At 72.1% G+C, this 55645-nt stretch carries 49 protein-coding genes, 1 tRNA gene and 1 pseudogene (2 of these 51 running past the window's edge); 22 read left to right on the top strand and 29 right to left on the bottom strand.

The window, feature by feature from the left end:
- The 7 genes from WFI16_RS21825 to rpmG form a co-directional block, all read left to right on the top strand.
- Nucleotides 1-585 carry the 3' portion of a dihydroorotase gene (locus WFI16_RS21825; RefSeq protein WP_442970720.1) on the top strand. It extends 705 nt beyond the left edge of the window, so the window shows 585 of its 1290 coding nt (coding positions 706-1290); its start codon lies beyond the left edge, outside the window; the stop codon is at nt 583-585.
- Entirely contained in the window at nt 585-1169 is a 585-nt protein-coding gene (gene plsY / locus WFI16_RS21820; protein ID WP_419899963.1) for a glycerol-3-phosphate 1-O-acyltransferase PlsY, read from the top strand. The genes WFI16_RS21825 and plsY overlap by 1 nt, the downstream gene beginning before the upstream one ends.
- A 7-nt stretch (nt 1170-1176) precedes the next feature.
- The gene (dprA, locus tag WFI16_RS21815) at nt 1177-2286 is read left to right on the top strand and encodes a DNA-processing protein DprA (protein ID WP_419899962.1); all 1110 of its coding nucleotides are present in this window, start codon (nt 1177-1179) and stop codon (nt 2284-2286) included.
- Between the two features lie 81 nt (nt 2287-2367).
- Nucleotides 2368-5154: a type I DNA topoisomerase gene (gene topA, locus WFI16_RS21810; RefSeq protein ID WP_419899961.1), complete on the top strand. Its 2787-nt coding sequence runs from the start codon at nt 2368-2370 to the stop codon at nt 5152-5154.
- A complete protein-coding gene (rnr, locus tag WFI16_RS21805) occupies nt 5151-7412 on the top strand; it encodes a ribonuclease R (protein ID WP_419899960.1) in 2262 nt (753 codons plus the stop codon). Before topA ends, rnr begins: the two co-directional genes overlap by 4 nt.
- A 20-nt stretch (nt 7413-7432) precedes the next feature.
- A complete protein-coding gene (locus tag WFI16_RS21800) occupies nt 7433-9043 on the top strand; it encodes a S41 family peptidase (protein WP_419899959.1) in 1611 nt (536 codons plus the stop codon).
- 185 nt (nt 9044-9228) lie between these two features.
- On the top strand, nt 9229-9396 hold the full coding sequence (gene rpmG / locus WFI16_RS21795; protein ID WP_076955738.1) for a 50S ribosomal protein L33: 168 nt from the start codon (nt 9229-9231) through the stop codon (nt 9394-9396).
- Between the two features lie 153 nt (nt 9397-9549).
- On the opposite strand, the gene WFI16_RS21790 is transcribed toward rpmG, so the two are convergent.
- The 10 genes and pseudogenes from WFI16_RS21790 to rpmH form a co-directional block, all read right to left on the bottom strand.
- Nucleotides 9550-10932, bottom strand: a complete 1383-nt coding sequence (locus WFI16_RS21790) for a PleD family two-component system response regulator (protein WP_419899958.1) — start codon at nt 10930-10932, stop codon at nt 9550-9552.
- Nucleotides 10933-11162: 230 nt separating this feature from the next.
- Nucleotides 11163-11768, bottom strand: coding sequence for a hypothetical protein (locus tag WFI16_RS21785; protein WP_419899957.1), 606 nt, complete (start codon nt 11766-11768; stop codon nt 11163-11165).
- Between the two features lie 8 nt (nt 11769-11776).
- The gene (gene dapE / locus WFI16_RS21780) at nt 11777-12904 is read right to left on the bottom strand and encodes a succinyl-diaminopimelate desuccinylase (RefSeq protein ID WP_419899956.1); all 1128 of its coding nucleotides are present in this window, start codon (nt 12902-12904) and stop codon (nt 11777-11779) included.
- Between the two features lie 8 nt (nt 12905-12912).
- Nucleotides 12913-13734: a 2,3,4,5-tetrahydropyridine-2,6-dicarboxylate N-succinyltransferase gene (dapD, locus tag WFI16_RS21775; RefSeq protein ID WP_419900003.1), complete on the bottom strand. Its 822-nt coding sequence runs from the start codon at nt 13732-13734 to the stop codon at nt 12913-12915.
- 109 nt (nt 13735-13843) lie between these two features.
- A complete protein-coding gene (gene argB, locus WFI16_RS21770; protein ID WP_076955733.1) occupies nt 13844-14728 on the bottom strand; it encodes an acetylglutamate kinase in 885 nt (294 codons plus the stop codon).
- Between the two features lie 99 nt (nt 14729-14827).
- The gene (gene yihA / locus WFI16_RS21765; RefSeq protein ID WP_419899955.1) at nt 14828-15508 is read right to left on the bottom strand and encodes a ribosome biogenesis GTP-binding protein YihA/YsxC; all 681 of its coding nucleotides are present in this window, start codon (nt 15506-15508) and stop codon (nt 14828-14830) included.
- Nucleotides 15505-17277, bottom strand: a complete 1773-nt coding sequence (yidC, locus tag WFI16_RS21760; RefSeq protein ID WP_419899954.1) for a membrane protein insertase YidC — start codon at nt 17275-17277, stop codon at nt 15505-15507. The genes yihA and yidC overlap by 4 nt, the downstream gene beginning before the upstream one ends.
- A 112-nt stretch (nt 17278-17389) precedes the next feature.
- Nucleotides 17390-17638, bottom strand: a pseudogene (yidD, locus tag WFI16_RS21755) (membrane protein insertion efficiency factor YidD); the annotation flags it as partial.
- 10 nt (nt 17639-17648) lie between these two features.
- Nucleotides 17649-18065: a ribonuclease P protein component gene (gene rnpA / locus WFI16_RS21750; RefSeq protein WP_419899952.1), complete on the bottom strand. Its 417-nt coding sequence runs from the start codon at nt 18063-18065 to the stop codon at nt 17649-17651.
- A 37-nt stretch (nt 18066-18102) separates the two neighbouring features.
- Nucleotides 18103-18237, bottom strand: a complete 135-nt coding sequence (rpmH, locus tag WFI16_RS21745; protein ID WP_159348956.1) for a 50S ribosomal protein L34 — start codon at nt 18235-18237, stop codon at nt 18103-18105.
- 393 nt (nt 18238-18630) lie between these two features.
- Between rpmH and WFI16_RS21740 the strand changes: the two genes are divergently transcribed.
- From WFI16_RS21740 to WFI16_RS21725, 4 genes are all read left to right on the top strand, one after another.
- Nucleotides 18631-20076 (top strand): dihydrolipoyl dehydrogenase family protein, encoded by a 1446-nt coding sequence (locus tag WFI16_RS21740; RefSeq protein ID WP_419899951.1) that lies wholly within the window; start codon nt 18631-18633, stop codon nt 20074-20076.
- Nucleotides 20077-20105: 29 nt separating this feature from the next.
- Nucleotides 20106-20897: a 3-hydroxybutyrate dehydrogenase gene (locus tag WFI16_RS21735; protein ID WP_419899950.1), complete on the top strand. Its 792-nt coding sequence runs from the start codon at nt 20106-20108 to the stop codon at nt 20895-20897.
- Between the two features lie 118 nt (nt 20898-21015).
- Nucleotides 21016-21201, top strand: coding sequence for a hypothetical protein (locus tag WFI16_RS21730; RefSeq protein WP_419899949.1), 186 nt, complete (start codon nt 21016-21018; stop codon nt 21199-21201).
- Nucleotides 21198-21968, top strand: coding sequence for a methyltransferase domain-containing protein (locus tag WFI16_RS21725; protein ID WP_419899948.1), 771 nt, complete (start codon nt 21198-21200; stop codon nt 21966-21968). The genes WFI16_RS21730 and WFI16_RS21725 overlap by 4 nt, the downstream gene beginning before the upstream one ends.
- A gap of 48 nt (nt 21969-22016) precedes the next feature.
- Here WFI16_RS21725 and WFI16_RS21720 read toward each other — a convergent pair whose 3' ends face one another.
- The 3 genes from WFI16_RS21720 to WFI16_RS21710 are packed head-to-tail and all read right to left on the bottom strand — an operon-like array spanning nt 22017 to nt 24946.
- A complete protein-coding gene (locus WFI16_RS21720) occupies nt 22017-23234 on the bottom strand; it encodes a class I SAM-dependent rRNA methyltransferase (protein ID WP_419899947.1) in 1218 nt (405 codons plus the stop codon).
- 46 nt (nt 23235-23280) lie between these two features.
- Nucleotides 23281-24120, bottom strand: coding sequence for a DMT family transporter (locus WFI16_RS21715; protein WP_419900002.1), 840 nt, complete (start codon nt 24118-24120; stop codon nt 23281-23283).
- Between the two features lie 37 nt (nt 24121-24157).
- The gene (locus WFI16_RS21710) at nt 24158-24946 is read right to left on the bottom strand and encodes an aldolase (RefSeq protein ID WP_419899946.1); all 789 of its coding nucleotides are present in this window, start codon (nt 24944-24946) and stop codon (nt 24158-24160) included.
- 89 nt (nt 24947-25035) lie between these two features.
- Between WFI16_RS21710 and WFI16_RS21705 the strand changes: the two genes are divergently transcribed.
- Together WFI16_RS21705 and WFI16_RS21700 are read left to right on the top strand one after the other, a co-directional pair.
- The gene (locus WFI16_RS21705) at nt 25036-26280 is read left to right on the top strand and encodes a Zn-dependent hydrolase (RefSeq protein WP_419899945.1); all 1245 of its coding nucleotides are present in this window, start codon (nt 25036-25038) and stop codon (nt 26278-26280) included.
- Nucleotides 26281-26678: 398 nt separating this feature from the next.
- Nucleotides 26679-29120 carry a sensor domain-containing protein gene (locus tag WFI16_RS21700; protein ID WP_419899944.1) on the top strand — a complete coding sequence of 814 codons (2442 nt, stop codon included), beginning with the start codon at nt 26679-26681 and terminating at the stop codon, nt 29118-29120.
- 42 nt (nt 29121-29162) lie between these two features.
- On the opposite strand, the gene WFI16_RS21695 is transcribed toward WFI16_RS21700, so the two are convergent.
- The 4 genes from WFI16_RS21695 to radC form a co-directional block, all read right to left on the bottom strand.
- Nucleotides 29163-30161, bottom strand: coding sequence for an ATP-grasp domain-containing protein (locus tag WFI16_RS21695; protein ID WP_419899943.1), 999 nt, complete (start codon nt 30159-30161; stop codon nt 29163-29165).
- A gap of 107 nt (nt 30162-30268) precedes the next feature.
- Entirely contained in the window at nt 30269-31162 is an 894-nt protein-coding gene (locus tag WFI16_RS21690) for an alpha/beta hydrolase (RefSeq protein WP_419899942.1), read from the bottom strand.
- Nucleotides 31163-31272: 110 nt separating this feature from the next.
- The gene (locus WFI16_RS21685; protein ID WP_419899941.1) at nt 31273-32898 is read right to left on the bottom strand and encodes an ABC transporter substrate-binding protein; all 1626 of its coding nucleotides are present in this window, start codon (nt 32896-32898) and stop codon (nt 31273-31275) included.
- Between the two features lie 94 nt (nt 32899-32992).
- Nucleotides 32993-33757: a RadC family protein gene (gene radC / locus WFI16_RS21680; RefSeq protein WP_419899940.1), complete on the bottom strand. Its 765-nt coding sequence runs from the start codon at nt 33755-33757 to the stop codon at nt 32993-32995.
- 306 nt (nt 33758-34063) lie between these two features.
- Between radC and WFI16_RS21675 the strand changes: the two genes are divergently transcribed.
- Nucleotides 34064-34405 (top strand): DUF6525 family protein, encoded by a 342-nt coding sequence (locus WFI16_RS21675; protein WP_419899939.1) that lies wholly within the window; start codon nt 34064-34066, stop codon nt 34403-34405.
- 73 nt (nt 34406-34478) lie between these two features.
- Here the strand turns inward: WFI16_RS21675 and WFI16_RS21670 are convergent.
- The 8 genes from WFI16_RS21670 to WFI16_RS21635 all read right to left on the bottom strand — a co-directional run bounded on the left by WFI16_RS21670 (nt 34479) and on the right by WFI16_RS21635 (nt 41078).
- Nucleotides 34479-34555 (bottom strand) — tRNA-Met (locus WFI16_RS21670).
- A 39-nt stretch (nt 34556-34594) separates the two neighbouring features.
- Nucleotides 34595-35701 (bottom strand): tRNA 2-thiouridine(34) synthase MnmA, encoded by a 1107-nt coding sequence (mnmA, locus tag WFI16_RS21665; RefSeq protein WP_419899938.1) that lies wholly within the window; start codon nt 35699-35701, stop codon nt 34595-34597.
- The gene (locus WFI16_RS21660) at nt 35698-36387 is read right to left on the bottom strand and encodes a TenA family protein (protein WP_419899937.1); all 690 of its coding nucleotides are present in this window, start codon (nt 36385-36387) and stop codon (nt 35698-35700) included. The genes mnmA and WFI16_RS21660 overlap by 4 nt, the downstream gene beginning before the upstream one ends.
- A 13-nt stretch (nt 36388-36400) precedes the next feature.
- Nucleotides 36401-36727, bottom strand: coding sequence for a ferredoxin family 2Fe-2S iron-sulfur cluster binding protein (locus WFI16_RS21655; protein WP_419899936.1), 327 nt, complete (start codon nt 36725-36727; stop codon nt 36401-36403).
- A gap of 10 nt (nt 36728-36737) precedes the next feature.
- Nucleotides 36738-37925: a cysteine desulfurase family protein gene (locus WFI16_RS21650; RefSeq protein ID WP_419899935.1), complete on the bottom strand. Its 1188-nt coding sequence runs from the start codon at nt 37923-37925 to the stop codon at nt 36738-36740.
- A gap of 110 nt (nt 37926-38035) precedes the next feature.
- A complete protein-coding gene (locus WFI16_RS21645; protein WP_419899934.1) occupies nt 38036-39328 on the bottom strand; it encodes an ArgE/DapE family deacylase in 1293 nt (430 codons plus the stop codon).
- Between the two features lie 194 nt (nt 39329-39522).
- Nucleotides 39523-40608: a cysteine desulfurase family protein gene (locus WFI16_RS21640; protein WP_419899933.1), complete on the bottom strand. Its 1086-nt coding sequence runs from the start codon at nt 40606-40608 to the stop codon at nt 39523-39525.
- Nucleotides 40605-41078 (bottom strand): Rrf2 family transcriptional regulator, encoded by a 474-nt coding sequence (locus WFI16_RS21635; protein WP_442970719.1) that lies wholly within the window; start codon nt 41076-41078, stop codon nt 40605-40607. Before WFI16_RS21635 ends, WFI16_RS21640 begins: the two co-directional genes overlap by 4 nt.
- A gap of 439 nt (nt 41079-41517) precedes the next feature.
- On the opposite strand from WFI16_RS21635, the gene WFI16_RS21630 reads away from it, so the two are divergent.
- A complete protein-coding gene (locus tag WFI16_RS21630) occupies nt 41518-42186 on the top strand; it encodes an alpha/beta hydrolase (protein ID WP_419899931.1) in 669 nt (222 codons plus the stop codon).
- A gap of 94 nt (nt 42187-42280) precedes the next feature.
- On the opposite strand, the gene WFI16_RS21625 is transcribed toward WFI16_RS21630, so the two are convergent.
- On the bottom strand, nt 42281-43375 hold the full coding sequence (locus tag WFI16_RS21625) for an anhydro-N-acetylmuramic acid kinase (protein ID WP_419900001.1): 1095 nt from the start codon (nt 43373-43375) through the stop codon (nt 42281-42283).
- Between the two features lie 69 nt (nt 43376-43444).
- Here WFI16_RS21625 and tyrS point away from each other — a divergent pair, with 69 nt between their 5' ends.
- Both tyrS and WFI16_RS21615 read left to right on the top strand, forming a co-directional pair.
- On the top strand, nt 43445-44665 hold the full coding sequence (gene tyrS / locus WFI16_RS21620; protein WP_419899930.1) for a tyrosine--tRNA ligase: 1221 nt from the start codon (nt 43445-43447) through the stop codon (nt 44663-44665).
- Nucleotides 44665-45138, top strand: a complete 474-nt coding sequence (locus WFI16_RS21615) for a DUF3574 domain-containing protein (RefSeq protein WP_419899929.1) — start codon at nt 44665-44667, stop codon at nt 45136-45138. Before tyrS ends, WFI16_RS21615 begins: the two co-directional genes overlap by 1 nt.
- Before the next feature lie 16 nt (nt 45139-45154).
- On the opposite strand, the gene WFI16_RS21610 is transcribed toward WFI16_RS21615, so the two are convergent.
- Nucleotides 45155-48370: a YhdP family protein gene (locus WFI16_RS21610; protein WP_419899928.1), complete on the bottom strand. Its 3216-nt coding sequence runs from the start codon at nt 48368-48370 to the stop codon at nt 45155-45157.
- Between the two features lie 17 nt (nt 48371-48387).
- On the opposite strand from WFI16_RS21610, the gene WFI16_RS21605 reads away from it, so the two are divergent.
- Entirely contained in the window at nt 48388-51348 is a 2961-nt protein-coding gene (locus WFI16_RS21605; RefSeq protein ID WP_419899927.1) for a bifunctional [glutamine synthetase] adenylyltransferase/[glutamine synthetase]-adenylyl-L-tyrosine phosphorylase, read from the top strand.
- Nucleotides 51345-51812 carry a thioredoxin-dependent thiol peroxidase gene (gene bcp, locus WFI16_RS21600; protein ID WP_419899926.1) on the top strand — a complete coding sequence of 156 codons (468 nt, stop codon included), beginning with the start codon at nt 51345-51347 and terminating at the stop codon, nt 51810-51812. The genes WFI16_RS21605 and bcp overlap by 4 nt, the downstream gene beginning before the upstream one ends.
- A 19-nt stretch (nt 51813-51831) precedes the next feature.
- Here bcp and WFI16_RS21595 read toward each other — a convergent pair whose 3' ends face one another.
- Nucleotides 51832-52410 carry a YqaA family protein gene (locus WFI16_RS21595; RefSeq protein ID WP_419899925.1) on the bottom strand — a complete coding sequence of 193 codons (579 nt, stop codon included), beginning with the start codon at nt 52408-52410 and terminating at the stop codon, nt 51832-51834.
- 130 nt (nt 52411-52540) lie between these two features.
- On the opposite strand from WFI16_RS21595, the gene WFI16_RS21590 reads away from it, so the two are divergent.
- The 3 genes from WFI16_RS21590 (at nt 52541) to WFI16_RS21580 (ending at nt 55208) form a co-directional block, all read left to right on the top strand.
- Nucleotides 52541-53776, top strand: coding sequence for an MFS transporter (locus WFI16_RS21590; protein WP_419899924.1), 1236 nt, complete (start codon nt 52541-52543; stop codon nt 53774-53776).
- A 102-nt stretch (nt 53777-53878) separates the two neighbouring features.
- A complete protein-coding gene (locus WFI16_RS21585; RefSeq protein ID WP_419899923.1) occupies nt 53879-54214 on the top strand; it encodes an NIPSNAP family protein in 336 nt (111 codons plus the stop codon).
- Nucleotides 54215-54245: 31 nt separating this feature from the next.
- Nucleotides 54246-55208: a tripartite tricarboxylate transporter substrate binding protein gene (locus tag WFI16_RS21580; protein WP_419899922.1), complete on the top strand. Its 963-nt coding sequence runs from the start codon at nt 54246-54248 to the stop codon at nt 55206-55208.
- 52 nt (nt 55209-55260) lie between these two features.
- Here the strand turns inward: WFI16_RS21580 and WFI16_RS21575 are convergent, their stop codons facing one another.
- Nucleotides 55261-55645, bottom strand: the 3' portion of a protein-coding gene (locus tag WFI16_RS21575; RefSeq protein WP_419899921.1) for a GlcG/HbpS family heme-binding protein. The gene runs 80 nt beyond the window's last position; 385 of the gene's 465 nt are visible here — the last part of the coding sequence; its start codon lies beyond the right edge, outside the window; its stop codon occupies nt 55261-55263.

Genomic DNA, 55645 nt, shown 5'->3' with positions numbered 1-55645 from the left:
CACTTCGCCCATGTCTCGACGGCGGCGGCGCTGGCGCTGATCCGCGGCGCCAAGGCCGAGGGGCTGCAGGTCACCTGCGACACCGCGCCGCCCTATTTCGACCTGAACGAGACGGCGATCGGCGATTTCCGCACCTATGCCAAGCTCTCCCCGCCGCTGCGGCGGGAGGAGGACCGGCTGGCGGTGGTCGCGGCCCTGGCCGATGGCACCATCGACGCCATCGCCTCCGACCACCAGCCGGCCGATCCGGACGACAAGCGCCTGCCCTTCGCCCAGGCCTCGGCCGGCGGCACCGGGCTGGCGACGCTGCTGGGCATCACCCTCGCCCGCGTCCATGCCGGCGACCTGGCGCTGGGCGCCGCGCTGGCGCTGCTGACCAGCCGCCCGGCCGCCCTGCTGGGCATCGAGGCCGGCCGGCTGGAGCGTGGCGCGCCGGCCGACCTGGTGCTCTTCGACCTGGAGCGCGCCTGGAAGGTCGAGGCCGGCAAGCTGCCCGGCAAGGCGCAGAACTCGCCCTTCGACGGCCGCGCCCTGGAAGGCCGGGTGCTGGGCACCTGGAAGGCCGGCCGGCGGGTGTTCGGCTGATGCTGCTGCTGGCGGCGGCCGTCATCGGCTATCTCTCGGGCTCGGTGCCCTATGGGCTGCTGCTGACGCGCGCCGCCGGTCTCGGCGACATCCGCCAGATCGGCAGCGGCAATATCGGCGCGACCAACGTGCTGCGCACCGGCAACAAGAAGGTGGCGGCGGCGACGCTGCTGCTGGACGCGCTGAAGGGCGTGGTGCCGGTGCTGCTGCTCTCCGCGCTCTGGGGCCGCGAGGCCGGGCTGCTGGCCGGCCTGGCCGCGCTGATCGGCCATGTCTTCCCGGTCTGGCTCGGCTTCAAGGGCGGCAAGGGCGTCGCCACCGGCGCCGGCGTGCTGCTGGCCGCCGCCTGGTGGCTCGGCCTGGTCTGCGCGGTGATCTGGGTGGTCATGGCCAAGGTGACGCGGATCTCCTCGGCCTCGGCGCTGACCGCCTGCGCCGCGGCGCCGGTGATCGCGCTGCTCGCCGGCGACCGGCTGCTGGCCGGCTTCGCCCTGGTCCTGGCCGCGATCATCATCGCCCGCCACCACGAGAACATCCGCCGCCTGCTGGCCGGCACCGAGCCGCGGATCGGCCGCAAGACATGACGCGGGCATGACCCTGGCGGCGGAAGACAGCGCGCTGGCCCGGCTCAGGCTGGCCCGCACCGAGGGCATCGGCCCGCTGACCTTCCGCCGCCTGCTAACCCGCCATGGCAGCGCCGCCGCCGTGCTGGATGCCCTGCCCGGGGCCGGGCGTGGCCTGGTCTACCGCCCGCCCTCGCCCGCCCGGGTCCAGCGCGAGCTCGACGCCGTGGCCGGCATGGGCGGCCGCTTCATCTTCCTCGACGACCCCGACTACCCGCCGCTGCTGGCGCAGTTGGCCGACGCGCCGCCGGCACTGGCCGTGATCGGCGAGATCGGCCTGCTGCGGCAGCGCCAGGTGGCGCTGGTCGGCGCCCGCCATGCCTCGGCCCTCGGCCGCCGCTTCGCCAGCGAGCTGGCCGAGGAACTGGCGCGCGCCGGCATCGTCGTCACCTCCGGCCTGGCGCGCGGCATCGATGGCGCCGCGCATGTGGGGGCGCTGCGCGGCGGCAGGACCATCGCCGTCATCCCCGGCGGGCTGGATCGCGCCTATCCGCCGGAGCACGCGGAGCTGCAGGGGCTGATCGCCGAGCACGGCGCGGTGGTGGCCGAGGCACCGCTCGGCACCGCCCCGATCGCCCGCCATTTTCCGCGCCGCAACCGGATCATCGCCGGGCTGAGCCTCGGCGTGGTGGTGGTCGAGGCGGCGCTGAACTCCGGCACGCTGATGACCGCGCGGCTCGCCCTGGAGGCCGGGCGGGAGATCTTCGCCGTGCCGGGCAGCCCGCTGGACCCGCGCTCGGCAGGGGCTAACGATCTGCTGCGGCAGGGCGCCTGGCTGACCGAGCGGGCCGAGGATGTGCTCGCGAACCTGCCCGCCGGGCCGCGCGACGCACCGCTGCTCGCCCCCCGCCCGATGCCGAAAAACCTGCCCGACGCGCCGTCCCCGCCGCCCGGCACGGCCGGGCCGGCGGCGCAACTGCTTGATCTGATAGGCGCTTCGCCGGTTGTGGTTGACGAGTTGATGCGACGCTGCCACCTCTCTGCCGCTGCGGTGCAGGCCCTGCTGTTCGAACTCGAGCTGGAGGGACGGATCGAAGTCCTGCCGGGAAACCGGGTGGTCCGCAGCGGATTGCCGTAGAAGCACCGACTGAGCCGTTCAGCAGTTCCGCCCCAGGCAGTTCCGCCCCGGGGTGAGCAGAGAAAGCGCATCGCACCCGCCATGACCGACGTCGTCGTCGTCGAATCGCCGGCCAAGGCGAAGACCATCAACAAGTATCTCGGGCAGGATTTCACCGTGCTGGCCAGCTTCGGCCATGTGCGCGACCTGCCCGCCAAGGATGGCAGCGTCCGCCCGGACGAGGACTTCGCCATGGACTGGACGGCGGAGGATCGCGGCGAGAAGCAGGTCGCGGCCATCGCCAAGGCGGTCAAGGGCGCGCGCAACCTCTATCTGGCCACCGACCCGGATCGCGAGGGCGAGGCGATCTCCTGGCACGTGCAGGAGATGCTGCGGCAGAAGGGCGCGCTGAAGGGCGTCACCGTCCACCGGATCACCTTCAACGAGATCACCAAGCGCGCCATCCAGCATGCGGTGGCCCATCCGCGTGATCTCGACACGCCGCTGATCGACGCCTATCTGGCGCGCCGCGCGCTGGACTACCTGGTGGGCTTCACCCTCTCCCCCGTGCTGTGGCGCAAGCTGCCGGGCAGCCGCTCGGCCGGCCGCGTGCAGTCGGTGGCCCTGCGCCTGATCTGCGAGCGCGAGGCCGAGATCGAGGTGTTCCGGGCGCGCGAGTACTGGACGGTCGAGGGGCGCTTCCTGACCGCCGCCGGTGCCCCCTTCGCCGCCCGGCTGACCCATCTGGACGGCAAGCGGCTCGAGCAGTTCGACCTGAACGACGCGGCCAGCGCCAACCGCGCCAAGGCCGCCGTCGAGGCCGGCAGCTTCTCCATTGCCAGCGTCGAGAAGAAGCGCAGCCGCCGCAACCCGCCGCCGCCCTTCACCACCTCGACCCTGCAGCAGGAGGCCTCGCGCAAGCTGGGCTTCGGCGCGCAGCAGACGATGCGCCAGGCGCAGCAGCTGTATGAAGGCGTCGACATCCAGGGCGAGACCGTCGGCCTGATCACCTATATGCGGACCGACGGCGTGCAGATGGCGCGGGAGGCGATGTTCGCCATCCGCGACCACGTGAAGTCGGCCTTCGGCCCCGACTACGTGCCCGCCGCGCCGCGCGAATATTCCTCCAAGGCGAAGAATGCCCAGGAGGCGCATGAGGCGATCCGCCCGACCGACGTGACCCGCACGCCGGAGCAGGTCGCCCGCTTCCTCTCGCCCGAGCAGCGCCGGCTCTACGAGCTGGTCTGGAAGCGCGCGGTGGCAAGCCAGATGCAGTCGGCCGAGCTGGACCAGACCGCGGTCGAGCTGGTCGAGCCCTCGGGCCGGACCAAGCTGCGCGCCACCGGCAGCGTCATCGCCTTCGACGGCTTCCTGAAGCTGTATCGCGAGGATGTCGACGACGCCCCGGCCGGTGCCGCCGGCAGCGAGGACGAGGACAGCCGCACCCTGCCGCCGATGCGCGAGAAGGATCCGGCGAAGCTGACCGCGGCTCAGGCCGACCAGCACTTCACCCAGCCGCCGCCGCGCTATTCCGAGGCCAGCTTGGTGAAGAAGATGGAGGAGCTCGGCATCGGCCGCCCCTCCACCTACGCCTCGATCCTGCAGACCCTGCAGGACCGCGACTACGTCAAGATCGACAAGCGGCGCTTCGTGCCCGAGGACCGCGGCCGGCTGGTCACCGCCTTCCTGGTGAACTTCTTCGAGCGCTACGTGGACACCGGCTTCACCGCGACGCTGGAGGAGAAGCTCGACGAGATCTCCGACGGCCGGGCCGACTGGCGCGCCGTGATGCGCGACTTCTGGCAGGACTTCAACGCGGCGATCGTCGCCACCAAGGACCTGACCATCAGCGCCGTCATCGACGCGCTGGACGAGGAGCTGGGGCCGCACTTCTTCCCGCAGCCCGCCGATGGCGGCGATCCGCGCGCCTGCCCGGCCTGCGGCCAGGGCCGGCTCGGCCTGCGGCTCGGCCGCAACGGCGCCTTCATCGGCTGCTCGAACTATCCGGAATGCCGCCACACCCGGCCGCTCTCGGTGGCCGGCGCCGAGGCCGAGGGAGAGGCCGCGCTGAATGGCGGCATCAAGGAGCTGGGCACCGATCCGGTCAGCGGTGCCCAGGTGACGCTGCGCCGCGGCCCCTATGGCCTCTACGTCCAGCTCGGCGAGGGCAGCACCGACGCCAAGGGCAAGGCGGTGAAGCCGAAGCGCACCAGCCTGGCGCGCGGCATGGACCCGGATTCGATCGACCTGGAGCGCGGCCTGGCGTTGCTGTCCCTGCCCCGCATCATCGGCCTGCATCCCGAGACGGGCGAGGAGATCACCACCGCCATCGGCCGCTTCGGCCCCTATGTGAAGATGGGCAGCATCTTCAAGTCGATCGACAAGGATGACGACGTCCTCAGCATCGGCATCAACCGTGCGGTCACGCTGCTGGCCGATGCCAAGGCGAAGGTGCGCGGCCTCGGCCCGCATCCGAAGGATGGCGAGCCGGTCGAGGTGAAGCGCGGCCGCTTCGGCCCCTATGCCCAGCATGCCGGCATGGTGGCCAGCCTGCCGCGCGGCACGCAGATGGAGGACGTGACCCTCGAGCAGGCCGTCCTGCTGCTGGCCGAGAAGGGCAAGAAGCTGCCGCCGCTCGGCAAGAAGGGAGTTGCCGGCAAGACCGCCAGCAAGGCCAAGGGCAAGGCCAAGCCGGCCGCCGAGGCAACCGAGGAGGCAGCGCCGAAGCCGGCGCGCAAGGCGCCCGCCAAGGCGACGGCGGCCAAGGCCACCGCTGCCAAGACTGCGTCTGCCAAGGCGGGCACGGCCAAGGCGCCGGCCGCGCGGGCGAAGACGGCGGCCGCCAAGGCACCGGCCAAGGCCAAGAGCGCGGCGAAGGCCAAGGCTTGAGCAGGCCCGGGGAGACGCCCCCGGACGCGCCGGACGCCGCTCCCGGGACGGCGGCCCCGGCCCTGCCCTCGCGCGAGGCGCTGCGGCGCTATCTGCGCGAGGCCCAGGGCCGCCCGGGCAAGAGCGAGATCGCCCGGCATTTCGGCCTGACCAGCGAGCAGCGCCCGGCGCTGCGCGACCTGCTGAAGGTGCTGGAGCGCGAAGGCGCCCTGGTCCAGGCCGGCCGCAAGCCGCAGCCCGCCGGCCGCCTGCCCGAGATGGCGGCGGTCGAGGTCTTCGGCACCGACACGGAGGGCGAGCCCCTGGCCCGCCCGCTGGCCTGGGAAGGCAGTGGCCGCGCGCCGCTGGTCCATATGCGCCCCGAACGCCCCGGCCAGCCGGCGCTGGCCCCCGGCGAGCGGGTGGTGGCGCGGCTGAAGCCGATCGGCCCGGGCCGCTACGAGGGCCGCACCTTCAAGCGGCTGGGCATGGGCGCGCCGGCGCGCCTTCTCGGTGTCTATCGCGACGGCCGGCTGCAGCCCACCGATAAGCGTGCCCGCGCCGAATGGAGCGTGGCGCCGGAAGACGCGCTCGATGCCGTGGACGGCGAGCTGGTGCTGGCCGAGCCGCTGCCCGGCCGCCCCTTCGGCCTGAGCCCGGCCCGCGTCACCGAGCGGCTCGGCCCGATGGACGCGCCGCGCGCGGTGTCTCTGCTGTGCATCCACGCGCACCGGATCCCCGACAGCTTCGATCAGGCGGCGCTGGACGAGGCCGCCGCGGCGCAGCCGGTCGACCTCGCCGGCCGCACCGACCTGCGCGAGCTGCCGCTGGTGACCATCGACGGCGACGACGCGCGCGACTTCGACGATGCGGTCTGGGCCGAGCCCGAGGGCAGCGGCTGGAAGCTGGTCGTCGCCATCGCCGACGTTGCCCATTATGTCCGCCCGGGCAGCGCGCTCGACCGCGCCGCCTGGGGCCGCGGCAACAGCGTCTATTTCCCCGATCGCGTCGTGCCGATGCTGCCCGAGGCGCTGTCCAACGGCCTCTGCAGCCTGCGCCCGGGCGAGGAGCGCGGCTGCCTTTTCGTCGAGATGCGCTTTGACGCGCAGGGCCAGAAGATCGGGCATCGTTTCGGCCGCGGGCTGATGCGCTCGGCGGCGCGGCTGACCTATGAGGCGGTGCAGGCGACCCGCACCCCCGGCGCGCCACAACCCGCGGTCGCGGCGCAGATCGAGCATCTCTACGGCGCCTTCGCCGTGCTGCAGGCGGCGCGCGAGCGGCGCGGCACGCTCGATCTCGACCTGCCGGAACGCCGCGTGGTGATGGATGCCGAGGGCGAGGTGCGCGACGTGCTGCCGCGCGCCCGCCTCGACTCGCACCGGCTGATCGAGGAGTTCATGGTCGCCGCCAATGTCTGCGCGGCGGAGGAGCTGGAGCGGCTGCGCCAGCCCTGCCTCTACCGCGTGCATGACCGGCCCTCCGACGAGAAGCTGGAGGCGCTGCGGCAGTTCCTCGATTCGCTGGAGCTCGACCTGCCCGCCGCCGGCGAGCTGCGGCCGCGCCACTTCGCCGCCCTGCTCGACCGCATGCGCGAGCGGCCCGAGGCGCGGCTGCTGCACGAGACGGTGCTGCGCGCGCAGTCCCAGGCCGCCTACAGCCCCGACAACATTGGCCATTTCGGCCTGGCGCTGTCGCGCTACGCCCATTTCACCAGCCCGATCCGCCGCTATGCCGATCTGGTCGTGCACCGCGCCCTGGTGCGCGGGCTGCGGCTCGGCGAGGACGGGCTGCAGGAGGCCGAGATCGAGCGCCTGGCCGACACCGCCGAGCACATCACCCGCACCGAGCGGCGCGCTGCGGCGGCCGAGCGCGAGGCGCTGGAGCGCTATCTGACGCGCCACATGGCGTCCCGCGTCGGCAGCATATTCGCCGCGCGGATTTCAGGGGTGACACGCTTCGGTCTCTTCGTCACGGTTGAGGAGAATGGTGCGAGCGGACTCGTGCCATCGTCATCCCTGCCGGACGATCAATGGACTTACGAGGAAGCCGAGCACCGGCTTTCCGGCCGCTCTACGCGTCTTGCCTTCACCCTGGGGCAGGCCGTGGAGGTGCGCCTGGCCGAAGCCGTGCCGCTGACCGGCGGGCTGCGCTTCCAGTTGCTGGAGGGGATCGCGCCGGCACCGGGTGCGCGGCGCAGCCGGGTACGGCGGGCGCCGCCGAAGAACGGCCGGACCCAGGGCAAGCAGGGAGCCGCCGGGCGCGGCCCGGACCGGCGCTAGGCGCGGCCGCCCTCACCCCGGTGGGGTCTGCGCGCAGCCTGTCGTCACTGCTGCGCGGCATGGTCGCGCTGCTGCTGTTCCTGCTGCTCGCCAGCCTGCTGACGCCGGCCTCGGCACAGGGCGAATCGGCCTTCTCCCGTCCGCAGCTGCGCAGCGTGCTGCGCGAGGCCTTCACCGCCATCATCGACCGCCATCTCGAGGCCGCCGCGCCCGGCGACCTGGCGCTGTGGTCGCTGCGCGGCCTCGGCGCGCTTGACACCAGCCTGGTGGCAGAGGTGCAGGAGGGCATGCTGCGGCTGCGCCAGGGCCCTGCCCTGCTGCGCGAGGCGCCGCTGCCCGGCGGCCCGGCCGGCGCCCCCACCGAGGCCAGCCAGCGCGGCCGCCCGCCGGCCGCCGCCGTGGTGCTGCCGGCCACCGCGATGCCCGACCTCCTGGCCGACAGCCTGTCGCATTTCTATGCCGAGGCCTGGCAGGCCTCGCCGGTGCTGCGCCGCGCCGGCATGGAGGGCCTGCTGCAGGCCGGTTTCGACGAGGTCTTCAACCACCTCGATCCCTATAGCCGCTACATCACCGCGGAAGAGGCCTGGCAGGCGCGGCAGCGCCGGGTCGGCCAGTCCGGCCTCGGCCTGCGCGTCGCCGCCGGGCCGCGCGACACGCTGGTGATCGCGACGCTGGCGCCGGAGGGCGAGGCGGCGCGTGCGGGGCTTCGCGAAGGCGACGTGCTGCGCAGCATCGACGGCGTCGCCATCTCCGCTCGCCGCATCATCCTGGCGGCCGAGATGCTGGAGGGTCCGCCGGGCAGCGAGGTGGCGCTGGAGCTGCGCCGCGGCAGCCAGCGGCTGTCCGTGGTGCTCCGCCGCACCAGCCAGCTGCTGCAGCCGCTGCAGGCCGAGACGCAGGATGGCATCCTCTGGATGCGCATCGCCGCCTTCTCCGCCGCCACCACCGAGCAGGTCTCCAGCGCGCTGAACGCCGCCTTCGCGCAGGGCGCGCCGCCGCGCGGCATCGTGCTGGACCTGCGCGGCAACCGGGGCGGCATCCTGACCCAGGCCATGACCGTGGCGGACGCCTTCCTGGCGGAGGGTCCCGTGGCGCAGAGCCTGGGGCGGCATCCCGAGGCGCAGCGCATCTGGAATGCCGCCGGCGGCGACCTGGCCCAGGGCGCGCCGGTCGTGGTCATGGTCGATGGCCGCACCGCCTCGGCCGCCGAGATCGTCGCCGCGGCGCTCGGCGATCGCGGCCGCGCCGTGGTGGTCGGCAGCGCCACCCTGGGCAAGGGGCTGATCCAGATCGTCATCCCGCTCTCCAACGGGGCGGAGGTGCTGATCTCCTGGTCGCGCGTCCTGGCGCCGCGCGGCTGGCCGGTGCAGGGTCTCGGCGTGCTGCCGGCGGTCTGCACCAGCCTGGGCGCCGAGGCGCTGCGCAACGGGCTGCAGATGCTCGGCCAGGGGCAGCCGCCGATGGGCCCGGTGCTGGCCCGCGCCCGCCTCGCCCGCCCGCCGGTGCCGGCCAGCGAGGTCACCGCGCTCCGCGCCAGCTGCCCGCCGGCCGAGGGGCGCGACCTCGATGTGCAGGCGGCGCGCACCCTGCTGAACAGCCCCGCGACCTACCGCGCCGCGCTGCCCCGCTGAACGCCGTTTCACCGCCGATTCGCGGCGAAACAGCGGCCTAGCAGGGGTAAAAGCCCTCTCCGACGCAGCTTCCCCTTGACTGTCGGGCGCAGATGGCTAGGTTGCGCCAATTCGCGTCGCACCCGGGTGCGCGGCCTTGCGTCGCCCGGCTTGTGGTGCCCCAACGGCGCCCACGGAACAACGTCATGGCCAAGTCGAACACCATCCTGATCAAGCTCGTCAGCACCGCTGACACCGGCTACTTCTACGTGACCAAGAAGAACACCCGGAACACCACCGGGAAGATGGAAATGCGCAAGTACGATCCGGTCGCCCGGAAGCACGTCGCGTTCCGCGAGTCGAAGATCAAGTAATCCGGTTCCGCGGCTTCGCCGCGGCCTGGATCTCAGGATCCCGACACGACAAAGGCCGCATCACCCGATGCGGCCTTTTTCGTGTCCGGCCTGCGCCTGCCCCAAGCTGCGCGCGTGCCCCGAGCCGCGAGCGCTGCGACACGCCGGGCCACGTCACGCGACGTCGGCGTCCTTCTTCTTCCAGTCCTCCGGCCCCGCCAGCTCCACCCGGTTGCGGCCATTGGCCTTGGCCCGGTAGAGGGCCGAATCGGCCGCCGCCACCAGCGACGCCAGATTCTGCCCCTGCACGGTCAGGGCCACGCCGATGCTGGCGGTGATTGACAGCGCCTGCGCCGGGCCGATCGTCACGGGCTGCTCGGCCATCGCCTGCCGCAGACGGTTGGCGACCTGCAGCGCCTCCTCCTGCTGGGCCTCGGCCATGGCGACGATGAACTCCTCGCCGCCGAACCGCGCCACCACGTCAACGGCGCGCAGATGCTCCTTCATCCGCCCGGCGACCTCGCGCAGCACCTGGTCGCCCACCGCATGGCCATGGGTGTCGTTCACCGCCTTGAAGCGGTCGACATCCAGCAGCAGCACGGCGACGGCCCCGGCCCGAAGCAGGCCCTCCAGATGCCGGGTGACATAGCGGCGGTTGCGCAGCCCGGTCAGGCTGTCGGTCACCGCCAGCTCCAGCGAGCGGTCCAGATCGGCGCGCAGCCGCTCCTGGTAGCGCCGGCGCCGGATCTGGTTGCGGATGCGGGCGCGCAGCTCGTTCGGATCCACCGGGCGCAGCACATGGTCATTGGCCCCGAGGTCGAAGCCGCGCAGCACCTGGGCCCGCTGGTCGGCATCGGCGACCAGCAGCAGCGGCAGGTCGCGCGTCGAGGCCTGGGCGCGCAGGCGGGAGGCCAGGCGCAGCCCCTCGCCCCCCTCCAGCGACAGGCTGAGCATGGCCAGGTCGAAGCGGCCCTGGGACAGCGCCGTCCAGGCCTCGGCGAGGCTGCCGGCCAGCTGCAGGACGATGCCCTCGGCGGCCAGCACGCTGCCCAGCAGCTCGGCCTCGTTGACATCCTCGGTGGCCAGCAGCACGGCGGCGCCGGCGACGCTCTCGGAGGGCCGCTCCTGCGGCTCGAAGCCGAGATCGAGGGCGGTCTCGGTGCGCAGCCGGAAGGCATCCAGGACCTGCTTCATGCGCAGCAGGGCGCGCAGCCGGGCGAAGAGGGTGGGATGGTCCACCGGCTTCGACAGGAAGTCGTCGGCGCCGGCCTCGAGCCCGCGCACCCGCTCGGCCGGATCGACCAGCGCGGTGACCATGACCACCGGGATCTGCGCCGTGACCGGATTGGCCTTCAGCCGGCGGCAGACCTCATAGCCGTCCATGCCCGGCATCATGACGTCGAGCAGGATGACATCCGGCATCCATTCCTCGGCGCGCCGCAGCGCCTCGGGGCCGGAGGAGGCCAGGGTGACCTCGTAGTATTCGGCGTTCAGCCGCGCCTCGAGCAGGCGCAGATTGGCGGCGATGTCGTCGACGACCAGGATGCGGGCGGTCATGCCCGGCCTCCGCCATCGGCGGCTTCCCTCACCCGTCGCCGCGCCACGCCTGCATGCTTGCCAGCCATTCGTGTCGTTTCCCGCTGCTTGCCGGAGCTTGCCGACGGGATCTTCCCATCGAAGTCGGGGGAGGCTGGCTGAACCCTCGCGACCCTTCGACCATCGTAACCTTAGCAAGATCGCTTTGCGGGAGCGAGACTCCGCAATCGCGCCGGCGCTGTGCGGTCGGCTCAGCCGATCGACAGCTGCGCCACCAGCCCGGCGAGGAACAGGCTGAGCGCCAGGTCGAGCAGCACCAGCCCGATCGCCTGGAAGCCGGCGACGCCCAGCGCCAGCTGCGCCGCATACCATTGCAGCCACAGCGCATAGGCGATGCCGGCCAGGCTCGCCGCCGGCTGCAGCGCGTCGGGCAGCAGCCAGCGCGACAGCAGGGTGAAAACCAGCAGGATGGCGTATTGGAGAAGGTTGACCCAGTTCCAGGTCGCCACCAGCCGCGGCCAGAGCGCGCCACGCCCCATCCGCTCGGCCATCGGCAGGGCCGCAAGCGCGAAGGCGACCCAGCCGATCACATAGCCGATCAGCTGCGCCAGGACGGAGCGCGGCGTGGCCAGGCTGCCGCCGATCGCCGCCGCCTCCGCCGCGGCGTCCCCGGAGACGCCGTCGAGCAGCAGCCGCATGACCAGGAAGATCGGCAGGCAGAGGGCGGCCGCCCAGAAGGAACGCCCCGCCCCCCCGGCGTCGGAGGGCATCCAGGCCAGGCCCTCGGCACGGCCGCGGGCCAGCAGCAGCGCGCCGCGCAGCCCGGCATAGATCTCGCCGACGGGCAGAGGCGGCATGCCGCCGGTCAGCCGGCGGTCAGACGGCGGATGACGCCGGCATAGAGGCGGGACAAGGCGCGCAGCTCCTCCACCGGGGTCGATTCATCAGCCTTGTGCATGGTGGTCCCCACGGCGCCGAGCTCGGCCACCGGGCAATAGCGGGTGATGAAACGGGCATCCGAGGTGCCGCCGCCAGTGTCGAGCTTCGGCGTCACCCCCGTCTCGGCCTCGGTGGCCGCGACCAGCGCATCGACGAAGGGGCCGGGCGAGGTCAGGAAGCTCTCGCCCGAGCAGACGGTGTCGAGATCGTAGCGCGCCTCTTCCGCATCCAGCGCGGCGCGCAGCCGGGCGATCAGCGAGGCCGAGGAATGCAGGTCGTTGAAGCGGATGTTCAGCTTCGCCCGCGCCGTGCCCGGGATCACGTTGGTCGCCGGATTGCCGACATCGACGCTGGTCACCTGCAGGGTCGAGGGCTCGAACCATTCGCTGCCCGCGTCGAGCGGCTGCGCGGTCAGCCGGTGCAGCACGCGCACCAGCCGGTGCACCGGGTTGTCGGCGCGCTGCGGATAGGCGGCATGGCCCTGCACCCCGTGCAGGGTGATGGCGGCGTTCAGGCTGCCGCGGCGGCCGATCTTGATGGTGTCGCCGAGGACGGCCTTGCTGGTCGGCTCGCCGACCACGCAGACATCGGGGAGCTGGCCGTTCTCGGCCATCCAGCCCAGAACCTTCACCGTGCCATCGACCGAGGGGCCTTCCTCATCGCCAGTGATCAGCAGCGACAGGCTGCCCGGCAGGTCGCGTGGCAGGCTGGCGATGGCGGCGATCCAGGCGGCGATGCCGCCCTTCATGTCGGTGGCCCCGCGCCCGATCACCAGCCCGCCGCGGATCTCGGCGCCGAAGGGATCGGCGGTCCAGCCGGCCCGGTCGCCGGGCGGCACCACGTCGGTATGCCCGGCGAAGCAGAGATGCGGCGAGCCCGTGCCGCGGCGGGCGAAGAGGTTCTCCACCTCCTCCCCCTCCGGGCCGAAGCGCAGCCGGGTGCAGGCGAAGCCCAGCGGCCGCAGCGCCGCCTCCAGGACCGAGAGCGCCCCGGCATCGGCCGGGGTGACGCTCGGGCAGCGGATCAGCGCCTGCAGCAGCGGCACGGGGTCCATGGCGGCGCTCAGTCCCGCAGCAGCTCGTTGATCGAGGTCTTGCTGCGGGTCTGCGCGTCCACCCGCTTGACGATGACGGCGCAGTAGAGGCTGGGGCCCGGGGTACCGTCCGGCAGCTTCTTGCCCGGCAGGCTGCCCGGCACCACGACGGCATAGGGCGGCACCTGGCCGATGAAGACCTCGCCGGTCGCGCGGTCAATGATCTTGGTCGAGGCGCCGAGGAACACGCCCATGGCCAGCACCGCGCCATCGCCGACGATGACGCCTTCCGCCACTTCCGAGCGGGCACCGATGAAGCAGTTGTCGCCGATCACCACCGGATTGGCCTGCAGCGGCTCCAGCACGCCGCCGATGCCGGCGCCGCCGGAGATGTGGCAGTTCTTGCCGATCTGCGCGCAGGAGCCGACCGTCGCCCAGGTGTCGATCATGGTGTTGGCGTCGACGCGGGCGCCCAGATTGACAAAGGAGGGCATCAGCACCACGCCCGGCGCGATATAGGCCGAGCGGCGCACCACGGCGCCCGGAACGGCGCGGAAGCCGGCTTCCTTGAAGCGGTTCTCACCCCAGCCGGCGAACTTCAGCGGCACCTTGTCGTAATAGCCGCCTTCCATGACGGCGCTGTCCTCCAGGCGGAAGGACAGCAGCACCGCCTGCTTCAGCCACTGGTTGACCTTCCAGCCGCCCTGCCCGTCCGGCTCGGCGACGCGCGCCTGGCCCGAATCGAGCAGCTCGAGGGCGGTCTCCACCGCCTCGCGGTCGGCGCCCTTGGTGGCGGCGGAAAGCTCGGCGCGGCGCTCCCAGAGAGCCTCGATGGTGGCGGCAAGCGTCATGGCAGAAACCCCGATCAGCACGAAATCCGTCGCGCCGGTATCGGGGTCGCCCAGACTGCTGTCAACGCCGTGCGGCACGGACCGGGCGCCATGCCCCCGGTCCCGCCGGTCAGGGCCGGATCAGCGTGCCGGCGCCGCCATCGGTGAAGAGCTCGATCAGCACCGCATGGGGGACGCGGCCATCGACGATGACGGCGCCCTTCACCCCCTGCTCGATGGCATAGATGCAGGTCTCGATCTTCGGGATCATGCCGCCCGAGATCCAGCCGGCGGCGATGCCGGCGCGCGCCTCGGCCACCGTCATCTCCGGGATCAGCTTCTTCTCGGCATCCAGCACGCCGGGCACATCGGTCAGCATCAGCAGCCGCGAGGCGTTCAGCGCACCGGCGATGGCGCCGGCCGCGGTATCGGCATTGATGTTGTAGGTCTGCCCGTCGGCGCCGACGCCGACCGGCGCCACGACCGGGACGATATCGGCGGCGATCAGCAGTTCCAGCACCTGCGGGTCGACATGCTCGGGCTCGCCGACGAAGCCGAGGTCGAGCACCTTCTCGATGTTGCTGTCGGGGTCGCGATAGGTGCGGGTCAGCTTGCGGGCGCGGATCAGCCCGCCATCCTTGCCGGAGATGCCGACCGAGATGGCGCCGGCCCGGGTGATGCAGTCGGCGACCTGCTTGTTGACGGTGCCCGAGAGGACCATCTCGACCACGTCGACCACGGCGGCATCGGTGACGCGCAGCCCGTTGACGAAGGTCGACTGCACGTTCAGCCGCTTGAGCATCGCGTTGATCTGCGGCCCGCCGCCATGCACCACGACGGGATTGACGCCCATCTGCTCGAGCAGCGCCATGTCGCGGCCGAAGCGGGCGGCGGCGGCCTCCTCGCCCATGGCGTGGCCGCCATACTTCACGACGATGATCTGGTCATCATATCGCTTCAGGAAGGGCAGCGCGCCGGCGAGAATTTCCATCTGGTTACGCGCGTCGTCGGTCATGACCCTGGTTCTCGTCCGGTCCCGTGTGGCGCATCGCCTTACGGGAAGCCGGGCGAAAGGGTCAAGGGGCGGGCCGATGACGGCCCGCCGCCCGCCGGTTCACGCACCCGGCGGCGAGGCCGGCTCGGCCAGGGCCGCCAGCTCGGCGCGGAGCTCGGCCATGCCGTCGCCGCTGCGGCTGCTGGTGGTGATCAGCAGCGGGTGGGCAGCGGTGTTCTTGCGGATCAGCGCCTGCACCTCTTCCTGGCGGCGCGCCAGGGGACCGGGCTTCACGTCGTCCGCCTTGGTCAGCACGATCTGGAAGATCACCGCGGCGTCGCTCAGCAGCTTCATCGCGGCCAGGTCGCTGGCCTTGGTCTCGATCCGCGCATCCATCAGCAGGACGACGCGGCGCAGGTTCGGCCGGCCGCGCAGGAAGTCGAACATCAACCCCTGCCAGTCCTCCTTCACGCTCTTGGCGGCCTGGGCGTAGCCGTAGCCGGGCATGTCGACCAGCGCCAGGCGACCGCCCAGGTTGAAGAAGTTCAGCTGCTTGGTGCGGCCCGGCGTGCTGGAGACGCGCGCCAGGGCGGTCTGCCCGGTCAGTGCATTGACCAGCGACGACTTGCCGACGTTGGAGCGGCCGCAGAAGGCCACCTCCGGCAGTTCGGAAGGCGGCAGCTGCTCCAGCTTCTGGGCGGCGTAGTAGAAGTCGCAGGGGCGGCAGAACAGCAGCCGCCCCTCCTCGATCAGCGCCGCGCGCTCGCCCTCGTCGCGCGCGTCGAGCAGGCCCCCGCTCATCCCTTGGCCTTCGCCGGCAGCTTGCCGGCCGCCTTCTCGCGCTTCCGGGCCTCACGCTCGTGGCGCATGATATAGGCCTGCTGGCCGATCGAGAGCAGGTTGTTCCAGGACCAGTAGATCACCAGGCCGGCCGGGAAGCTGGCCAGCATGAAGGTGAAGATGATCGGCATGAAGGTGAACAGCTTGGCCTGGATCGGGTCGGCCGGCGCCGGGTTCAGCTTCTGCTGGAAGAACATGGTCAGGCCCATGATCAGCGCCCAGACCGGCATGTGCAGCATCGCCGGCGGCTCCCAGGGGATCAGGCCGAAGAGGTTGAACAGGTTGGTCGGGTCGGGCGCCGACAGGTCGCGGATCCAGCCGAAGAACGGCGCGTGCCGCATCTCGATGGTGACGAACAGCACCTTGTAGAGCGCGAAGAACACCGGGATCTGGATCAGCATGGGCAGACAGCCCGAGGCCGGGTTGACCTTCTCCGTCCGGTACAGCGCCATCATCTCCGCCTGCGCCTTGGACGGATCGTCCTTATAGCGCTCGCGGATCTCGGTCATCTTCGGCGTCAGGACCTTCATCCGCGCCATCGACTTGTAGGCCTTGTTCGCCAGCGGGAAGAAGGCGAGCTTCAGCGCCACCGTGAACAGCAGGATGGCGATGCCGAAATTGCCGAGCAGCTTGAACAGGAAGTCGAGCGCGTAGAAGAACGGCTTGGTCAGGAAGTAGAACCAGCCGAAGTCGATCGCCTTGTCGAAGTCGGTGATGCCGAGGTTGTCGCGGTAGGCATCAAGCAGATGCACTTCCTTGGCGCCGGCGAACAGCCGGGTGGCCATCACGCCATTGCCGCCGGCGCCGACCGACTGCGGGGCCGGCGTGGTGAAGTCGACCTGCCAGCGGTCCTGGCCGCCCTCGGCGACATGGCGCCAGGCGGTCTTCAGCGGCTGCGCCGCATCGACCGGGCTGATCGCCGTCAGCCAGTACTTGTCGGTGAAGCCGGCCCAGCCGCCGCCGGTCTCCTGGGTCAGCGCGACGCCGGCGGCCTTGGCGGCCTCATCCTTGGCATGGCTGTAGGTCTGCTCGTTCAGGCGGCCGTTCAGCACGCCGACGAAGCCCTCATGCAGGATGTAGAAGCCGGCCACATGCGGCGTGCGCTCGCGGCGGACGCGGGTCCAGGGCAGCACCTGCACCGCCTCGGCGCCGTTGTTCACCACCTTCTGCTCGACCTGGAACATGTAGTTGCGGTCGAGGCTGACGAGGATCTGGAAGACCTGGCCCTGGCCGTTGTCCCAGGACAGCGTCACCGGGCTGTCCGGACCCAGCGGCCCGCCACTGGCGGTCCAGTCGGTCTCGCTGTCGGGGACACGGGTGCGGCCATCGGCCGAGGACCAGCCCCACTGCGCGAAATAGGGCTGCAGCTCCTCGCGCGGCGCGAACATGCGCACCTGCGGCGAATCAGCGGCCACTGTCTCGCGGTAGTCCTTCAGCACCAGGTCATCCAGCCGGGCGCCGCGCAGCAGCAGGCTGCCGGACAGGCGCGGGCTGTCGATCTGCAGGCGCTGCGGCGCCGGGCGGTTGGCCTGGGCGGCCACCGCCGCGTCGGTGCTGCCCGGATTGGCGGGGGTCACCGCCGCATTCGGCGCCGCCGGCGCGGCGGGCGCCTGTTGGCTGACCGCGGCCGGCGCCGGGGCCGGCGGGGTGGTCTCCCGCTTCCAAAGGTCGAAAGCCAGCAGGATGCCGATCGAAATCGCAATCGCGGCGAGGAGTCGCTTCTGGTCCATCGGATCCGTGCCGTCAGGCCTTGGTGTGGGCCACCGCACGAGGCGGCGGGCAAGGGGAGGACGCCGCAGCGGGCGCCTCGGAGGAATCATGCGGCGCCACCACGCCAGGCGTCGCGGCGGGCACGGGATCGTAGCCGCCGGGATGCCAGGGATGGCAGCGGAGGAGGCGCCGCGCGGTCAGCCAGGAACCCCGGGCCGCGCCATGCTCGTCCAGCGCCTCGATCGCATAGGCGCTGCAATGCGGGTAGAAGCGGCAATGGCTGCCGATCACCCCGCGCAGGGTCAGCTGATAGCCGCGCACCGCGCCTTTCAGCAACCAGGCGCCCGGATCGGAGCGGAAACCGCGCCGCAGCCGGTTCATCGCCCGGCCTTCATGTCCCGCTCGGGCCGTCGGCCGCCGCCGGGACAGGCGCCTCGGCCTCGGCCGGCGCGTCGCGCCGCGGCTTGCCGCCGGGCAGCACGCCCGCCTGCCGCAAGGCGCCCCGCAGATCGGCCTGCAGCAGGTCGAAGGGCCGGCCGGCGGTGCCTTCGCGGCCGACCAGGACCAGGTCCCAGCCTTCCGGCGCGCCCTGGCCCAGCAACAGCCGGGCCGCCTCGCGCAGGCGCCGCTTGGTGCGGTTGCGCACCACGGCATTGCCCAGCTTCTTGGTCGCGGTGAAGCCAACGCGCAGCGGCCCCGCCGTTCCCGGCAGGGCCTGCAACACCAGGCTCGGCCTTGCGGCGCGGCTACCCTTGCCGGCGACGCGAAGGAATTCGCGCCGCCGCTTCAGGCGAGGCGGCGAGGCCATGCAGCACGCGGTGCCGGAGACCGGACCCGGCCGGAGCTCAGGCGGAGAGCTTCTTGCGGCCCTTGGAGCGACGGTTGGCGATGACATTGCGGCCACCGACCGTCTCCATGCGGGCGCGGAAACCATGCCGGCGCTTCCGGACGAGCTTGGACGGCTGATAAGTACGCTTCACGACGCGCTACTCCGTAAGATCGAGATCGGGACCGCGTCGCTCCCGAACCAGGAATCGCCACGGCACAGGCCGGACTGCCTGCAAGCAGGTCCGGCGAAGGTGGCGACGTATAGGGAGCCGCCTCCCCCCCCGTCAACCGCAGACGGCATGGCGGCGGCCCAGGCCGGCCTGCATCCGGCTTTTCTGCCGCAAAACCCGTGGCAGCCTGGCGTTTCGCCCTTCCGGCCGCGCTCATGTCGCCCCATTTGTGCCGCGCCAGGTCCCTGCCCCCTGTCTTCCACCTCGCCCGAGGGCCGAAGGCGCCTCGAATCGCAGGACCGGCGGGGCGGCGCGCTGGCGCGGGGCGCTGGCCCGGGCATCCTGCCCTCCCGCGCGGAAGAGGAATGCGATCCGATGCCTGACCACGACCTGGCGATCATCGGGGCCGGCGCGGCCGGCCTCTCGGTGGCAGCCCAGGCCGCCGCGCTCGGCCTCAAGGTGGCGCTGTTCGAGCGCAAGGCCCCGGCCGATTCCTCTCCGCAGGGCGGCGCCATCGCGGTCGCCGCCCTGCTCGCCGCCGCGCAGCGGGCCGCCGCCCTGCGCGAGGCGGGGCGCTTCGGCCTCTCGACCGGCCCGGTCTCGGTCGACTGGGCGGCGCTGCAGGCGCATCTCCGCCGCGCCGTGGCCGAGGCCGCGCCGCCGGCTTCCGCCGCCGCGCTGCAGCGGCAGGGTGTCACGCTGATCGAGGCCTCGGCGCATTTCACCGGCCCCGACAGGCTGGAGGCGGCCGGCCGCGTGCACAGCTTCCGCCGCGCCGTCATCGCCGCCGGCACCGCCCCCGTGCTGCCGGACCTGCCCGGCATGGTCGGCCTGCCCTGGCTGACCGAGGAATCCCTGCTCAGCCTCGAGGCGCCGCCGTCGCATCTGCTGGTGCTCGGCGGCACGGCGCGCGGCGTCGAGCTGGCGCAGGCCTTCGCCCGGCTCGGCTGCCGCGTCACCCTGATCGTGCCCAGCCCCAACCTGCTGGAGTCGGAGGAGCCCGAGCTGCGCCAGCCGCTGCGCGCGGCGCTGCGGGCCGATGGCGTCGAGATCCTGGAGAACAGCCCGGTCGTGGCGCTGGCGGCGGCCGAGACCGGCCTCGCCGCGGTGGTGCAGGGCGGCGCGCGCATCGCCGGCTCGCATTTGCTCTTCGCCCTCGGCCAGGCGCCGCGGCTGGCGCCGCTCGACCTCGCCGCCGCCGGCATCCGCGCCACGCCGCGCGGCATCGCCACCGGCGCCGATCTGCGCAGCACGAGCAACCGCCGCATCTGGGCCGCCGGCGACATCGCCGATCCCGACGGGGTGCGCCCCGGCCAGGCCAGCGCCGCCCATGCCGCGGTGATCGCCCGCAGCCTGCTGTTCCGCCTGCCGGCCCGGCTGGACGGCCGCGCCAGCCCGCGCCTCATCGGCACCACCCCGGCCCTGGCGCAGATCGGCCTGACCGAGGCCGAGGCGCGCGCCGCCGGCCATCAGCCCCGCATCCTGCGCCAGGCCTTCGCCGGCAACGACCAGGCCATCGCCGAGGGCGCCACCGATGGCCTGGTGCGGCTGGTGGTGGATGCGCGCGGCAGCCTGCTCGGCGCCGGCATCCTCGGCCAGGGCGCGGCGGAGCTCGCCCCGCTGCTCAGCCTGATGATCGGCCGTGATCTGCCGCTCGACGCGCTGGCCGGGCTCGCCCTGCCCGGGCCGTACCGCGCCGAGGCGGCGGTGCGCGCAGCCCAGTCCAGCGCCGGATCGAGCTATCCAGCCACGCCCTTCGGGGGGAAGCTGTCCGCCGCCTCGGCCAGGACGCTCGCCGGCTGGCTGCGCCACCTGCCCTGACCGACCACCCTCAGCGAGGAAGACTGCGCATGGAACAGAGTCTGAAGGGCCGCACCGCCCTGGTCACCGGCTCCACCAGCGGCATCGGGCTCGGCATCGCCCGGCTGCTGGCCGCCGCCGGCGCGAAGGTGATGCTGAACGGCTTCGGCTCGCCCGAGGAGATCGCCGCCGCCCGCCGGTCCGTCGCCGAGATGGGCGGCGCCGAGCCGCCGCATTCCGCCGCCGACCTCTCCGACCCGGCCCAGGTGCGCGCCATGGTCGCCGAGGCCGAGGCCGCGCTCGGCCAGGTCGACATCCTGGTGAACAATGCCGGCATCCAGTTCACCAGCCGGGTGGAGGATTTCCCCGACGCCAAGTGGGATGCCATCATCGCCATCAACCTCTCCTCCAACTTCCACGCCAGCAAGGCGGTGCTGCCGGGCATGCAGGCGCGCAACTGGGGCCGCATCATCAACATCGCCTCGGCGCATGGCCTGGTCGCCTCGCCGGAGAAGGTGGCCTATGTCGCCGCCAAGCATGGGGTGGTCGGCATGACCAAGGTGATCGCCCTCGAGATCGCGCAGACTGCTGTCACCTGCAACGCCATCTGCCCGGGCTTCGTCCGCACCCCGCTGGCCGAGAAGCAGGTCGCGGCGCTCGCCGAGAAGCATGGCGTCAGCGAGGAGGTGGCGCTGAAGGACTTCCTGCTGGCCAAGCAGCCGAGCAAGCGCTGGGTCGAGGTCGACGAGGTCGCGCAGATGGCACTCTATCTCTGCGGCCCCGGCAGCGGCGGCGTGAACGGCTCGGCGCTGTCGATCGACGGCGGCTGGGTCGCCGCCTGAGCGTGCCTTGATACCCGGGGCGCGGCGTCGCCCCTGCTCCACCGCCGCGGCCCTCCGCGGCGGCGCCATCCAGCCGGGCCGGCTGCCCCTGGCCCGGGCCGCAAGAGGGAGATGGATCATGCCTCTGCTCGACGTCCTGCGCCTGGTGGGCGCCGGCATCCTGGCCGTGATGGGCCTGCTGCTGGCGCGCGACGACATCACCCTGGTCACCACCCAGGAACTCGGCTTCGGCCTCTTCCTGGTCGGGGTCGGCTACGGGCTGCTGCTGGTGAAGCGGTATTTCGACCGGACCCTGCCGCGATGAGCGGCAATCCGAGCTGGAACCCCGAGCAGTATCTGCGCTTCGCCGATGAACGGCTGCGCCCGGCCATCGACCTGATCGCCCGCATCGAGCATCCGGGCCCCGCCCGCGTCGTCGATCTCGGCTGCGGCGCCGGCAATGCCCTGCCGCTGCTCGCCGCCCGCTTCCCCGGCGCCGAGATCCGCGGCGTCGACGGCTCGGCCGCCATGCTGGCCAAGGCCGCGGCCGGCGGCTTCCCGACCGAGCAGGCCGATATCGCCACCTGGTCCCCGGCCGCGCCGGTCGATGTCCTCTTCACCAATGCCGCGCTGCACTGGCTGCCCGACCATGCGGCGCTGTTCCCGCGGCTGCTCGACGCCGTGGCGCCCGGCGGCACGCTGGCGGTGCAGATGCCGGCGATGCATGCCGCGCCGCTGCGCGCCCTGCAGGACGCGCTCGCCGCCAGCACAGCCTGGGCGGACCGGCTGGGCGGCATCCGCTCGGCGCCGCCGATCCTGGAGATGGGCGGCTATTACGACCTGCTGCGGCCGCGCGTCAGCCGGCTGGAGCTCTGGTACACCGACTACGTCCACCAGCTGACCGGGCCGGACCCGGTCGTGCAATGGGCCATGGGCACCAGCCTGCGGCCCTATCTCGACGCGCTGCCGGCAGCGGCGCGGCCGGATTTCCTCCAGGACTATGCCGAGGCGCTGCGGCCGCATTACCCGGCGCAGGCGGATGGCACCGTGCTGCTGCCCTTCCGGCGGCTGTTCATCCTGGCCGCCAAGTAAGCAAGGTCGGGGGAAGGTATTCCCCCGAATCCCCCTTCTATTCCTGTCTTATTCAGGGAGGTGGAACAGCAGCCCCTTCAGATAGGCGCTCTCGGGCAGCAGCGGATGCACCGGATGGTCGGGGCCGGCGCCGGTCGTCGCCAGCAGGCGCGCGGGACGCCGCGTCCGGCTGATCCCATGCGCCACCGCATCGGTGAAATCGCCCGGCGAGACGTGATGCGAGCAGGAGGCGATGAACAGGATGCCGCCCGGCGCCACCAGCCCGGCCGCCATCCGCGCCAGCCGCGCATAGGCCTTCATCGCCACCGGCTGGTCCTTGCGCGCCTTGGCGAAGGCCGGCGGGTCGGCGACCACCACCTCGAAGCGCTGCCCCTCGCCCAGCATCCGCTCCAGCGTCTCCATCGCCTCGCCCTTCACCGCCGAGACCCGGTCGCCGAAGCCATGCCGCTGCGCCGTGTCCATGGCCAGGGCCAGGGCGTGCTCGCTGCGGTCCAGCAGCGTCACCTGGGCCGCGCCCGCCGCCGCCGCCAGCAGCCCGAAGCCGCCGGTGTGGCAGAAGGCGTCCAGCACCGTGGCGCCGCGGCTCAGCGCCGCCACCCGCAGCCGGTTGTCGCGCTGGTCGAAGAACCAGCCGGTCTTCTGGCCGGACAGCAGGTCGATGGAGAAGTCCAGCCCGCCTTCCTTCACCCGCGCCGTGGCGTCCTCGCCCAGCAGCAGGCGGCTTTCCGTGGCCAGGCCTTCCAGCTTGCGGGTGCCGGCATCGTTGCGGGCGACGATGGCGCGCGGTCCGATCAGGTCGCGCAGCGCCGCCACCAGCAGCGGCGTCGCCAGCTCCATCCCCGCGCTGTTCGCCTGCAGCGCCAGCACGTCGTCATAGCGGTCGATCACCAGCCCGGGCAGCCGGTCGGCCTCGGCATGCACCAGCCGGTAGTAGGGCGCGCCAACCAGCCGGTCGCGCAGCGCCAGGCAGTCGGCCAGGCGGCCGCGGAAGAAGCGCTTGTCCAGCACGACACCCGGATGCGGGGACAGGAAGCGTGCGGCGATCAGGCTGTGCGGGTTGAACAGCCAGGTGCCGTATTTGGCGCCGTCATCGCCCTCCAGCCGGATCGGCGTACCGGCCGGCAGGGCGCGCGCCGCCGGCGTCATGGCGATCTCGTTGGAATAGGCCCAGGGGTGTCCCCCCTTCACCCGGCGGTCCCGCCCGGACAGCAGGCGCAGCAGCGGGCGATCGGGAGCATGGTCCAGGGCGTCGGGGCTGTCGGTCATGCGGCGGGGCTTAGGCGCTTCCCGCGGCCATTGCCAGCGCCGCGCATCAGCCGCGCAGCGCCAGCACCACCCCGGCCAGGGTCAGCGCCAGCGCCAGCCCCTGCCGCCAGCCGAGCGGCTCGCCCAGCAGGCCGGCGCTGGCCAGCATGCCGACCATCGGGGTCAGCAGCGTGCCCATCGCCGCGGTGCCGGCCGGCAGCCGCCGCAGCGCCGCGAACCAGGTCAGGTAGCAGAGCGACAGCGGCACGGCCCCCATATAGACCACGCCGCTCCAGCTCAGCGCGCTGACCTGGCCCCAGTCGGGCCGCTCCAGCAGCGCGGCGCCGGCCAGGATCGGCAGGCTGCCGAGACCCACCTGCCAGACCACCGAGGTCAGCGGGTGCAGCACCAGCGGCCGCCGCTTGCTCAGCACCGCGCCCAGCGCGAAGCAGCACGCCGCCGCCAGCACCAGCAGCACGCCCGGCAGTTTCTCCAGTCCGGCCGAAAGCGACTGGCCGCTCATCAGTACCGCGACCCCGCCCATGCCCATGCCGAGCGCCGCCAGCCGGGCCAGCGTCGGCCGCTCCTCCAGCACCGGCCAGGCCAGCAGCGCCGCCCAGACCGGCATGGTATAGGCGACCAGCGCGCCCTCCCCGGCCGAGAGGATGCGCAGGCCGAGCGTCGAGAAGCCCATCCAGGCGGCATAGTTCAGCAGGGCGGCGACCAGCAGGCCCGGCCATTCGCTGCGCGGCACCGACAGCGGCCGGCGCAGCGCCACCACCACCAGCGCCAGGCCCAGCGTCGCGATCACCCCGCCCAGGCCGCGCGCGGTCAGCGCCGGCAGTTCCTGCATCACCGTCTTCAGCACCGGCCAGGTCATGCCCCAGCCGATCGCCGTGAAGGCCAGGCAGGCGAAGCCGATGCGACGGCCCGCCGCGGCGGTCTCAGTCGAGATAGTCGGGCTCCTCGCGGGCCAGGATGCGCTTGACGCTCTCCAGGTGCAGGCGGGCGCTTTCGCTGTCGCCGGCGCGCATCTGGTCGTAGGTGCGCTGCGCCAGCTCGGCCGGCACCGGCTTCAGCGGCCGGTTGGTGGCCAGCGCCAGGCGCTGCACCTCGCAGGCGCGCTCCAGGTAGTAGAGGTCGTCCCAGGCCTCGGCGATGGTCGGCCCGACCACCATGACGCCATGGTTCTTCATGAAGACGATATCGGCATCGCCCATCGAGGCGGCGATGCGGTCGCCCTCGGCCTCGTCCAACGCCAGGCCGTTGTAATCCTCGTCGACCACGGTGCGGCCGTAGAACTTCAGCGCGGTCTGCCCGGCCCAGACCAGCGGCGGCCCCTCCAGCATGGACAGCGCGGTCGCGTTCGGCATGTGGGTGTGGAAGGCGGCGCGGGCGCGCGGGTTCTTCATGTGCAGCCGGCCGTGGATATAGAAGGCAGTGGCCTCCGGCTCGCCCTCGCCGGCCACCACATTGCCGTGGAAGTCGCAGACCAGCAGGCGGGAGGCGGTCACCTCGGCGAAGGCCCAGCCATAGGGGTTGACCAGGAACAGGTCGTCGCGCCCCGGCACCATGGCGGAGAGGTGGTTGCAGATGCCCTCGTGCAGGCCGAGCCGCGCCGCCATGCGGAAGCAGGCGGCGAGGTCGATGCGCGCCTGCCGCACCGCATCGGCATCCAGGTCGGAATTGCGCAGGATGGCGGCGGCGCGCGGCGTGCCGAGGGCATGGGCCATGACGAGGTCTCCCGGGGAACAGGCGAGGCAGGCTTGCAGAGCCACGCCCGGGCGGCAAGATGCTCGACCGAACTCGCAAGGGAATTCCGATGTCCGGCACCAATCAGCGGATCGATGCGCAGCGCCTCTGGGACAGCCTGATGGCCATGGCCGAGATCGGCGCCACGCCCAAGGGCGGCGTGAAGCGGCTGACCCTGACCGAGGTCGACAAGGCCGGCCGCGATCGCTTCGCCGCCTGGTGCGCTGCGGTCGGTCTGACCGTCCGGGTCGACGCCATCGGCAACATGTTCGCCCGGCGCGAGGGCCGCGATCCCGCCCGCAAGCCGGTGCTGCTGGGCAGCCACCTGGACAGCCAGCCCTCGGGCGGCAAGTTCGACGGCGCGCTCGGCGTCATCGCCGGGCTCGAGGTGATGCGCACCCTGCACGACCTGAACATCCAGACCGAGGCGCCGATCGAGCTGGTCAACTGGACCGATGAGGAAGGCAGCCGCTTCGGCCATTCGCTGATGGGCAGCGGCGCCTGGGCCGGCATCTACACGCTGGAGAAGGTCTACGGGCTGCAGGATGTCGACGGCGTCAGTGTCGGCGATGCGCTGGAGGCGATCGGCTACAAGGGCGAGCACCCGGCGCGCCCCTTCCCGGCCGATGCCTATTTCGAGCTGCATATCGAGCAGGGCCCGATCCTGGAGCGCGAGGGCAAGCAGATCGGCATCGTCACCGGCGCCCAGGCCCAGGTCTGGTACGATGCGGTGATCACCGGCCAGGACGCCCATGCCGGCACCACGCCGCCCTCCGCCCGGCGCGACGCCCTGCTGGCGGCGGCGCGGGTGATCGAGCGGGTCGATGCGCTGATGCGGCAGCGCGGCGAGGATGGCCGCGGCACGGTCGGCCAGCTGCATGTGCTGCCCAACAGCCGCAACGTCATCCCCGGCGAGGTGCGCTTCTCCATCGAGTTCCGCCATCCCGACGACGCGGTGATCGAGCACCTGGCCGGCAGCTTCCCCGACGAGGCGGCCGCGCTGGTCGCTGCCAATGGCTGCGCGCTGGAATTGAAGGAATTGTTCCGCATCCCGATGCAGCCCTTCGATGCCAGCTGCGTCGATCTGGTGCGGCAGGGTGCCGCCCGGCTGGGCTATGCGGCGCGGGAGATCGTCTCCGGCGCCGGGCATGACGCGGTCTATGTGGCGCGCAGCGTGCCGACGGCGATGATCTTCACCCCCTGCAAGGACGGGCTGTCGCACAACGAGGCCGAGAGCATCCTGCCGGAGGAGGCCGCCGCGGGCTGCCAGGTGCTGTTCGACGCCGTGCTGGCGCGCGCGAATCGCCCACTCTGACACGCGCCCGCAACCGGTAATTGCGGATCCATCGGCCCCGGATCCGCAATCAACCAGAGGGTGTATTTTTTTCCGTAATGCCCCTTGTGCCGGGCCTATTGAGAAGGCGGAACGGTATCCTGACTTGATCCTGTTTTTAATGGTTTATTAGATTTTTCTTTTGTGGCGGCAGAAGACTTTCACCGGTCTTCCCCTGCAATCGCTTGTCAAACCTGGCGAAGAATTGACAGAATAGAGACACGCTGCGGTCTGCCGCAACGGCACCGCCCAAGCTCCGGCTGGCCAGGGTGCGTTTCGTCTGGCCGGCGCCCGGGCCCCCTCCCGCGTCCTGCCCCTTCTTGCCGGGCTCGGCTCGCCGCCCTGCCCGGCCCCATGCCTTGAGCGAGCGACCGACCGTCATGTCCCCAGGGGACCTGCACCACTTCCTGGCCCGATGCCCCCTGCCCGCTTTCCTGGCCAGCCGGGACGCGGCCGGCTTTCGCTTCCTGCAGATCAATCCCGCGCTCGCGGCCGCCACCGGCCGGCCGGCGGAGCAGCTGGTCGGCCGCCGTCCGGAGGAGCTGTTCCAGCCCGATCTCGCGCTGCAGCTGACGGAACAGTTGCGCTTTGCCTGGGAGGGCGGCTGCGTCGTCGATCTGACAGCCTGCCTGCCGCATGCCGACGGCCCGCGCGACTGGGACATGGCGCTGGTGCCGCTGCCGGACCCGCGCGGCGGCACCCGGCTGCTGGTCGGCTACGGCATCGACCCCGGCGAGATGGCCAGGCGCCGCATGGCGCACCAGACCGGCGGCCAGCTGGTGATCGACGCTTTCCTGGCGCAGGAAGCGCTGATCTACCGCTGCCGGCCCGACACCGCGCTGACCTTCGTCAACGCCGCCTATGCCCGCGCCGCCGGGCGCGGCCCGCAATACCTGCTGGGCCAGCAGCTGTCCGACCTGGTGCCGGCCGCCGAGCGCCCCGCCCTGCTGACACGCTTCGCCCGGCTGACCCCGGCCGAGCCGCTGCTCAGCCATATCCTGCGGCACCAGGGGCCGGATGGCCGGCCCGGCTGGCGCCACTGGGTCAATATCGCCGCCTTCGACGCGCATGGCCGCATGGTGGAGATCCACGGCATCGGCCGTGACATCACCGAGCTGCAGGATGCCATGCTGCGGGTCTCGGAGAGCGAGCACCGCTTCCGCACCGTGGTGGAGAACATCGCCGAGGGGATCGTGCTGGCCGACGAGCACGGCCATATCGTCTATGCCAACCGCAAGGTGGTCGACATCCTCGGCTGGACGGCGGAGGAGCTGCAGGGCCGCCATGTCGCCCAGCTCGGCAACCCGCAGGAGGCCAGCGAGCACGCCAACTACCTGCAGCGCTACCTGCGCATCAGCCCGATCCCGGTCGACAGCAGCGCCCAGGACAGCTTCGCCCGCCACCGCGACGGCCGGATGCTGCGCGTGCATTTCAGCCTGAGCGAGGTCGAGCTGGACGGCGTCCGCCATTTCATCGGCGTGCTGCGCGACAATACCGCGATCCATGAGGCACAGCAGCGCATCGAGCGGCTGGCCTATAATGACGAGCTGACCGGCCTGCCGAACCAGCGCCGGCTGAAGGAGGAGCTCAGCCGGCTGCTGGAGCGGCCGGGCGCGCGCGCCACCCTGCTGCTGGTCGATCTGGTGGATTTCAGCGCGCTGAACGGCACCATCGGCTTCGCCGCCGGCGACCGGGTGCTGCGCACTGCCGCCCGCCGCATCGCCGACGTGCTGCCGCATGACTGCCTGTTGGCACGCTTCGGCAATGACCGCTTCGCCGTGCTGATGCGCGAGCTGGCCGAGACCGAGCGCGCCCAGGTGCTGGCCGGCCGCATCGCCGTCTCGGTCGAGGGCGCGGTGCCGGAAGGCCATGGCGAAAGCGGTTTCCGCCTGCCGCCGGTGACCATCGGCATCGCCATGGCGCCACTCGACGACACGCGCCCCGACGGCCTGCTGGAAGCCGCCGAGATCGCCCTGTTGGACGCCAAGCGCCGCGCTCCCGGCAGCATCCGCGGCTTCGTCAGCGCCATGCGCAACACCGCCGCCCGCCGCTTCGCCACCGCCCAGGGGCTGCGGCGCGCGCTGGACCATGGCGGGCTGTTCATCGAGGTGCAGCCGCGCTTCACCGCCAATCAGCGGCAGCTCACCGGCGGCGAGGCCCTGGTGCGCTGGCGCCGCGAGGATGGTTGCCTGATTCCGCCCGATGATTTTGTTCCTCTGGCGGAGGAGACGGGGCTGATCCAGCCGCTGACGGAATTCGTCTTCGACCAGGTGATGCCACTGCTCGCCCGCCTGCGGCCGGGCCAGCGGGTGTCGATGAACTTCCCGCCCGCCCAGCTCGCCCGGCACAACCTGACCGCGATGATCGCCGCCCGGCTGGCGCGGCAGGGCGTGCCCGGCGACCGGCTGGGCATCGAGCTGACGGAAAGCGCGCTGATCGGCGGCCCTGGGCTGCTCGACGAGAATCTGCGCGAGCTGCAGCGGCTGGGCTGCGCCGTCGCCATCGACGATTTCGGCACCGGCTATTCCTCGCTGTCGCGGCTGCGCCATCTGCCGATCGACGAGCTGAAGATCGACCGCGTCTTCATCCGCGACGCGGCGCGGGACGCCGCCGGCACCGCCTTCCTGCAGGCGATCGGTGCCATGGCCAATGCGCTGGGCCTGCGCCTGGTGGCCGAGGGCGTCGAGACCGAGGAAGAACTGGAGCAGGCCCGCCGCATCGGCTGCCACGAGGTGCAGGGCTGGCTCTGGGGCCGGCCGATGGCGCCGGAGGAATTCCTGGCGCTGTGCCTGGAAGGCGGGGCGCAGGACGCCCCGGCCTGAGGGGCCGAACGGCCGGAGCAGGTCTCCGGCCGTCCGTCGCGGTCAGGCTGCCTTCTGCTGCCGGTGGCCGAGCTCGGCGGCGAGGAAGGCCGCCAGCGCCCCGGGGCCGGAGCGCGGCGTATTGGCGATGCCGGCAACCTCCTCGGCCCCGGCATTGTAGTTGGTGTTGGTGTTCACGTCGTAGACCAGCGGCTGGCCCGCGGCGTCGCGGATGAACTCGATCCCGGCGACGTCGACGCCGCTGGCCGCCAGGAAGGCTTCCAGCCGGTTGCGCAGCGGCGCCTCGATCCCCTCCTTCAGCACGGTGAAGCGCGGCGCGGCTGCTGCCGCCGGTGCCGTGCCGACCGGGCAGAAGGCGTCGCCCGCCGCCTGGCCTTCGATCGCGCAGACATCGGCGGGGCAGAGCTCGAAGCCGGCCGTGGTGTCGACCTCCACCGCATAGACGAAGCGGCCGCCGACGAATTCGGCGCGGGTGATCACCGGGCGCTGCGCGCGGATGTAGTCCTGCAGCAGCCAGATGCCGTCGACCGGCGCCTCCTCGGCCGGGGCATCCTGCAGATGCGCCTCCAGCGCCTCGACCGAGGCGAAGAGCCGCACGCCCAGCCCCTTGCCGCCGCGGTTCGGCTTCAGGATGACCGGGCCCGGCGCGAAATGACGGCGCGCCGCCTCGATCAGCGCGGCATTGTCATCCTGCACCATGATGGTGCGTGGAATCCGCAAGCCTGCCCGCTCCAGCGCGGCATATTGCCGGACCTTGCTGATCTCCAGGTCCAGCGCCGCCGGGCCGTTGACCACGCGGCGGCCATGCCGGGTCAGCCAGGCCAGCACGCCGGCCGTCAGCTCCGCGGCATAGCGATGGCCGCGGGTATGCGAGGAGGCGCTCATCCGGTTGTAGAACACCCCCTCGGGCGGCGCGCTGCTCAGGTCGAAGACGCCGCGCGACAGGTCCAGCTCGGCCCAGGGCAGCCCGATCTGGTCGAAAGCGGCGGCCAGCGGCGGCAGCCATTGCGGGTTCTCGTGGATGACGAAGAGCTTGGTCATGGCTGGGCAGGTCCATCGGACGTTGATTGAAAAATACACCAACAAATTTGGTGATAATTGTCAATCAACAGAACGACGGATCGCCAGCCAGCAGGCGCCTGCGTGGTTTACAGCGCGCCGCTGCCCTTCCCCCAGGCGGCCAGGGTCGCCTCGGCCGGCAGCCGGTCCTCGAACCAGAGGCTGGCGCAGACGCGCGACATGGCGGCGCCGTCGTGGCCGATATGCGGCACGCTCACCAGGCGCCAATTGCAGGCGATGCCGCGGCGCGCCGCCTCGGCCTGGCCGGCGGCCAGGTAGGTGTGCGCGCGGGCATAGCGGTGCGGCCCCTGGGCCACCGCCTCCGGCTGGGCCGGCAGGCTGGGGCCGGAGGTCTCGATGTCCTGCTCGCCGGCCAGGATCAGCAGCGGATAGGCCAGCAGCGCGGCCAGCGCCGCCTCGCCCAGGCCGATCCCGCCCATGCCCGCCGGGAAGGCCCTGGCCAGGTCCGGCAGGGTGTACCAGCCCGGATTGCCGACGGCGATGGCGGCGAAGGGCGACAGATCCTGGGTCGCGGCCATGCGGTGGCCGAACTGGCCGCCGGCGGAATGGCCAAAGAAATGCGCCTGCTCGCGCCGGGTGATGCCGGCCTGGCGCAGCCAGCCGAAGACCCGCGCCGGCACTGCATAGCCCCATTCTTCGCGCGGCCGCACTGCGCCCGCCGCGTCCAGCACATGGCCGTTGTTGTAGAGCTCGGCGCCCGGATAGGCATCGTTGCTGAAGGTGGGGGCGACGATCAGCAGCTGGTGGCGATCGGCCGCCTCGATCCAGAAGTCGCGGTACTCGTCGCCATTGCGGCCCATGCCGTGCTGGACGATCACCACCGGGCTGTCCGGCGTGACGCCCGGCGCGCGGTAGGTGTGCAGCACCAGCGGCCGGCCGGCCTCGCCGGCCGCGTCGGTGAAGGGAATGGCCTGGCGGCCCGGCGCGGCCAGCGCCTGGGCCAGGGTCTCGGAGAAGGACATCGACGGATCCTGTTGGACGGTCAGCCTGCGCTGACGGGGAATCGGACGCGCCTGCGCTGCGCCGCCGGCCAGAGCCAGGCAGGCGGCCAGAGCGCGGCGCGGCACCGGCATCATTCGGCCGGCATCACCTCGGCCGCGTTGGTGGTCTGGTCGACCCGGCCGGCATAGCGCAGCCCCTTGCGGAAGGCCCAGACGGCATTCTCGAAATGCACCGGGATCACCGGCATCTGCTCGAGCGCGACCGCGCTCGCCTGGCGCAGCAGGGCCGCGCGGGCGGGCTGGTCCATGGTCGCCATCGCCTGGTTCGACAGGGCGTCGAAGCGGGCCTCCGACCAGCCGCCGTAATTGCTGGTGCCGAGGCCGCGGGCGCGATCGGTCGACATCAGCCAGCTGCGGAAGAACATCAGCGTCTCCGCCGCATCGGCCGACCAGCCGCCCATGGCGACGCTGAACTCGCGCTTGCCGCGGCGGCCGAAGAAGACCGAGCTGGGCATGGCGTCGAGCTCGACCTTGACGCCGATGCGCTGCCAGAACTGCGCCAGCACCTGGGCCAGGCGGGCATCGTTGATGTAGCGGTTGTTGGTGGCGTGGAAGGTCAGGCTGAAGCCATCCGGATAGCCGGCCTCCTTCAGCAGGGCGCGGGCGCGGGCGGGGTCATAGGGCAGCACCGGCAGGTCAGGGATGGTGCCGACCATGCCATCGGGCAGGAACTGCGCGGCCGGCGTCGCGATGCCGTCCATCACCCGCTCCTGCACCGCCCTGCGGTCGATGGCGAGCGACAGCGCCTGGCGGACGCGGGCGTCCTGCAGCGGGTTGCGGCCATCGGGCGCGGTGACGAAGGGGCTGGGCGCGCGGGCGGTGTCGAGCTGCAGGAAGATCAGCCGCGTGGTCGGCCGGGCCGAGACCGTGAAAGAAGCATTGCCGCGCAGCCGCGGCAGGTCGCCGGTGGCCGGGCTTTCGATCAGGTCCTGGTCGCCGGCCAGCAGCCCGGCCAGGCGTGGCCCGGCGGCGGTCACCGGGGTCAGCCGCACCTGCTGCCAATGCGGCTTCGGGCCCCAATAGCCGTCGAAGCGCTCCAGCTCGGTGGCCGCGCTGCGGCTATAGGCACGCAGGCGATAGGGGCCGGTGCCGATGGCGGCGCTGGTGTCGTTGAACTGCGCCGCCGTCGGCCAGGCGCCGGCATAGCCGCATTTCTCGCCGGCGGCGAAGTCGAGCTTCGCCTCGCCGATCAGGCTGTGCGGCAGCAGCGGCAGGCTGCTGAGATCGTTCAGCAGCAGCGGCTCGGCCTCGCGGGTGACGATCCGCACCGTCTGGTCATCGACCGCCTCGACCCGGGCCATGCGGCGCACCAGGCGGGAATAGGACTGCACCACCTCCGCCTCGTTGTTCAGGATGCGGCAGTAGCTGAAGACGACATCGCGGGCGGTCAGCGCCTGGCCGTTGTGGAAGCGCACGCCGGGCCGCAGCCTGAAGACCCAGCTCGTGTCGTCCTCGCGCTGCCAGCTGACGGCGAGCGCCGGCTGCACCTCGAAATCGGCGTCGATATCGGTCAGCGCCTCGAAGACATGCTGGCGCAGCGTGTTGTTCGGCGTCAGCGCGTAGTTGTGCGGATCGGCCGAGGTGGTCTCGGCGGAGAGGCCGATGCGCAGCGTCTGCGCGACAGCGGCCCCCGTCGCGGGCAAGGCCAGGGCCGGGACCAGGGCCAGGCAGGCAAGGGTGGCGCGGAAGCCGGGCATGCGGATGTCTCCCCCAAGGACTGGCTCGGAAGAACACCCATGGCCGCGCGAATGCAACGGCCGGGTAGCGCAGCGCGATCGGCGATGCGCAGGATCACAGCAGACCCTCGCGGCGGAAGGAAAGCTGGCGGCCATTGCCGACGATGATGTGGTCATGCACCACCACGGCCAGCAGCTCGCCGGCGCTGCGGATCTCGGTGGTCATGGCGATGTCGGCACGGCTGGGCGTCGGGTCGCCGCTCGGGTGGTTGTGCACCAGGATCAGCGCGGTGGCATGCAGCTCCAGCGCGCGCTTGATCACCTCGCGCGGATAGACCGGCGTGTGGTTGACGGTGCCACGCGCCTGGGCCTCGTCGGCCAGCAGCCGGTTGCGGCTGTCGAGGAACAGCACGCGGAACTGCTCCACCGTCTCGCGCGACAGGGCGGCGGTCAGATAGGCCATCAGCCGGTCCCAGTTGTTCAGCACCGGCTGCTCAGCCAGCTCGGCGCGGCTGAGGCGGATCGCCGCATCCTGCACCAGCTTGATCGCGGTGACGCTGTGCTCGCCGAGCCCCGGGGTCTCGAGCAGCTCCTGCTGCGGCGCCGTCATCACCCGGGCGAAGCTGCCGTAGCGGTTGATCAGCGACTTGGCCAAGGGCTTGGTGTCACCCTGCTTGAAGGCGAGGAAGAGCAGCATCTCCAGCACCTCGTAATCCGCCAGGCCGCCGGGGCCGCGCTCCAGCAGGCGGCTGCGCATGCGGCCGCGATGGCCCTGCGGTCCGGTGGAGGGGAACGGCACCGGCGCCGCCGTGCGCGAACGCGGCTCGGCGGCAGGGCCGCGTGACAGGCTGCGGGAGGACAGGCCGGCGGCGGGCCGCATCGGATCGAGCCGCCCCGGCTCGAAGGTGCGAAGTTCCTCGGCAAAGCCGGGAGCCGGGATCCGCTCGCCGTGCCGCGACGCCGCGGAGCCTATCGGAAGGCCAGCGCCGGCCGACGGCCGGCTGCCAAAGAAGCGCTGCAACCACATGGCTTTCGCCCTCTTGCACCGCCCCGCCCCCCCCCGGGGCCTCTCAATGCGCGATTCCTAGCATTCAACTTTCTGGTTCCTCAAGACCGAAATCACGGAATCGTGATGATCATTCCCACTCTGCTGACGCCTCAAATGCAATGTTATAATATACCTATCATGCTCTCCTTTCCGACGAATGATGTCACCGAACGCCCCCGGATCTGGACCCGCCTGTCGGGCGATGATTGGGCGGCCTTCGACGCCCTGCCGCCGGCGATCCGCCATCGCCTCCAGGAACACGCCTATGATGCCTGGGCGGTCAATGCCCTGACGCTGTGGCGCCGCTTCCGCCGCAAGCATGCCAGCTCGGAGCGGGCGCTGCGCAGCCTGCTGCGCTATCTCGATGAATGCGAGGCGCTGGAACGCGCCGCCTATGCCGAGGCTTACCGGCACCGGCATGGCCTGCCGCTGCCGCATCTCGCAGCCGGCGCCAGCGTGCTTCGCTACCGCCGCCGCTGAGCCTGGGCCCGGCAACAGCATGGCCTGAAACGACAAAGGCTGCGGTCCCGTCAGGGAACCGCAGCCTTCGATCTGGTAGCGGCGGGCGGACTTGAACCGCCGACCCCGGCATTATGAGTGCCGTGCTCTAACCAGCTGAGCTACACCGCCAGAAGTTTCCGATCGGGCTTGCCAACCGGGTGGCGCCGTTTAGGCGGCCCGGCCTGCGCTGTCAACCGTCTGCGCGGCACGCCGGATGAAACCGCCGCCGAGGACGCGATCGCCGTCATACAGCACGCAGCCCTGGCCCGGCGCCGCAATCGCCGGCTGCTCCAGCTGCACGCGCAGGACCGCGGTGGCCGCATCCCAGAAGGCCATGGCCGGCTGCGGCACTTCGCGCGCGCGCAGCTTCACCTGGCAAGGCATCGGCGCCGCCGGCGGGGCGATCAGCCAGTTGACCTCGCCCACCCGCACCTCGGGCGAGGCCAGGGCGCCGCGCGGCGCCACCACCACGCGCCGGCGCGCGGCATCCAGCGCGGTGACATAGAGGGCTTCCTCGCCATCGCGCGAGGCCTGGCCGAGACCCCGCCCCTGCCCGACCGTGTAGCGCGCGATGCCGCGATGCGTGCCCAGCACGCGGCCATCGGCATGCTCGATGGTGCCGGGCTCGCTCGCCTCGGGGCGCAGCTTGGAGACGAGCTCGGCATAGCTGCCCTGCGGCACGAAGCAGATATCCTGGCTGTCGGGCTTCTCCGCCACCGCCAGGCCGAGCCGCACGGCTTCCGCCCGCACTTCCGCCTTGGAGGCATAGCCGCCGAGCGGGAAATGGCTGAAGGCCAGCTGCTCGCGCGTCGTGGCGAACAGGAAGTAGGACTGGTCGCGCGCCGAATCGGCGGCCCGGTGCAGCTCCGGCCCCTCTGACCCCTCGACGCGGCGGACGTAATGGCCGGTGGCCATGGCGTCGCAGCCCAGGTCGCGGGCCAGCAGCACCAGATCCTGGAACTTGACGGTCTGGTTGCAGCGGACGCAGGGGATCGGCGTCTCGCCGCGGGCATAGGCCTCGGCGAAATCCTCGATCACCGCGTCGCGGAAGCGGCGCTCGCGGTCCAGCACGTAATGCGGGATGCCCAGGCGGTCGGCGACATCGCGCGCGTCGTGGATGTCCTGGCCGGCGCAGCAGGCGCCCTTCTTCTCGATCGCGGCGCCATGGTCATAGAGCTGCAGCGTGGCGCCGATGACCTCGTGCCCCTGCTCCTTCAACAGGCCGGCGACGACCGAGGAATCGACCCCGCCGGACATGGCCACCAGAACCCTCATGACGCGGCGTCCAGCCCCATCTGCCAGAAATCCGCCTCCAGCCGGGCGGCTTCCGAAAAGGTCGCCGAGAGCGAGGCGAAGCGGGCGGTGCCGCCATGCGTCTCGCCCAGCCGGTCGAGCCGCTCGGCCGCGCCGCGCGCCAGCGCCTGGTAGCCCGGCGAGGCATAGGTCTCGATCCAGGTCTCATAGGGATTGCCCTGGCGCCGGCGCCTCGGATGGGCGGCGATGCGCAGCGCGATCTCGCCATAGCCGATGGTGCAGGGGGCGAGCGCCACCTCGAGGTCGAGGATGTCGCCGGCCATGCCGCGATCCAGCACCCAGCGGGTATAGGCGACGGTCTGCGGCGCCTCGAGCTCGGCCAGCACATCGGCCTCGGCCAGGCCCCATTCGGCGCAATAGCCCAGATGCATCTGCATCTCGGCCAGCAGGGCATTCAGCGAGCTGGCCTTGCCGCGCAGCGCTTCCAGGCTCTCGGCCTTGAAGGCCGCCAGCGCCTTGGCGCGGGCGAACTGGATCAGGAACAGCCAGTCCTGCGTCAGGTAGCGGCGGAAGGCGGGCAGCGGCAGGCTGCCCTCGGCCAGCTGCTGCACGAAGGGATGCCAGCAATAGGCATCCCAGCGCCCGGCGGCGGCCCCGCGCAGACGGTGCAGCAGGCCATCGGGGGCACCGTAGGGCGGGGCGAACATGGCCGTCTCCCGCTCAGCCGGCGTTGCGCGTGCCGGCGGGCAGCTTGACGACCAGCCCGTCCAGCTCCTCGGTCATGATCAGCTGGCAGCCGAGGCGCGAGGTCTCCTGCAGGTCGAAGGCGAGGTCGAGCATGTCCTCCTCGTCCTCGGTTGGGCCCTTCAGCTTCTCGAACCAGTCGGCGTCGACGATGACATGGCAGGTCGAGCAGGCGAGGCTGCCCTCGCAGGCGCCCTCGATGTCGACATCGTGCTTGTGCGCGATCTCGAGCACGGAAAGGCCAAGCGGGGCCTCGACTTCGCGGCGCGATCCGTCGCGCTCGATGAAGGTCATCTTCGGCATCGCCGTTCGTCTACTCCGCCGCATCTCGGGTTAGGGAAAGCGCGTGGGTCCATGCGCGCGCCAGCAGGGAGGCCGCGTTATCCACATCGTCCCGCGAAGTAAAGCGCCCGATGCCGATCCGCAAGGTCGCGCCCGCCGCGGCCGCGTCCAGCCCGATGGCCCGCAGCACATAGGAAGGCTCGATCTCGGCGGAGGAACAGGCCGAGCCGGTGGAGACGCAAAGCTCGGGCATGGCCGCCAGCATGGCCTGGGCCGAGACGCCGCCCGGGAAGGTCAGGTTCAGGTTGCCGGCGACCCGCGGCGCGGCGGCGGCATTGACCTGCAGCCCCGGGATCCCGACCCGCAGCCGGTCCAGCAGCCGGTCGCGCAGGACAGCGATGCGCGCCTCGTCGGCCGCGGCCTCGGCGGCGGCCAGGCGGGCGGCCTCGCCGAAGCCGACCAGCAGCGGCGCCGGCAGCGTGCCCGAGCGCAGCCCCCGCTCCTGCCCGCCCCCCGAGAAGAGCGGCGCGAGCCGCACGCGCGGACGGCGGCGGACATAGAGCGCGCCGATGCCCTTGGGGCCATAGATCTTGTGGCCAGAGAGGGAGAGAAGGTCGACCGGCAGCGCCTGGACATCCAGCGGCACCCGCCCTGCCCCCTGGGCCGCATCGCAATGGAACAGCGCGCCGGCCTCCTTGGCAATGGCGGCCAGCCCGGCCAGGTCCTGGGCGACGCCGATCTCGTTGTTCACCGCCATCACCGAGACCAGCAGGGTCGGCACCTCGAGCGCCGCGCGCAGCGTCTCCGGCGCCAGCAGCCCGTCGGGGCCGACCGGCAGCAGCATGGGCTCGAAGCCCTCGGCCTCCAGGTCGCGCAGGCTTTCGAGCACGCATTTATGCTCGGTGACCGGGGCGATCAGCCGGCGGCGCGGGTCGCCCTGGTCGCGGGCGAAGCGGGCAGCGCCCTTGATCGCCAGGTTGTTCGCCTCCGTCGCGCCGGAGGTGAAGACGATCTCGCGCGGATCGGCGCCGATCAGGGCCGCGACCTGGCGGCGGGCGGCCTCGACGGCCTCCTCGGCGGCGCGGCCTAGCGCATGCTCGACGCTGTGCGGATTGGCGAAGTTCTCTTCCCACCAGGGCCGCATGGCCGCCAGCACGCGCGGATCCAACGGCGTGGTGGCGTGGTTATCCAGATAGACAGGGCGGTTCACGGCGGCCATGGCGTGAATATGGGCCGGGGGCCGTCGGGGTGGAAGTGCGGAAGCCTCGGGTCTGCAAGGCAGGGAGCACCGGGCAGTCACCCGGCCCAGTGCCCCCCTGACTGGGACCGTCAGGCCTGGCCGATCTCGCGCACGCCGCACCAGTCGGCGATGAAGGCGGCGATCGCCAAAGTGGTCTGGCGGATGCTCTCCAGGCTGGTGCGCTCGTCGAAGGCATGCGCCCCCTCGCCCGACGGGCCGTAGCAGAGCGCCGGCATGTCGTAATACAGGCCGTAGAAGCGGGTATCGTTCACCGCGGTGCTGCGGCGCTCGCCCATCGTCTCGCCGAAGACCTGGTGGTGGACGGTGCCCAGCACCTTCTCCGCCTCGCTGCCCTCGGGCAGGACGAAGCCATCGGCCTGGAAGCCGTGCCAGATGACCTCGGGCGGGTTGTTGGCCAGGAAGGTGTCGCCGGCCCGCGCCTCGGCGATGCAGCGCTCCACCCCCGCCATGGCGTCCGAGACCTCGGTGCCGGGCAGCAGGCCGATGCGGCAATCCACCTCGCACCAGGCCGGGGTCGAGCTGGCCCAGTCGCCGCCGCGAATGATGCCGGGGTTGAACTTGATGGGATCGGGGACGATTCCGAAGACCGGGTGCTCCTTCGCCTTGACGTTCAGCGCTCGGGTATGCGCCTGCAGCGCCTGGATCAGGTGCAGGGCGGAGAGGATGGCGTTGCTGCCGGTCTGGGCATGCATGACATGCACCGGCACGCCGCGCACCCGGATGCGGAACCAGACGGCGCCGGTATGGGCCCGGGTCAGGGTATGGCCGGTCGGCTCCGGGATCAGGCAGGCCTCGGCGCGGTAGCCGCGCGCCAGGGTCGCGAGCGCGCCATTGCCGGTGCTCTCCTCCTCGGTGACCGTCTGGACATGGACATCGGCGGCGGGCTCCAGGCCGGCGCTGCGCAGCGCCTCCAGCGCCCAGACCATGCAGGCGACGCCCGACTTCATGTCATGCGCGCCGCGGCCATACATCCAGCCGTCGCGGAGGGTCGCCGAGTAGGGCGGGTAGGTCCACATCTCGTGCGGGCCTTCTGGCACCACGTCGATATGGCCCTGCAGGATCAGGCTGCGGCCGGTGGGGTTCCGGGCGCGGCGGGTGGCGACCACCTGGACCGAGCCGGCGGGGTCGACATCGACCATTGGGCTGGCCTTGGCATGGGCGGCCAGCGGGGTCTCGGCCATGGTGAAGCGGTCCACGGCATAGCCGCGTTGCGCCATCTGCCGCGCCATCCAGTCCTGCAGCGGCGCTTCCTGGCCGCGCAGGCTGGGGAAGCGCACCAGCTCCTGCAGGAAGCCGATCTCGGCGTCGAAATTGGCGTCCACGGCCTGGCGCAGCTGCGCCATCAGGGTGGGGTCGGGCATCGGGGAAGCATCCTCGCAGGAGTGAAGCGCCGTGCGGTCCGGTGGACCCGGACTCGTGGCGACGACGCTAGCACGCCCCCCCGCGGCCACCAGCCCCGCCCCCGGGCTTCGCATCCTTCCTGCTGGCAACAGCAGATTCGGGCGATCGCCGGTATCGGCGGGACGCCGGTCATCGCCCTGCGATACGCACCCCGTCAGACGGCGCGGCGTTCGGTCAGGCGCGCGCGCATGGCGGCGTGGGCGGCGAGAAAGCGGTCGGCGGCATCGGCCGGCGCGTTCCAGGGCAGGGAGACCCGGATGGCGCAGCCCGCCTCCGCGCCCAGGCCCATGGCCAGCAGCACGCCGCTGGGCCCGACCTTGCCGGAGGAGCAGGCCGCCCCCGAGGACACCCGGATGCCGGCGAGATCGAGGGCGATCACCTGGGTCTCGGCGGCGATGCCGGGCAGGACCAGGCAGCTGGTGTTCGGCAGGCGCGGGGCGCCAGCGCCGGCGACCGGCAGGCCAGCGCCCTGCTCGATGGCGTCGCGCAGCGCGGCCAGGCGGTCGGCCTCGCCGGGGTCGAGCGCCTCCACCGCGGCGGCGAAGCCGGCGATCGCCGGCAGGGCCTCGGTGCCGCCCCGCCGGCCGCGTTCCTGACCTCCGCCCGGAAACTGCGCCGCGACCTCCAGCCCGGGGCGCAGCAGCAGCGCCCCTACGCCCTTCGGCCCGCCCAGCTTGTGCGCCGAGAGCGCCAAAGAGTCGGCCCCCACCGCGCCCAGCGAGAGCGGCAGCCGCCCGGCCAGCTGCACCGCATCGACATGCAGCAGCGCGCCGTGCTGCCGGCACAGCGCCGCGATCTCGGCGAGCGGATGCAGCACGCCGGTCTCGTTGTTGGCGGCCATCACCGCGACCAGGGCCGGCGGCCCCCCGGCCAGCGCCGCGGCCAGCGCGGCCAGGTCGAGCTGGCCGTCGGGCAGCACCGGCAGGATCTCGACGCCGGGCACGGCGCGCAGGATGGCGGGGTGCTCGGTGGCCCCGGCCAGCAGCCGGCGCCCGGCACCGAGGCCGAGCAGGGCCAGGGCATTGGCCTCGGTCGCGCCGGCGGTGAAGACCAGGTCGCGGGCCCGGCCGCCGAAGCGGGCCGCGATCCGGCCGCGGGCCCCTTCCAGGAGCGCCCGGGCCGCGCGGCCCTCGGCATGGATCGAGGAGGGATTGCCGAGCAGGTCGAGCGCCTCCAGCACCGCCTGCCGCGCGGCGGGGCGGAGCGGCTCGGTGGCATTGGCATCCAGGTAGAGCGTCATGCGGGGTCTTCGGGGTCGCGATAGGCGGCCGGCGGCAGGGCGCGGCCGCAGACCCGGCCCTCGACCACATCGGCCAACGAAGTGTTCAGCAGAAAGAGCCTGATCTGCTCGCCCAGCTCATGCCAGAGGTCATGGGTCAGGCAGCGGTTGCCGGAGAGGCAGCCCGGCGTTCCCTCCGAGCAGCGGGTCGCGGTGATCGGCTCGTCCACCGCCTCGATGATCTCGCCGATGGCGATGGCCTCGGCCGGCCGGGCCAGACGATAGCCCCCGCCCGGTCCACGGACCGAATCGACAAGCCCGGCCCGGCGCAGCCTTGCAAAAAGTTGCTCCAGATAGGCCACGGAGAGAATCTGGGCCTGCGCGATCTCCGTCAGGCTGACCGGACGGTCTCCCTTCGGCGCACAGGGCGCATGGCAGTCATCGGTATTTTGACGGTCTCGCATGCGCGCGGCCAACTCGACCAGGGCCATGACGGCGTATCGCCCCCGTGTAGAAAGGCGCATGGCTCAGATTTCGGGAAGTGCAAGCGCAGTGCGATACCTGCGCTCAAGAGGGCGTAACCACGCCAACAGGGGGGGCATGCCATAATCCGTTATGAAAGCGGCGCGCGCTTGCCTATATTGACCCTGTCGCGGGGAGCGGAGGCCTGCCCCGGGACGTCAAAGGCATGATGGGAGCCGGACTGCCGCGACATGGTGTCGCGAGGGACGAGGCTATTGATCCCGACCGATGGCGTCAACCATTCGGCCAGGACCAGCCCCTTCCCCTGCCCGCCCCTTTTCTTCCCGCCGGGGTCATGCCCCGAGGGTCATGCCCTGGCCGGCCCGGATGCCGCCGACGCGGTCGACTGGGCCTCATGGTTTCCCAACCGGGCGCTGCCGCGCCCACCGCACTGGATGCAAGGGGACGATGCCTGAAGTGATGTTTGCCGGGCCGGATGGCCGGCTTGAGGGTCGTTACCATCACGCGAAGCAGCCCAATGCCCCCGTGGCGCTGGTCCTGCATCCGCACCCGCTGCATGGCGGGACGATGAACAACCGGGTGGTCCACGCGCTGTACAAGCGCTTCGAAAACATGGGCTTTTCCACCCTGCGCTTCAATTTCCGCGGGGTCGGGCGCAGCCAGGGACGCTACGACGGCGGCATCGGCGAGATCTCGGACGCGGCCGCCGCGCTCGACTTCCTGCAGGCGGTCAATCCGAACGCCTCGATGCTCTGGGTGGCCGGCTATTCCTTCGGTTCCTATGTCGGCATGCAGCTGCTGATGCGCCGGCCGGAAATCGGCGGCTTCGTCAGCATCGCGGCGCCCGCCAGCCATTACGATTTCGGCTTCCTGGCGCCCTGCCCCTGCTCGGGGCTGATCCTGCACGGCGCCGAGGACGAGCTGGTGCCCGAGGCCTCGGTGCGCAAGCTGGTCGACAAGCTGAACACCCAGCGCGGCATCAAGATCGACTATCGCGTTCAGGAAGGCGCCGGCCATGTCTTCACGGCCGAGCAGACCGAGCGGGTCGCCGCGGCGGCCGAGGACCATGTGCACACCATGCTGAACCGTGCGCGGATGGCGATGGCGGCGGACTGACCCTTCGCTGGCAAGCCTGCCGAAAAGGGGCCGAGGGGCGATCGCCTCCCGGCCCCTTTCGCGTTCAGGCCCGGTTCATTCAAGCTGGGCTCATTCAGGCCGGGCTGAGCGTGACCAGCCGGCCGCCGGTCAGCGGCCGCGGCGCGCCGGTGGTGCCGGGGAAGGTCAAGGGCAGGCCATGGGCGACGCGGGCGGCGAGCACGCCGAAGGCCTGGGCCTCCAGCGCATCGCCATCCCAGCCGGCGACCTCGACGGGACGCACCGGCTCCGGCAGGGCACCGGCCAGCGCCCGCATCAGCGCCGGGTTGCGGCGCCCGCCCCCGGCGACCAGCCATTGCAGGGGCGGCTCGGGGAAATGCCGCCCGGCGGCGGCGACGGCGCAGGCGCAGAAGGCCACCAGCGTCGCCGCCCCATCCGCCGGCGACAGGCCGGACGCCCCGGCATCGCGCAGCGCCCGGTCGAAATCCAGCCGGTCGAGCGATTTCGGCGGCGGCGCCTGCAGATAGGGATGCGCCAGCAAATGGCCGAGCATCGCGCCATCCGGCTGGCCGGCCAGCGCCAGCCGCCCATCCTTGTCGTAATCGGCGCCGGTCGCCCGCCGCGCCCAGTCGTCGAGCGGCCCATTGGCCGGGCCGGTGTCGAAGGCGATCAGCCGGCCGTCACGGCCGATCCAGGTGACATTGCCGACACCGCCGAGGTTCAGGATTGCCAGCGGCTTGGGCAGCGCGGCGGCGAGCACCGCATGCACCACCGGCACCAGCGGCGCGCCCTGCCCGCCGGCGGCGACATCGGCGCTGCGGAAATCATGCGCGACCGCGATGCCGGTCAGCCGCGCCAGCAGCGCCGCATCGCCGATCTGCCAGGTGCGGCCCTCGCCCGGCTTCCCCGCCACCGGCCGGTGCAGGATGGTCTGCCCGTGGAAGCCCAGCAGATCGGCCTCCAGCCCCAGCTTCAGCACCGCCTCGGCATGGCGCTCGGTGACCCTGCGCTCGCAATCCTGCAGGAAGGGATCGTCGGGCAGCATGGCCTCGGCCAGGTCCAGCAGCTTGCGCAGGTCGCGGCGCAGCGCCGGGTCATAGGGCATGGTCAGGCTCGGCCCGATCCGCCCGATCCTCTCCCCGTCCGTCTCAACCCATGCGGCATCCACGCCATCCAGCGAGGTGCCACTCATCAGCCCGATGGTTCGCAGCATCCTCCTACTGTGCTAGGGCCGCAGTCCCGGGGGAAGTCCCCCCAGGGCCACAACTGGGCATTGGCGATGACCGACGAGTTTCTGCATGTCGCGCGCGAGCGTGGCTATATCCACCAGGTGACGGACGAGGCGGCGATGGCCGCCCGGATGAAGCAGGGCCCGCTTCCCGCCTATGTCGGCTTCGACTGCACGGCGGACAGCCTGCATGTCGGCCATCTGCTGTCGATCATGCTGCTGCGGCTGCTGCAGAAGACCGGCCATCGCCCGGTGGCCCTGCTCGGCGGCGGCACCACCAAGATCGGCGACCCCTCCTTCCGCGACGATGCCCGGCCACTGCTGAACGACGCGCAGATCGAGGTCAACAAGGCCGGCATCCGCCGCACCTTCGACGCCTTCCTCGACTTCGCGCCGGGCCGCGGCGCGATGATGCTCGACAATGCCGAGTGGCTCGACAAGCTGCTCTACATCCCCTTCCTGCGCGACATCGGCCGGCATTTCAGCGTCAACCGCATGCTGACCATGGACAGCGTCAAGCTGCGCCTGGACCGGGAGCAGCCGCTCTCCTTCCTCGAATTCAACTACATGCTGCTGCAGTCCTACGACTTCCTGGAGCTGCAGCGCCGGCACGGCGTCGGGCTGCAGATGGGCGGCTCCGACCAGTGGGGCAACATCATCATGGGGGTCGAGCTGAACCGGCGCTGCGACGGCGCCGAGGTCTTCGGCCTGACCACCCCGCTGCTGACCACCGCCTCGGGCACCAAGATGGGCAAGACCGCCGGCGGCGCGGTCTGGCTGAATCCCGACCGGCTGGCGGCCTATGACTACTGGCAGTTCTGGCGCAACACCGAGGATGCCGATGTCGGCCGCTTCCTGGCGCTGTTCACCGAGCTGCCGATGGACGAGGTCCGGCGCCTGGGCGCGCTGGCCGGCTCGGAGGTGAACGAGGCCAAGAAGGTGCTGGCCACCGAGGCCACCGCCCTGCTGCACGGCCGCGCGGCCGCCGAGCTCGCTGCCGAGACTGCCCGCCGCGCCTTCGAGGAAGGCCAGGCGGCGGACAGCCTGCCCAGCATCACCGCCAGCCTGCCGGCAGCGGTGATCGACCTGGCCGTGCAGGCCGGCTTCGCCGCCAGCAAGGGCGAGGCGCGGCGGCTGATCCGGCAGAACGGGCTGAAGCTGAACGACGCCGCGGTCAGCGACGAGGCCCAGGAAGTGACGGCGGCGGATCTGCGCGACGGTGCCGCCAAGCTCTCGGCCGGCCGCAAGCGCCATGTGCTGATCCGCCCCTGATGGCGTTCGGGCTGCCGCTGCGGCGCGGAAGGGCGCGGCGCGGCCGCCCGACAGTGCGATGTCAGGAAGGGGGTCCGGGCCTGCGGCTCGGCGCCCTGGCGCTCCTGCCGCTGCTGGTGGCCTGCAGCCCCTGCCCGCCCGGGCTGGCGCCGGCCAGCGTGGCCGAGCTGTTCTTCGGGCGCGGCCTGCCCGGCGGCGGCCTGGTGCCGGCCGCCGACTGGGACGATTTCCTGGCCGAGGTGGTCACCCCGGCTTTCCCGCAGGGGCTGACCGTCGAGGACAGCGTCGGCCAATGGCGCAGCGCCGATGGCCAGGTGGTCCGCGAAGCCAGCAAGCACCTGATGCTGCTGCTGCCCGGCACGGATGCCGCCGCCCTGGCCGAGCGCGTGGCGCCGCTCGCCCAGGCCTGGCGGCAGCGCCACCGCCAGGAGGCCGTGCTGCTGACGGTGCGCCAGGCCTGCGCCGCCTTCTGAGGCGGTGTCGGCGTCGCTACTGGGCCGGTCCCGGCGGCACGCTGCCCTGGTTGCCGCCGAAGATGCCGCGCAGGAAGCCGGGCGTCAGCGCCGCCAGCGGATTGACGCTGACCGCGGGATCCGCCGCCGGTCCGCGCATCCGCCAGGTCGCGGCGAAGAGGCCGCCACCCTGCTCCGGGCTGAACAGCCGCCCCAGCAGCGGGATCTGGCCCAGCAGCGAATTCAGCATATAGGCCGGCACGATGGTGCCCTCGAGGTCGATCGGCCCGGCATGGCGGGCGATGCTGCCCTTGGCGGTGACCCCGAGCGACGGCGAGAAGGCCCGGGCATCGCGCACCAGCAGGGCCTCCGGCGTCAGCGAGAACGGTGCCACCATGCGGGAGAAGCTGAGGCCGGTGCCGCGCACCGCGTCGAAGACGCCATAGACGGTCAGCGCCTGCAGCAGCTTGCCGGCGCCCTGCGCCTCCTGCACCGCGAAATCGGACATCTCGGCATTGCCGGTCAGCACGGCGCCGGGAAGGTTGCTGGCCCAGCGCCCGGTGACCGCCAGGCGGCCCCCTTCCAGCGTCTGCAGCACATCGAAGGCGCGCAGCAGGGCGCCGGCATTCGAGGCGTTCAGCCGCAGATCCCGCGCATTGCCGACCGGGGTGACGGTGATGTCGAAGCCGCCATTGGCGCCACCGGCCTGGCCGGTGACCCGCGCCTCGCGCCAGACGCCGCGCGCATCGGCCGCCGCCCGTCCCTGCACCGCGGTCAGCGCGCGGCCCTCGCCCAGCAATACCCGGTCGAAATGGCCTTCGACGCTGATTGGCGGGCCTTCGGCCGCGGCGGCGCCGGGGCGCTCGGGCTCGGCCAGGCTGGGGCCGAGATCCATCACCGGGCCGGAGGCGCGGAACCGCCAGGGCCCGCCGGCGGTGGCCGGCGGCCGCGCCTCGGCGGTCAGCCGGCTCTGCTGCAACCGCAGCTCCGACAGATCGATCCGCTCCACCCGGCTGGCGCCGGCAAAGGCCACCTGCCCGCGGGCGAAGAGCCCCGGCGCCTCGACCTGGAAGCTTTCCACCGCGCGCAGCGCCTCGCCGGCGACCCGCAGCTCGGCCTGGGCGCTGGCCGGCACGCCGGGCGGCTTGCTCCAGGCGAAGGGCGAGACACTCATGCGGCTGGCGCCCAGATCGCCGGTCAGCCCGACCCGCGTCTCGCCGTTGCGGCGCTTCTCCATCACCGCCTGCACGCCCACCGGCCCGGCCACGAAGCCTTCGAGGTCGAGGCCGAACTCGGCGATGCGGGCGGCATCCGGGCGGGCCTCGGCGCGGATCCGTTCGACCACCTGGTTGGCCGCGCCGGGGCGGAAATCCATCTCCACCTCCAGCCGCGTCGGGATGCCCGAAAGCTGCGCATTGCCGCTGGCGCGCAGCCGGCTGTTGTCGACGCTGAGCTCCGCCGTGCCGCGCTCGAGCCGCTTGCCCATCACCACGTCGGCCAGCCGCATCTGGGTGATGCGCGCCTGCACCGCCACCTTCAGCACCTCGGAAGGGATGTCCTCCAGCAGCGGAAAGGCCAGGTGCAGCGTGCCTTCCAGCTGGCCGCCGGGCTCCTTCAGGTCCAGCGGGCGGCGCTCGAACAGCTTCAGTCGCGGATGGCGGATCAGCGCCACCAGGTCGGGCACCGGGCCGCGCAGCCGCGCCTCGATCTCGGCCTGTTCCTGGGCGGTGTCGAGGGCATGGAAGCGGATGGTGGCGCCGGGGCTGGTCAGGGCGGTGCCGGACTGCCGGGCCTGCTCCACCTGGATGCTGATCTCGGGCAGGCTGAACCGCGCGGTCGCGTTGATGCCCTCGAGCGGCGCCATCGGCCGCAACCAGTGCACCGTGGCCCCCTCGGCGCGCAGCGTCCCGTCCAGCTGGGTCACGGCGAAGCCGGCGAGATCGGCGCCCGCCTCCGCCTGCAGCGAGAAGCGGCCGTCGCGCAGCGTGCCGCCGGTCAGGTTCTCGACGATCCAGTGGCGGGCATTGGCGACGACGCCCTGCGGCCAGTAGGCGCCGAGATCGGCCGCCTGCAGCTGGTCGAGGGTGAATTGCAGCCCGGCACGCCAGCGATGGTCGCGCAGCGCCGCCTGGCCATGCGCCTCCAGCACCGGCGGGCTGGTCTGGCTGCCGGTTTCCCGGGCGATCGGCGGCAGCTCCAGCCGCAGCCGCTGCAGCGTCAGCGCCGTCGGCGTGCCTTCCGCCTGCAGCAGCAGGGCGGCGAAGCCGGTGCGCTGGCCGTTCAGCGTCACCCCTCCCGGCCCGGCCGCCAGCCGCAGCGACACTTCGGGCGCCGCCTGCGGGTTGCGGCCGTCGAAGCGGCCGGCGAGATCCAGCGTCGCGCGGCCATCGACCAGGCGCAGCGGCGCCAGCGCCGGCAGCAGCGCGGCGATCCGCGCCGGCTCGAGGTTGGGCAGCGACAGGCTGCCCTCGAAGACCGGCCCCTCGCCCTGGGCGCTGCCCGCGAGATGCACCGGCAGCACATTGCCCGGGCCCGGCAGCACCAGTTCGGCGCTGCCCTGGCCGGAGAGGCCGTTGCCGCCCGGCAGGCGACGCAGCCGCAGCGCCACGCGCTGCAGCCGCCAGGTGATGTCCAGCTGGCGGTCGAGCACGGTGAGCTGCGCCTCGGTGATCTCGACCTCGCGCAGCGCGGCGAAGGGGCTGGCCGGATCCCGGTTGCCGATCAGGTCGGACAGCACGTCGCCGCCGCCGGACTGGTCGGCGGCCGGATCCTCGATCGGCGGCCCCGCCACATCGCCCGGCAGGGCCGGCGCGGTGATGCGACCCATCGCCAGGCTGATGCCGCCCTGGGCGTCGCGTTCCAGCAGGATGCTCGGCCGCTCTACCGCGATGCGCAGCAGGGTGACCTGGCCGCGCAGCAGCCGCCCCGGCGCCAGGCTGACCCGGGCATCCGGCAGTACCTGGCGCAGCGAGCCGGCGGCGTCGCGCAGCTGAACATCCGACAGCCGCAGCTCCAGCGGCGAGCCGGTGCCCTGGCGGAAACCCGCCCAGGCGATGGCGACGTCACCGACGGTCAGGCCCGGCTCGACATTCAGCCTTTCGACCATGCGGGCGAGCACCGGCAGGTGCAGCGGCCCCTGCGACAGCCGCCAGGCGAGGGCACCGGCGCCCAGCCCGGCGATGAGCGCCAGGCCGATCAGCAGCCGGCCGAGCCAGCCGCAGAAACGCAGGGCTTGACCGCCTACCCCCGGCATGGATTGGCTTCTCCATCATGTCCGCCAGCACCCTGCCCGCCGCCCTGCCCACCCCCTTCGACCGCGACGCCGCCAGCCGGCTGATCGAGGCCTTCGGCCAGCGGGGCGCCGCCGAACGCAGCTTCGCCGAGAGCCCCGCCGGCGGCGCGCTGCTCGGTGCGCTGGGCGGCCACAGCCCCTATCTGGCGGAGCTCGCCGAGCGCGAGAGCGCCACCCTGCTGCGCTTTGCCGAGCGCGGGCCGGACGAGGCCTTCGCGCTTGCCCTCGACCCGCTGGGCCGCGCCGATCCGGATGCGGCGCGTCCCGCGGTCGCCGGCCTGCTGCGCCAGGCCAAGCGGCAGGCGGCGCTGCTGATCGCGGCGGCCGATCTCTCCGGCCAGTGGCCGCTGGACCGCGTCACCGGCGCGCTCTCGGCGCTGGCCGAGGCGGCCATCGACTATGCCTGCGCGCATCTGCTGCGCGAGGCGGCGGCGCGCGGCGAGCTGCGGCTGCCGCGCGGCGGCGCCCGCGACCCGAAGGGCGTCGCGCGCGGCTCCGGCCTGGTGGTGCTGGGGATGGGCAAGCTCGGCGGCGGCGAGCTGAACTATTCCTCGGATATCGACCTCATGGTGCTCTACGACCCGCTGGCCGCCGCCATCGAGGCGGAACGGGCGGGCAGCATCTATGTCCGGATCGCCCGCGACCTGGTCAAGCTCATGGAGGAGCGCACCGCCGGCGGCTATGTCTTCCGCACCGACCTGCGGCTGCGGCCAGACCCGGCGGCGACGCCGCTGGCGGTCGGCATCCCCACCGCCATCTCCTATTACGAATCGATGGGGCAGAACTGGGAACGGGCGGCGATGATCAAGGCCCGGCCGGTCGGCGGCGACCGCGCGCTGGGCGACAGCTTCCTGACCGAGATCCGCCCCTTCGTCTGGCGCCGCCACCTCGATTTCGCGATGATCGCCGACATCCACGCCATCAAGCGGCAGATCCATGCGGCGCATGGCGGGCGCGGCGCGCATGCCCAGGTGCAGGTGGCCGGCCATGACGTGAAGCTCGGCCGCGGTGGCATCCGCGAGATCGAGTTCACCACCCAGGTGCTGCAGCTGATCTGGGCCGGGCGCGATCCGGGACTGCGCGACCCGACCACCCTGGGGGCGCTGGCCGCCCTGGCCGGCGCCGGCCGCATCGACCGCCGGGCGGCAGCCGACCTGGCCGATGCCTATGTCTTCCTGCGCGATGTCGAGCACCGGCTGCAGATGGTCGCCGACCGGCAGACCCAGCGCCTGCCGGAAGACCCGGAGGGCCTGGCGCGCATCGCCAGCTTCATGGGCTTCGCCGACACGGCGGAATTCGCCGCCCGCCTGACCGGCCATCTGAACCGGGTGGAGCAGCATTACGCGCAGATGTTCGAGCGCGAGCCGGCGCTTGGCCTGCCGACCGGCGAGGAGGCCGGGCCGCGGCTGCGCTTCGCCGGCACGCGCGACGATCCCGAGACGCTGGCCGCGCTGGGGGAGATGGGCTTCGCCAGCCCGGCCAGCATCGCCGCCATGATCCGCGGCTGGCTGCACGGCCGGCCGCGCGCCACCCGCAGCGAGCGGGCGCGGGAACTGCTGACCCTGCTGATGCCGGCGCTGCTGGCCGCCTTCGCCCGCCAGCGCGAACCCGATGCGGCGCTGGCGCGCTTCGACGCGGTGCTGACCCAGATGCCGGCCGGCGTGCATATGTTCTCCCTGTTCCAGCGCAACCCGGCGCTGCTGCAACGGGTCGCCGGCATTCTGGGCGCGGCGCCCGCCCTCGCCAACCATCTCGCGCTCAACCCCGCCTCGCTGGAAGGGTTGCTGGCCGGCAGCGGGCCGGGCGGCGCCGCCGCGGTGCTGCCGGCGCTGCTGAAGGAGGCGCGCCACTTCGAGGAGGCGCTGGACGGCGCCCGCCGCCTCGTCACCGAGGGCAAGTTCGAGATCGACGCCGCCGGGCTGGAGGCGGTCATCGATGCCGATGCCGCCGGCGCCGCGCGCAGCGACCTGGCCGATGCCGCCATTGCCGCCCTGCTGCCGCATGTGACCAGCGAGTTTGTCGGCCGCTTCGGCAAGGTCAAGGGCGGCGCGCTCGCCGTGGTGGCGCTGGGCAAGCTGGGCGGACAGGAGATGCTGCCGGGCTCCGACCTCGACCTCGTGCTGATCTACGACCATCCCGAGGCGGTCGCCGAGAGCGCCGGCGGGCCGCGCAGCCTGCCGGTCAGCACCTATTACGGCCGGCTGGCGCAGCAGATGGTCGCCGCCATCACCGCGCCGGGCGCCGAGGGCAAGCTCTACGAGGTCGACATGCGGCTGCGCCCGACCGGCAACAAGGGGCCGGTCGCCACCTCGCTCTCCTCCTTCCTGCGCTACCATGCCGAGGATGCCTGGACCTGGGAGAGGATGGCGCTGACCCGGGCGCGCTGCGTCGCCGGCCCGCCCGGGCTGCGCCGCCGCATCGCCAGCGCGGTGAAGAACGCCATCGTCAGCCATGCCGGCGAAGACGCCATCACCGATGCGGTGGCCATGCGCGGCCGGATGCTGCGCGAGCTGCCGGGCGACGGCCCCTGGGACATCAAGGCCATGCCGGGCGGCATGATCGAGGTGGAGTTCATCGCCCAGGCGCTGCAGCTCGCCCATGCCAAACGCCACCCGGGCATCCTGGCGCCGACCACCCGGCTCGCCTTGGGCAAGCTCGGCCGCGCCGGGCTGCTGCCGAAGGAGGAGGCGGAGCTGCTGATCGGCGCCGACCGGCTGTGGCGGACCATGCTCGGGCTGCTGCGGCTGACGCTCGGCCCCTGGAAGCAGGAGGCGCTGCCCGCCGCCACCGCCGCGGCGATGCTGCGGGCAACCGCGCCATTGCTCGGCCAGGCGGCGGTTGACGTCACGGCCTTGCGCCAGCAGATGCGTGAACAGGCTGGCCAGGTGCGCGCCATCTTCGAGCGCCGCCTGGGGCCCCTGAGCGGAGGATCAGCATGAGCATCGCCGAAGGCGCCGAGGCGCCGGATTTCGACCTGCCCACCAGCGGCGGCGGCCGCGTCTCCCTGGCGGCGCTGAAGGGCGCGCCCTTCGTGCTGTATTTCTACCCCAAGGCCGACACCCCCGGCTGCACCACCGAGGCCTGCGACTTCCAGGAGGCGCTGCCGGCGCTGGGCGCCACCGGCGTCACGGTGATCGGCGTCTCGCCCGACCCGATGGGCCCGATCGAGAAATTTGCCAGGAAGCACAAGCTGACCTTCCCGCTGGCCTCGGATGCGGAGAAGCAGGCGGCCGAGGCCTATGGCACCTGGGTCGAGAAGTCGATGTACGGCAAGACCTACATGGGCATGGAGCGGGCGACCTTCCTGATCGACGCGCAAGGCAAGGTCGCGCGAATCTGGCGCAAGGTGAAGGTGCCGGGCCATGCCAGGGCGGTGACGGAGGCGGTGGCCGCGCTGGGCTGACGCCCGGCGGCCGCGCGCCTCAGAGCAGCTTCAGCGCCGCGAAGCCGGCGACGATGCCAAGCGCCACCAGCGTGGTGATCAGGGTCAGCCGCTTCTCGACGAAGGCGCGCACCGGCGAGCCGTAGCGCTGCAGCAGGGCCGCCAGCAGGAAGAAGCGCAGGCCGCGCGTGACGATGCTGGCGACCAGGAAGATCCAGGGATCGAAGGCGGCGGCGCCGGCGGCGATGGTGACGATCTTGTAGGGGATCGGCGTCAGCCCCTTGATCAGGATCACCGCCGCGCCCCAGCGGTCGAACCAGGCGCGGAAGGTCTCCAGCGCCTGGGCATGGCCATAGGCGGTCAGGATCGGCTGGGCCAGCGCCTCGAACAGGAAGTAGCCGATGCCGTAGCCGACCAGCCCGCCCACGACCGAGGCGATGGTGCAGATGGCGGCGTAGCGCCAGGCGCGCTCGGGCCGCGCCAGGCACATCGGCAGCAGCATGGCGTCGGGCGGGATCGGGAAGACGCTGCTCTCCGCGAAGGAGACCACGGCCAGCCAGCGCTCGGCATGGCGGTGAGCGGCGAGTCGGAGGACGCGGTCGTAGAGGGCGCGGAGCATGCGCCCCCTTCCCATGCTTTCGGCGGGGGGACAATGGCCGGCGCCATGCACCGCGTGACCTTGCCTCGCCGCGGCGGGCTCCGCATTCTCCTGGCCCGCGCGGGCCTTCGCGCGGCTGGAGGAAATCCGCATGGCCGCCCCGCCCCCCTCGCCCGCCGCCCCCGGCTGGCGCCTCTCGCCCATGATGATCCTGGTCATCGGCGCCGTGCTGACGGCGGCGCTGGCCATGGGGCTGCGGCAGTCCTTCGGCCTGTTTCTGGCGCCGATGACCGCCGCCAATGGCTGGAGCGCCAGCGGCTTCGCGCTGGCCATCGCGCTGCAGGTGCTGGTCAACGGCATCTCGCAGCCGATCTGCGGGCAGCTTGCCGACCGGCTGGGCGGGCGTGTGGTGATCATGGGCGGCGCCGCGCTCTATGCGCTGGGCACGCTGGGCATGGCGCTGTCCGACGGGCTGCCGCTGTTCACCTTCTTCGCCGGGCTGGTGATGGGCGTCGCCGTCTCCGCGGCCGGCATGCCGGTGATCATGGCCAGCATGACGCGGCTGCTGCCGGAGAGCCAGCGCGGCCGGGCGACCGGGCTCGGCACCGCCGGCTCCTCCTTCGGGCAGTTCCTGGTGGTGCCGCTGGCCGGACTCGGCATCGCCGGCTTCGGCTGGCAGGGCGCGCTGTTCCTGATGGCCGGCGCGGCGCTGCTGATGATCCCGCTGGCCTTGCCGCTGCAGGACCGGCCGGCGCCGCCGGTGCTGCAGCACGGCCAGGTCGAGGAGAGCGCCGGCGCCACGGTGAAGCGGGCGCTGCGCAGCACCTCCTTCTGGTGCCTGTTCTTCGGCTTCTTCGTCTGCGGCCTGCATGTCAGCTTCCTCTCGGTGCACCTGCCCGGCTTCGTCGCCAGCTGCCACCTGCCGAGCTTCGTCGGCGCCGGCGCCATCAGCCTGATCGGGCTGTTCAACGTGGTGGGCTCCCTGGTCTCCGGCGAGCTGACCCAGAAATGGCGGCGGCGGGAGCTGCTGGTGCTGATCTATGGCAGCCGCGCCGTGCTGATGGCGGTGTTCTTCGTGGCGCCGAAGACGACGGCGACGGTGCTGGCCTTCTCCGCGGTGATGGGCGTGCTGTGGCTATCCACCGTGCCGCCGACGGTCGCGCTCTGCGCCCGCAACTTCGGCACGCGCTGGCTGGCGACGATCTTCGGCATGGTCTTCCTGGGCCATCAGGTCGGCGGCTTCACCGGCGCCTATCTGGGCGGCGTGGTCTTCGACCGCACCGGCAGCTACGACCTGATGTGGATCATCGGCATCCTGGCCGCCATCTTCGCGGCGCTGGTCCATCTGCCGATCCGCGACCCGCGGCCGGTGCCGGCCGCCGCCTGACCGCCCCCGCCTGACCACCCCCGGCGGGCCGTTCCACGTGCGGGACGGCTTGCCGGGCAGCGCGACGCTGCCCATGCTGGCCTCCTCCAGGGAGGATCCATCATGCTGCTCGACCATCGCACCTACATCTGCCGTCCGGGGACGCTGAAGAAGCACCTCGCGCTCTACGAGGCCTATGGCAAGGTGCCCCAGACCAAGCATCTCGGCCAGCCGGTCGCCTTCCTGACCACGGAAAGCGGCAATGTGAACACCTATGTGCATATCTGGGCCTATGCCGACGCGGCCGACCGCGCCACCAAGCGCGCCGCCATGCAGGCCGATCCCGACTGGATCGCCTATCTCGAGAAGAGCGCCGAGGCCGGCTACCTCGAATTCCAGGAGAACCGGCTGATGCTGCCGGTGGGCTTCATGCCGCCCCCCGTCCGCGCCGGCGGCTGAGCCGGCCAGGCCGCGGGAGGAAACAACAACAATGTCCAGGATCGCGAAGGCCGGGCGCTGCCTGGCCGCGCTGGCCGCCGCGCTCGGCCTGACGGCTGGCGCCACCGCGCAGGAGGCCTATCCGAGCCGCACCATCCAGATGGTCGTGCCCTATCCGCCGGGCGGCAACACCGACCTGATGGCGCGGGCACTGCAGACGGAATTGTCGAAGGCGCTGTCGCAGACGGTGGTGATCGTCAACCGCGGCGGCGCAGCGGGGGCGATCGGCGATGCCGAGCTGGCCCGGGCCCGGCCCGACGGCTACACGATCGGGCTGTCGCCGAACAATCCGCTGACCGCGCAGCCGCATCTGCAGCAGCTGAGCTATGGCGTCGACAGCTTCCGCTACATTTGCCTGGTCTATGACAATCCGCAGGTGCTGGTGGGCGGGCGCAACGCGCCGTTCAACGACATGGCGGGCATGCTGAAGACCGCGCGCAGCGGGGAGGAGGCGCTGGTCTTCGGCACGCCGGGCCAGGGCAGCACGCAGCACATCCTGCTGGCCGCGCTGCTGCGGCTGGCGAAGACCGACGGGCTGCACGTGCCCTTCACCGGCGCCGGCCCGATGGCCCAGGCGGCGATGGGCGGGCAGATCATGGCCTTCGTCGAAAGCCCGTCGATCCCGGCCGCCACCGGCCTGCCGGTGCTGGCGGTGTTCGGCGCCAACCGGCTGGCCAACCTGCCGCAGGTGCCGACGACGCAGGAGCTGGGGCTGCCGGTGCTGGGCACCTCGGCGGGCGGGCTGGTGGCGCCGGCCGGCCTGCCCGATGCGGCCGCCAGGGTGCTGGAACAGGCCTGCGAGACGGCGGTGAAGAGCGACGGCTTCCGCGTGGCGGCGGAGCGCCTGAACAGTGTCCCCGCCTTCCTGTCGGGCCGCGCCTTCCAGGAGCGTTTCCAGGCCGAAAGCCGCGACACGCAGCGGCTGCTGCAGGAGCTCGGCCTCGGCAGGCAATAGACAGAAAAAAGATGGGGTCCGGGGGAAATTCCTTCCCCCGGCCTTTCTTCCGTTACTCGGGATCCCCCGTATCCGCGACCAGCCCGACCGCCTCGATCCCGGCGACGGCGCAGACCTCGTCCTTGTCCGAGGCATCGCCCGAGATGCCGACCGCGCCGAGCACGGTCCCCTGTGCATCGCGCACCAGCACGCCACCGGGAACCGGCACCGCCCGACCACCGCAGAGGTCGGAGAAGGCGTTCATGAAGCCCGGCATCTTGGCCGAGCGCCGCGCGAGCTCCCGCCCGCCGAAGCCGAGCGCCATGGCACCGAAGGCCTTACCGGTCGCGATCTCGGGGCGGAGCAGGCTGGCGCCGTCCTCGCGCAGCAGCAGCTTCGGCTGCGCGGCCTGGTCGAGCACCACCACGGTCAGCGGCGCGAGGCCGAGCTCGCGGCCC

Source organism: Roseomonas sp. USHLN139 (genome assembly GCF_037145735.1).
Classification (GTDB): domain Bacteria; phylum Pseudomonadota; class Alphaproteobacteria; order Acetobacterales; family Acetobacteraceae; genus Pseudoroseomonas.
The sequence above is the reverse complement of the archived record's forward strand: the minus strand, read 5'-3'. Positions and strand labels throughout refer to the sequence as shown.

What these genes read in the sequence shown, in the direction of transcription:
- WFI16_RS21675 (WP_419899939.1), top strand. Translation starts at nt 34,064, where the DNA reads ATGCTCTCCTTTCCGACGAATGATGTCACCGAACGCCCCCGGATCTGG.
- WFI16_RS21650 (WP_419899935.1), bottom strand. Translation starts at nt 37,925, where the DNA reads ATGGCCGCCGTGAACCGCCCTGTCTATCTGGATAACCACGCCACCACG.
- WFI16_RS21740 (WP_419899951.1), top strand. Translation starts at nt 18,631, where the DNA reads ATGCCTGACCACGACCTGGCGATCATCGGGGCCGGCGCGGCCGGCCTC.
- WFI16_RS21700 (WP_419899944.1), top strand. Translation starts at nt 26,679, where the DNA reads ATGTCCCCAGGGGACCTGCACCACTTCCTGGCCCGATGCCCCCTGCCC.
- WFI16_RS21730 (WP_419899949.1), top strand. Translation starts at nt 21,016, where the DNA reads ATGCCTCTGCTCGACGTCCTGCGCCTGGTGGGCGCCGGCATCCTGGCC.
- WFI16_RS21690 (WP_419899942.1), bottom strand. Translation starts at nt 31,162, where the DNA reads ATGTCCTTCTCCGAGACCCTGGCCCAGGCGCTGGCCGCGCCGGGCCGC.
- tyrS (WP_419899930.1), top strand. Translation starts at nt 43,445, where the DNA reads ATGACCGACGAGTTTCTGCATGTCGCGCGCGAGCGTGGCTATATCCAC.
- WFI16_RS21615 (WP_419899929.1), top strand. Translation starts at nt 44,665, where the DNA reads ATGGCGTTCGGGCTGCCGCTGCGGCGCGGAAGGGCGCGGCGCGGCCGC.
- WFI16_RS21605 (WP_419899927.1), top strand. Translation starts at nt 48,388, where the DNA reads ATGTCCGCCAGCACCCTGCCCGCCGCCCTGCCCACCCCCTTCGACCGC.
- WFI16_RS21655 (WP_419899936.1), bottom strand. Translation starts at nt 36,727, where the DNA reads ATGCCGAAGATGACCTTCATCGAGCGCGACGGATCGCGCCGCGAAGTC.
- WFI16_RS21660 (WP_419899937.1), bottom strand. Translation starts at nt 36,387, where the DNA reads ATGTTCGCCCCGCCCTACGGTGCCCCCGATGGCCTGCTGCACCGTCTG.
- WFI16_RS21610 (WP_419899928.1), bottom strand. Translation starts at nt 48,370, where the DNA reads ATGCCGGGGGTAGGCGGTCAAGCCCTGCGTTTCTGCGGCTGGCTCGGC.
- rnpA (WP_419899952.1), bottom strand. Translation starts at nt 18,065, where the DNA reads ATGGCCTCGCCGCCTCGCCTGAAGCGGCGGCGCGAATTCCTTCGCGTC.
- WFI16_RS21595 (WP_419899925.1), bottom strand. Translation starts at nt 52,410, where the DNA reads ATGCTCCGCGCCCTCTACGACCGCGTCCTCCGACTCGCCGCTCACCGC.
- WFI16_RS21585 (WP_419899923.1), top strand. Translation starts at nt 53,879, where the DNA reads ATGCTGCTCGACCATCGCACCTACATCTGCCGTCCGGGGACGCTGAAG.
- WFI16_RS21725 (WP_419899948.1), top strand. Translation starts at nt 21,198, where the DNA reads ATGAGCGGCAATCCGAGCTGGAACCCCGAGCAGTATCTGCGCTTCGCC.
- mnmA (WP_419899938.1), bottom strand. Translation starts at nt 35,701, where the DNA reads ATGAGGGTTCTGGTGGCCATGTCCGGCGGGGTCGATTCCTCGGTCGTC.
- WFI16_RS21790 (WP_419899958.1), bottom strand. Translation starts at nt 10,932, where the DNA reads ATGACCGCCCGCATCCTGGTCGTCGACGACATCGCCGCCAATCTGCGC.
- WFI16_RS21785 (WP_419899957.1), bottom strand. Translation starts at nt 11,768, where the DNA reads ATGCCGCCTCTGCCCGTCGGCGAGATCTATGCCGGGCTGCGCGGCGCG.
- WFI16_RS21645 (WP_419899934.1), bottom strand. Translation starts at nt 39,328, where the DNA reads ATGCCCGACCCCACCCTGATGGCGCAGCTGCGCCAGGCCGTGGACGCC.
- radC (WP_419899940.1), bottom strand. Translation starts at nt 33,757, where the DNA reads ATGCGGCCCGCCGCCGGCCTGTCCTCCCGCAGCCTGTCACGCGGCCCT.
- yihA (WP_419899955.1), bottom strand. Translation starts at nt 15,508, where the DNA reads ATGAGCGGGGGCCTGCTCGACGCGCGCGACGAGGGCGAGCGCGCGGCG.
- rpmG (WP_076955738.1), top strand. Translation starts at nt 9,229, where the DNA reads ATGGCCAAGTCGAACACCATCCTGATCAAGCTCGTCAGCACCGCTGAC.
- argB (WP_076955733.1), bottom strand. Translation starts at nt 14,728, where the DNA reads ATGACCGACGACGCGCGTAACCAGATGGAAATTCTCGCCGGCGCGCTG.
- dprA (WP_419899962.1), top strand. Translation starts at nt 1,177, where the DNA reads ATGACCCTGGCGGCGGAAGACAGCGCGCTGGCCCGGCTCAGGCTGGCC.
- WFI16_RS21640 (WP_419899933.1), bottom strand. Translation starts at nt 40,608, where the DNA reads ATGACGCTCTACCTGGATGCCAATGCCACCGAGCCGCTCCGCCCCGCC.
- WFI16_RS21580 (WP_419899922.1), top strand. Translation starts at nt 54,246, where the DNA reads ATGTCCAGGATCGCGAAGGCCGGGCGCTGCCTGGCCGCGCTGGCCGCC.
- dapE (WP_419899956.1), bottom strand. Translation starts at nt 12,904, where the DNA reads ATGGACCCCGTGCCGCTGCTGCAGGCGCTGATCCGCTGCCCGAGCGTC.
- WFI16_RS21705 (WP_419899945.1), top strand. Translation starts at nt 25,036, where the DNA reads ATGTCCGGCACCAATCAGCGGATCGATGCGCAGCGCCTCTGGGACAGC.
- WFI16_RS21735 (WP_419899950.1), top strand. Translation starts at nt 20,106, where the DNA reads ATGGAACAGAGTCTGAAGGGCCGCACCGCCCTGGTCACCGGCTCCACC.
- WFI16_RS21630 (WP_419899931.1), top strand. Translation starts at nt 41,518, where the DNA reads ATGCCTGAAGTGATGTTTGCCGGGCCGGATGGCCGGCTTGAGGGTCGT.
- WFI16_RS21635 (WP_442970719.1), bottom strand. Translation starts at nt 41,078, where the DNA reads ATGGCCCTGGTCGAGTTGGCCGCGCGCATGCGAGACCGTCAAAATACC.
- WFI16_RS21720 (WP_419899947.1), bottom strand. Translation starts at nt 23,234, where the DNA reads ATGACCGACAGCCCCGACGCCCTGGACCATGCTCCCGATCGCCCGCTG.
- bcp (WP_419899926.1), top strand. Translation starts at nt 51,345, where the DNA reads ATGAGCATCGCCGAAGGCGCCGAGGCGCCGGATTTCGACCTGCCCACC.
- yidC (WP_419899954.1), bottom strand. Translation starts at nt 17,277, where the DNA reads ATGGACCAGAAGCGACTCCTCGCCGCGATTGCGATTTCGATCGGCATC.
- WFI16_RS21685 (WP_419899941.1), bottom strand. Translation starts at nt 32,898, where the DNA reads ATGCCCGGCTTCCGCGCCACCCTTGCCTGCCTGGCCCTGGTCCCGGCC.
- WFI16_RS21695 (WP_419899943.1), bottom strand. Translation starts at nt 30,161, where the DNA reads ATGACCAAGCTCTTCGTCATCCACGAGAACCCGCAATGGCTGCCGCCG.
- WFI16_RS21590 (WP_419899924.1), top strand. Translation starts at nt 52,541, where the DNA reads ATGGCCGCCCCGCCCCCCTCGCCCGCCGCCCCCGGCTGGCGCCTCTCG.
- dapD (WP_419900003.1), bottom strand. Translation starts at nt 13,734, where the DNA reads ATGACGCTTGCCGCCACCATCGAGGCTCTCTGGGAGCGCCGCGCCGAG.
- plsY (WP_419899963.1), top strand. Translation starts at nt 585, where the DNA reads ATGCTGCTGCTGGCGGCGGCCGTCATCGGCTATCTCTCGGGCTCGGTG.
- topA (WP_419899961.1), top strand. Translation starts at nt 2,368, where the DNA reads ATGACCGACGTCGTCGTCGTCGAATCGCCGGCCAAGGCGAAGACCATC.
- WFI16_RS21710 (WP_419899946.1), bottom strand. Translation starts at nt 24,946, where the DNA reads ATGGCCCATGCCCTCGGCACGCCGCGCGCCGCCGCCATCCTGCGCAAT.